The organism is Paenibacillus vandeheii (assembly GCF_030433635.1).
Classification (GTDB): domain Bacteria; phylum Bacillota; class Bacilli; order Paenibacillales; family Paenibacillaceae; genus Paenibacillus; species Paenibacillus vandeheii.
Window position 1 is genome coordinate 57,672 of the sequence record NZ_JAROCD010000004.1, and the last position, 57,671, is coordinate 115,342.

Below are 57,671 nucleotides of genomic sequence, written 5' to 3' on the forward strand. Positions count from 1 at the left end.
CGCGCCGGATACATCGGGCAAGTGGCGAGTCACTCGCGCTCCTGGGGGAGACGGCAATAACGGCGGGTCATTCCTGTCCATTTTGAAATCGAGCAAACATCCAAAAGAAGCGTTCGAAGTCATCCAGTGGCTGCAAAGCCCGGAAAACCAGCTTGAACAGTATACAACGTTGAACCTGTTTCCATCGGCACCGGGTGTGTTTGATACACCGGCGATGAAAGAAGAAGAACCCTTCTTCGGCGGACAGGCGACAGGGCCTGTATTTGCCGAATCAGCACAGCATGTGCCAGAAGCATTCTTTGGCGAACGATACCCTTCGGTACACAACATCATAACTCGGCGGCTGAATGATATTGCAAAGCAAAATGCCAACCCGGAGCAGGTTTGGCCCGATACGGTCCACCGTGTTGAGCGGGAGTTACAGCGTTAATTCAGACACTCTTACGAGATGGCAATCCGCAAAGGAGGAATTCATATGGCTGTAACCGAACCTCGATTCACCCCGGATCCCGGTAAGGTACGTCCGGATTTGGATCGGCAGAAATCACTCTTGTCCCGGATGTGGGAACATCGTGCACTCTATGTGGCGATCTCCCCGTTTTACATTCTGTTTGCCGTATTTGGACTGTTTCCGATCGGGTTCTCCTTATATCTGGCCTTCCACAAATGGGATGGCATTGGCGTAATGACCTATAACGGACTAAACAACTTTAAATATATGCTGACTGATGCAGAATTCTGGCAAGCGGTGGGCAACACGTTCATGATCTGGATTTACTCCACCATTCCGATGCTGTTCTTTGCCCTAATTGTGGCATTCTTGCTGCATGCACCTTTTGTAAAATTCCGCACCCTGTTTCGCGTGGGCTATTTCCTGCCGAACGTGACGTCCATCGTGGCCGTCGCCATTATCTTCGGTGCCCTGTTTGCTAACAACTACGGGTTTCTCAACTACCTGTTACAGTCCGTCGGACTTCCGGTAGTGGAATGGCTTAATGCACCATGGGGCATTAAGGTAGCGATCTCCTCCATGGTCGTCTGGCGCTGGACGGGATACAACGCGGTCATCTATCTGGCCGGACTTCAGAGCATCCCCCAGACATTGTACGAGGCTGCCAAGATTGACGGCGCATCCGGAATACAGTCCTTTTTCCGCATTACAATTCCGATGCTGCGTCCCGTCATTCTGTTCACTGTCATCACATCGACGATCGGCGGCATGCAGCTGTTCACCGAACCACAAATTCTCGTGGGCAACGATGGCGGCGCAGGTGCAGCCGGGATGACCATTGTATTGTACCTTTACCGCGAATCATTCATTAACAACTACTTTGGCTATGGTGCAGCGGTTGGATGGGGCATGTTCCTCATTATTGCTCTGTTCTCGATTGTGAACTGGAAGCTCGTTCAAGGCAAGTCATCCTGATGTGACAAGGGGGGAGCGCTCATGACGTCCAAATCTCTCAAATCGCTGGTGTTGTATACCGGTCTTATCGGGGGCATGCTCATTTCCATGTTCCCGTTCTATTGGCTGATTGTAATGTCGACCCGGACGACGTCCGATATCTACAAGTTCCCACCTCAGCTCTGGTTCGGAGGTGAACTGTGGAACAATGTTAGTCGGGTGCTTCAGCAGATTGACTTCTGGGGCGCATTCATGAATACGTTGTTTGTGGCGGGCTTGGTGACGGTACTGGTGCTGTTTTTTGATTCACTGGCAGGGTTTGCGTTTGCGAAGTTTGAATTTCCGGGCAAAAAATGGCTCTTCGTCCTGCTGCTCGCCACCATGATGGTGCCTTCCCAGCTGTCGCTGGTCCCTTCCTTCGTACTTATGGCGACGTTCGGATGGGTCGGTTCCTTCAAAGCCCTTATTATCCCAGGCATGGTGAACGCCTTCGGCATCTTCTGGATTCGCCAGTATGCCACGGAGTCTATTCCGAATGACCTGCTGGATGCCGGACGCATCGATGGCTGTAATTTCTTCCGGCTCTATTGGAACGTGGCATTGCCGATTCTGCGGCCTGCCTTTGCCTTCCTCGGGGCATTCACGTTTATTGGCGTATGGAATGATTATCTCTGGCCCCTGATTGTCTTGACGGATGCGCGAAAGTATACACTGCAGATTGCGCTGTCTCAATTAAACGGATTGTACAATACGGATTATGCAATGGTTATCGCAGGTACACTGCTGGCCGTTATTCCGCTAATTGTCATGTTCCTGTTCATCAGCCGCCAGTTTATCTCCGATATTGCCGCAGGGGCGGTAAAGGATTAGGGACAGCTGCATTTTGATCCATCCCTCAAGTCTGATATTCTTATCTATAGATAAATAACAGATGCCATATAAGTTGGGTGAATAGCGCCACGTGGACGGAGGGGACAGAAAGGGCCTGGAGAAATGAAATGTTCGCATTTATAACTAAATTTCTCCCTTTGAAGAGGGATCAAAGAAATTTGGGGATAACGGCGATCGGAAGGCTTTCTGTACCCGGAGTGTAAACGTGTAACAGCATTCATTTAACTTATATATTCAAGAAAGAGGGATGACAAAATGGCTTCTTCACCCTATATGATCGGCGTAGATATCGGCACCACTTCCACGAAGGCCGTCCTGTTTGAAGAGAACGGAACCATCGTGGCTCAAGGCGGTGCCGATTACCCGCTGTATACCCCTACTCCTGCGATTGCAGAGCAGGATGCGGAAGATATTTTCAAAGCCGTCGTCGAATCGGTTAAACAGGCGACCTCCAAGGCGGGCATCAAACCGGATGAAATTCTGTTTGTCTCGTTCAGTTCAGCCATGCACAGCATTCTACCCGTCGATGAACATGGCAAACCGCTGATGCGGGCAATGACATGGGCAGACAATCGCAGTGCCGAGTGGACGGAAGCACTCAAAACCGAAATGAACGGTCACGAGATTTATTTGAGAACAGGCACACCGATTCATCCGATGTCACCCCTGACCAAAATCATGTGGTTGACCCGAGATCAACCGGAACTGTCCAAACAGACGCACAAATTCATTTCAATGAAAGAATACGTATTTTATAAATTGTTCTCCGAGTATGTGATTGACCACTCCATGGCCTCTGCCACGGGAATGATGAATCTCGAAAAGCTCGACTGGGACGAGGAAGCACTGCATGTCGCAGGCATCACTCCGAATCACCTGTCCCGCCTTGTGCCGACGACTCATCTGCTCAAGAAAGGCTTAAATCCCGAATATGCCAAGGAGATGGGTATTGCGGATACGACGCCATTTGTCATCGGGGCTAGTGACGGCGTGCTCTCCAATCTGGGCGTAAACGCCATTGATCCAGGCGTCGTGGCGGTTACCATCGGGACCAGCGGAGCGATTCGTACTGTTGTGGACAAGCCAGTCACCGATCCGAAAGGACGCTTCTTCTGTTATGCGCTCACCGAGGATGCGTGGGTGATCGGAGGCCCAGTGAACAATGGCGGGGTTATATTCCGCTGGATTCGGGATGAGTTTGCAGCATCCGAGGTAGAGACCGCGAAACGCCTCGGGATTGATCCGTACGAAGTATTGACCCGTGTTGCCGAAAATGTACCTCCAGGCTCGGAAGGCCTGTTGTTCCATCCATACATGACGGGTGAGCGGGCCCCACTCTGGAATCCGAATGCACGTGGTTCATTCTTCGGCCTGACGCTGCATCATAAGAAGGAGCATATGATTCGCGCTGCTCTCGAAGGTGTCTTGTTCAACCTGTACACCGTCATGCTGGCGATTGAAGAGAAAATCGGGCGTCCCAAAAAGATTCAGGCGACTGGCGGCTTCGCCCGCTCTGAGCTGTGGCGACAGATGATGGCTGATATTTTTGACCAGGATGTCATCATTCCTGAAAGTATCGAAAGCTCCTGCCTTGGGGCAGCTGTGTTGGGGCTTTATGCTCTTGGCCGCATCGATTCCCTCAGCGCCGTCTCCGGCATGATTGGATCGACCCATCGTCATCAGCCAGACCCGGATAGCGTTCGCATCTATCGCGAACTGCTGCCGATCTTCATCCGCATCTCCCGCAAATTCGAAGAAGAGTATGCGGATATTGCGGCTTTTCAGAATAAGACGATGCAAGAGTAGAGAAGGCATGGGGGGGGCCAAACGTTGAACATGGAATAGCTAACGAATCATAGACGTCTTATATGAGGTATATAGCATGTTTTCAAAATCTAACAAACCCGAGCCGTCTTATATCCAATTTTAGCGGTAAAAAACCGCCCCAAAATGAGCATTGCCGAAAAATAACATCTCTGCGATTCGTTAGAATCTGACTTATGCCGATTTTCGTCCAATAGCGCGTCTCAGGTTCTTTAGACACGGTTGAGAATGTTGATATACAGCCAATCCATACATGTGGAGAGTGTAGCGATGTTGGTTCGAATGAGAAGTTAATGTGGGAATACCCTCTCTTCATTCAGAGGGTATTTTTTGTCTTCTAAATCGAGCGTAAGTTAGATGCTATGGACACTCGGGGGTGGTTTACAGCTAAATGCATGTCTCTATTCTCAATGTTGGGCAGTACACATCTCGCAGCAGCCAGACGAAAAGTTTTAACGATACGAAAGGTGGAATACCAACATATGGTACAATAGGTTTGGGTAATTGTTATGATGAAAGCTGTTTTTTGGGGGGGAGACAAAGCATACTAAAAGTAAATTGTTTATGTAATACGAGATGTTGCTTTAACAAACGGTATTCATATCATTACATTGGACAATGCTGCTTCTCATCAGGAGACTGCACTGTCTTAAACCATTCTTTCGATTTTGAAAACAAGGTTGTAGAAAGTAAAAAAAACTCTTTTTGAAGTGACGGAAAACCAATACTATAGTAGGGTAACTGCATTGTGTATGTTGACATAAGCTAAACTAAAGGGTGGCGAATATTCAATGAAGGTTAAAATTCTAAACATTTTATTATCAATTTCTATAGTCAGTATTGTGTTGGTTTATGGATTAACTAAATATGATTTGGTTGAAAAGGGTAGTGCAACTAATAGCTTAGATTCAATAGAATTACCAGCAAGTGAAGAGGTCAAAGAAGAAGAGAATACATATGGTTCAAATGCAGCAAACGGAATGGTTGACGTGAAATCGGAAACAGAATCATCTGATACCGAATATATCTATTATTTAACAGAGGATAAAATCATTCAGGCGATTGATGAAGGGAAAAAAGATATGTCGTATTTTGGTGAGGATTTTAAATTACCCTTATTAACATCGACCAGCAATGATAGTACGTTTGAATACATGGATATTTTTATCGCCACACCGTACAGATTCGTGGCAATTTATTCAAGTAATCAATATGTGAAGTACGATAAGACGGCATCTATTGATGATGTTGCGAGCTTTATCAACTATGATTTTATTTCATTTTCTGCTTATCTGATGAGTGGAACGGCTAATATGCTAGACACCGAATTGATACAGGACGGAACAGTAATCGAATCATATAAGACTGATAATAATGTGAACGGAGATATGAAGATTATCTATTTTTCCGTAGATGCTATAGATTTCCGGGAACCCGCTATTCTGAAGATATTTGAAAAAGGCAATCCTGCAAACTACTCTGAATACCAGATTTCTTTTGAGGATTATGTTAAATAGAGCTTTTGTGAATTTATGTATCCCGATAATACAATTATGCGAATGGATAATCTTCGGGGGAGGTGAAAAGTTGGAACCGATTTCTAAAGAAGAAATTCCTAACGAGGTAATTAAGGAGTTAGGTGCAATAAGCAATATCAACTTCCCACGGCAGGGACATACCTCTGATGTTGGGATTATTGATTCTGAAAATGGACTTTTCGTCTTAAAGAGAACTAGGGGAGAACAATATTCAGAATGGCTGAGAAAAGAATCATCCATTTTGGAGTGTTTGTCTCAAACACATCTTCGTGTTCCAAAAGTATATCAATTTATTCAGCACCAAGATGATAATGAAGGTATCCAGTCTTGGTTGCTAATGGAGTATTTACAAGGGGAAACTATACGCAAAATTTTGACGCATGAAAATGATCCAGACACGAGGTATAACATTCTTTTCGACTTTGGAAGAAGGTTACGAGAACTTCACTCAACGCCTTGTCCTGATGAACTTAAGAGCGGTGAAAAATGGCTCGACATTATGCTCAAACAAGCTGAATATAATTTAGAGCACTATAAGGTTGATGGAACAACGGCATTACTTGAAAAATTAAAAAATAAGAAGCCCACTGATTTTGAGCAAACGCTAATTCATGGTGATTGTACAATTGATAATTTCTTGGTCTATGAGGGTAGAATTTCAGGAATCATTGATTGGAGCGGCGGAGCCTACGGAGACCCTCGTTATGATCTATCTTTAGCTATAAGACCAAAGCCAAATATTTTTCAATCAAGTAAAGACCATAATGCCTTCTTCGATGGTTATGGAAGAAAGATAATTACCGATGAAGAGTACGAGTATTTCGAAGATGGTCTCTATGAATTCTTCTGATGTAGTGAGTCGCGAATACTGCCACATCAAGTTTGTCTATTATACGCAACCCACATGTCGTAAGCTGGAACAGCTCCAAAATACGAATCGTCGTATGCGATCATTCATGAAGGCCATCCCCATATCTTCAACTAGAGGGATGGCCTTTTCATACAGAGAATTCGTTTGAATAACACATATCACATTGCTCCAAGCTTACTCATCGACTCGCTTCGCGTTGAGAATAACCTGGATTACTTATTTCAATAAAACAGAGTTTATTTCCCAATCATACTCGAATCGGTTAAAGAGATTTATATTCTCCGTGGTGCTACGCTCAATAATCGCCTCTACCTCTGATTCACTCATTCCCAATTTGAATGGTCCGATGCCTACCAACCCTATGTTCTAACCCTAACCTAAGAGGTTGATTGAGCATACGGACATAACAAAACCCCACAGAATAAAAACTGTGGAGTTAACGTTTGCTATCTTCTTATTAATTCAGATCTCTGGCTCCTTATTCATAAAACTGAAATCTCTAGATTTTAATTAATGGTTATACTTGTTGAACGCATTCTGGTCAGCCTGTACATTCTCCAGGTACACGATCTGCCCCGCATCATTCACACGAGCGATATCGATGCCTGCTTTGGCATATACCGTTCCGTCTGCCGCTTGTCCGCATACCGCCCAGTTAGTCTGGTAGCTGCCGTCAGGCTGTTGCACCCACCCGTCCCACATATGTTTTACATCCTTATTGTATTCGTAAAAAGCCTTCATAAAACCATCAAACCCTGATCTGCTGGTGCCGTTAAGCACAATCTCTGCATCCGGTGTAAACAGGGACAATAAGTCCTGCATGGCGCGCTCGTCTGTGCGTGAAGCATCAAATAAACGGAAATAGTTGTTCAACATCGTAGTTGTATTTGTGGTACTCATTTATATTCCTCCTAGAATAAAAAGCCGTTTTCCAATCTTTAAGTTCGAATATTTTCGAACTAACTGAAAAGAAATGTATCATACTTCTTATACTCCCCGCAAGGTATAGTTCGATTTTTTTCAAACATTGAAAGGTACAGCCGAATATGCTAACGTCATAGATATGAGAACTCCAACGATACCTATGGCTTCGGAACTGAAGTTGACCACGGTCTGCAATGCATTGGGTGATCCGATCCGCATGAAAATTGCACACTGTCTGGCCAGCTCTGGCGAGAAAAACTGTTCAGCCTTCGAAGTAGACCATATTTCCAAATCCACGTTGTCCCATCACATCAAAATTTTACGTGAAGCTGGCGTGATTCAGCCGCGCATTGAAGGTAAACAGCACTTTTATTCCCTACGAAAGGAAGAACTAAACGTACGTTTTCCAGGCCTCATCGAGATGATTCTGAATACAACCGAGGAATACGCTCATTAAGTGGGTCTGAGATAAAGCATCACAATGATCATGATCGCAATTCCCATAAAGGAGGCTAACCATATGGACAAAAAGGCGGCAAAGATACTGCTGAGCACCTTCTGGGGAGGTGGGGGCTGGAAAACAACCTCTCTACCCTTCTCCGGGGAGGAATTTGAATATGCCAAAAGTAAAGGTGTTATGTTCGATCCACTCACGATCACGCATGACGAGATTGTCCAGCGTCTGTACGACATGCATCAGGATGACTCGTTTAAAGAACGGGTGATTTCGGCCTTTTTACATAGTCTGTCCACCAAAAAAGTCTATCTACGCAGCGCATTACCCAGCTGGGCTTTAACATCGAACATGCCTTTACACACCTATGTGGAACGCCCTGCCCTTCACCCTAACACCAGTGCATGTGGAGATTGCAACTTCTTGCGTTTGCAGTCAGACAAGGAATATTCCAACGTCGACTTAAACGTCCTGAACTTTGAACGGATCAAGTGGGGCGGCGTGCGTCACGGTTGGCTTATCTATTGCCTGATGGATCTGGAATTACTGCTTCAGGACAACGATGCAAACTATGAAGTAACTCCTGAAGACCAAGCCATCCTGGTCAACCTGCTTGAAACAGCGCAGACGGAAGACCCCAAAGACAGTGCTCGCACACTTGAGAAAAAGTGGAAGGATCTCTTCCCTTCGAGCAAACAGGAGCGCGATGCCCTGTTGGAAATTTGGGCGGCAGCCGGCATACTGGTTCCTGGAGATAAACCGAGAAAACGCAAAGGTGGTTCCAGCGATTTCGTCTTTGCAGCAACCTGGCAAGGTGATGATGGATATAATGCGGAAGTCGCAAATCATTATTTCGGCTCCTATCTTCCTCAAAAGCAATAAAACCTGATATTCTGCTCACCTTGACGTGTGTCTGGTTACAATAATGACATCGACAGATTTCCTGTTTAACTCGTATAATAAGGGGAAATTGGTAGATGGGAGTGAAACAAGCGAGTTTATGGTATACATACTGGCTTTTATAGTGTCTTTTGCTGTCGTGGTTCTGCTTATTCCGCCGCTTGGTCGACTGGCTCACCGGCTCGATTTTGTGGACAAGCCTCGGGAAGATGTGGAGCGTAAGCTGCACAGGCAACCTATCCCGCTCACGGCGAGTTACGCGATATTTACTGGATTTTTCCTGACATACATTGCTCTGACCAAAGAAATCACATGGGAAACAGCGGCTCTGGTCGCTGGTGGTATGCTTCTGCTAACGATTGGTACCGTCGACGACTGGTACAAAACAAAAGGCAAAGATTTTCCTGCCCTGCCCAAAATGCTCGTACAAGTCTCTGCGGCCGTGCTCGTATTTGCTTCCGGCATTGCATTCACGGGATTCGTGAATCCCTTCAACTCCGAATACATCATGCTCCCGATCTGGCTGCAATTCATTCTGACGATCCTGTGGATCTTCGGTGTGACGACAGTCATTAACTTCACGGATGGCATGGACGGATTGGCAGGCGGTTTGTCTGCTATCTCGGCCATTACATTGTTCATCGTTGCAATGACCAAAGGACAAACGGATTCTGCCCTCATGGCCATTACGCTGGTCGGTGTAACACTCGGTTATCTGAAATATAACAAAGCTCCCGCCAAGGTGTTCATGGGAGATGCCGGGGCTACGTTTCTCGGCTTTATCCTGGCGGTAATCGCCCTGGACGGTGCATTTAAACAAGCGACCATGCTGTCCATTTTCATCCCGATTTTGGCTCTAGGCGTGCCGATCTTCGACAATATTTTCGTGGTCATCAAACGTTTCATCCAAGGCAAAGCCATCTATCAGGCAGATGCGAGTCAAGCACATTATCGCTTGCTGCGTGCTGGTCTGAATCATAAACAGGTAGTTGGGGTCCTGTACCTCATCAGTACCTGCCTTTGCCTCTCGTCCATTATTTTGATGCTGGTGGAGATGTAAATGTTAGAAACAAACGTTGCAACATAAGGTTGCAAACCAAAGAGACGAGCCCCCTGATCCTGTGGCTCGTCTCTTTGCTATGTCACTAACGAAGCGAATTAACCTTCTAACGGAGTAGCTATCTTGTCGTACACAAACCTCTGTCTACGCACTCTACCCTATCCAATACCCGCCCCTTTCTGGACCTGGGCGTTATATTCGCTCTTATCTTGAGGCTACAGATGACAGCGGAACCGCAGGTTTCTGCCCATCTACCCATCCCGGTCGATCCAGTTCGAGGAGACGGCGGTAGCGCTCTTCCCGAGCCAGCAATTGTTCGTGAGAACCCTGCATGGTGATCTGTCCATTTTCCATAAAAATAACTTCATCCATCCGTTCTGCTCCCATCAGGTGATGGGTGACCCAGATCATCGTTTTGCCCTGCATGCTGTCCAGAATCGTTCGCATGAGCGCTCGTTCCGTCACAGGATCAAGGCCTACGGTCGGTTCATCGAAAATAACGACTGGCGTTTCGCGAAGAAGTACCCGAGCCAGCGCAATCCGCTGTCTTTCTCCACCAGAGAAACGAAGACCGGTCTCCAGCATCGGAGTATCGTACCCCTGCGGTAAAGATTCAATGAGATCGGATAGACCTACTTGCGCGGCCACTCGCTGGATCTCCTCGTCTGTTGCATGCGGACGGCCAATTCGCAAGTTGTTGGCTACCGTCGTATCAAATAAATGCGGGCTTTGATTAAGCACCGCAATGACATCCGGTACATTCTCGCCTAGCGTTTGTACCGGAAGATCATTGATTAACACGTTCCCGGCGGATGGAAGCAACGCGCCCTGAATCAGCTTCAGAAGGGTAGACTTTCCTCCGCCACTGCGACCGAGAATAGCCAAGCGTTTGCCCTGAGGAAGATGAAGGGATACACCCTGCACTGCAAATGGAGCATCTGGCGTATAACGATAACTCACCTGATCGATCTGAATATCAGCTCGCAGCCTGGGCGGAATGCGCAAGCGAATACGTCGGTCCGATGCACTCTCTGTGCGCTCCAGGGAACCCGGCTGCTGTCCAGCTACCGAATTGCTGCTTGATACACCTGAGGTCATATCCTCTTTCACTCTGGCTGCTGCATTCGCTTCTTCAATTCCAGACTGTTCTGGCTTATGCTCTTCACCTTCCAAGTGCTGCAATCGTTCCAGCGATTCACGATACTGCGGGATATGCTCTACGGCATCACCTACTGGCAGCAATGCTTCCGTGAGTGGAAACAGCACCAGCACAAATGCAGCAATCATAACCGCAGGCAGCTGTCCAGCAGAAGCCGCACTTCCCGCCCATAAGGTCACGGATACTACCATTAGTCCGATCACGCACTGCGCAACCAGATCACGCCAGCGCGTCCATTGCCGCAAGCGGAGGCGAATCATATCTGCCTGGCCTTCAGTCTCTTCCTGCCGACGCACAAATTCTTCAGCTCGTCCACTTGCTATCCAATCTCCGAGGCCAAGCACACCATCGGTCAGACGAGTGTACAACTTGGCGTTTTCCCGCTTCAGCCGCACCCGCAACTTCCACGTCACGCGGAGGGAAATGGCAGGAAGCACGGCAACCAGAAACAACATGTACAACCCCATCCACAGTGCAAAACCCAGATCAACGGTGCCAAAGGCCACAACAGCTCCACCGTACATCATGAGCGCCGTAACCGCCGGAAATACTGTACGCAGGTAAATATCCTGCAGTCGTTCTACATCCTCTGCAAGAGCAACAAGTACGTCTCCCGTCTGCATACGAGAGCGCAGGAACAGTGCCTGCGGCTCCAAAATCCGGTACAGCTTCACGCGCTGATCCGCGAGTATACGCAAAACCGCATCATGACCGGCCAGACGTTCGACATATCGGAATACGGCACGGAAAATCCCAAATGCACGAACACCCACGATAGGTACATATACCATCAAAATATTTTCAGGACGGAGCGCTGACTTGGAGATCAGAAACCCGGAGGTGAAGAGCAGCAGCACAGCACACAATGTAGCGCATATCCCCAGCGCAATGACTGCCACCAATCTCCAGCGGTACTGTGCCACGTACGGAGTGATCCAACTATTCTTTTCGCTCTCGCTATGGGCTGTTTCTGTCTGCTCGTATCCGGCTTTCATCTCATACCGCCTCCATCTGGGCCTGAATCATCTGGTAATATACGCCTTGTCGTGCCAACAATTCCTCATGTGTTCCTGTCTCTGCAACGGTGCCGCCATCCATTACGATTATCCTGTCCATATGGGGCATCCAGTGCAGTCGATGTGTCGCCAGAAACACCAACTTGCCCTCAAACAGCGGCAGCATCGTCTGTTTCAGTTCATACTCGGTCTCCACATCCAGATGAGCGGTCGGCTCATCCAGCAGGAGAATCGGGCGCGCACTAAGCAGGGCTCTCGCCAAAGCCACCCGCTGTTCCTGTCCGCCGCTGAGCTGCCTTCCCCCGGCCCCAATCAGCTCCTGCAATCCATTCGACAATGAGGAAGCAAGCTTATGCAAACCAGCTGCGTGAATGGCTTCTGCCACCTCCGCATCCGAAGCTTCCGGCATATAGAATCGAATGTTATCCGCCAGACTGCCACTGAAAATGTATGGATGCTGCGGGATAGCAGCCGTTTGTTTACGCCAATCCTCCATCATCTCTGGAGATAAGGGCTGGCCGTTGTATAAGAATTGGCCTGAAGTGAGTGGCTGGAAGCCTGCCAATACATCAATCAAGGTTGATTTCCCTGCTCCGCTGGCTCCAATAATCCCTACTTTGCCAAGACCGGAAACCTGAAACGTCACATCATTCAGCGAGCATGGCCCATCTTCCTCATGCCGCACCTGTACGTTGGTGAGAGCTACTCTACAGGTCGCCTCCCAGAACGGTTTCGATGAGGAAGCAGCGACGCCACTCCGATCACTTACCTCACGCAAAACCACCCGTATGGTGGATGGAGGCACATCGCTTGGGCCAGAAAAAGGCTCAGGCGAAGAGGAGTCTCCGTTCTTTTCTGACACATCATGCAGAACAGCACTCGTGTATTCTTCCTTTTGCTTACGTTCAGCCAATTTCCCTCGTTCAATCATCTGACTGATCGCTTCCCCGGCCTCTTTGCCATCCAATGTGGCGTGGTAATCTGCGCCTACCATTCGTACAGGCAAGAAGTATTCGGGTGCGAGAATGAGTACAGTCAGCGCCGGCCCAAGCAGCATATGCCCATCCGTTAGCCGCAGCCCCAAACCAACCGCCACCGAAGCCACCGACAGCATGGTGAAGAAATCGAGTGCGAAAGAGGACAGAAAAGCCATGCGCAGGGTAGACATCGTAGCCTTACGATAACGCTGGCTGACCCGAATAATTGTCTCGCCATGTCTGCCGCTCTGTCCCAGTGTTTTCAGTGTCTCCAATCCACGCAGCGTATCCACAAAATGGTTCGCCAGCGCTTTGTAAGACTTGAACTGTCCATCAATCTTCCGCTGTGCAGCCAAACCCACCAGAATCATAAACACGATCAGGATGGGCAGCGTCAGCGTCAAAATAACCCCGGACATCATATCCAGCTTGAAGACGTACAACAGAATAACGATTGGCGTGAATCCCATCCCCAGCATTCGAGGAATAAACAGTTCCACATACGTCTTATACTGGGCTGTTCCTTCGCGCGCCAACGTGACCAGGTGCCCTGTTCCCTCCGTTTTGGCAAAACGCGGCCCCAGCCGGAACCACTGCTCCACCATCTGCCTGCGCAGATCGTTTCCTGTCTCCTCCGCATATCGCGAAGCGATGAGCTGCAACCAGAAGGAGATGGCATAGCGGGCAGCAAAAGCAGCCAGGAACCACAGCAGCACCGGGTACTGCTCCGTTACGGTCGAACCTTCAAACAAAGCCGTAATGGCCTGTGCCAGCCATTTGGCCTGCATAATAATTGTCATCGCCTGCAACAGCACCAGCGCTGAGGCCAGCGCGAGTACCGGCCGGATACCCGGCAGCTTTAGCAGCCCCCGTCCCATCTCAGTACTCCAAGTGATGCTGATCGTTCAGACGTTTGCGGAAAATGTAATAACTCCAGATCTGATAGCCGAGTACAAACGGAAGCAGCGTACAAGCCACAATGGTCATCACTTTCAGCGAATATGCACCGGATGAAGCGTTGTAGACCGTCAGGTCAAACGCCGAACCCATTGAACTCACCATGACCCTTGGGAACAGACCGATGAATACGGAAGCAAACGCGATTGCAATCACGGCTCCCGTCATGCCGAAGGCCCAGGCTTCACGTTTCTGACGCACGAAGTAAGCGGCCAAACCCAATGCAGCAGCACCCAGGACAACCATAATCCAGAGTGCCCAGCCGCGCACAGCGAACACATTGGTCATGAAGTATGTCATCACAGCGTAGACCGCGAGGATCGCGGCCAGCGGCAGCATCAGTTTTTTAGCTGTATTCAGGGCACGTTCTCTGAGATCTCCAACGGTTCGTAATGAAGCAAACAGCAGACCATGGACTAGACACAACAACGTCACGCTCAACCCACCTACCACCGTATATGGATTGACGATGTCCAGGAAGCCGGGGCGAAGCTGCATCTGCGCATCAATAGGTAGGCCTTTCATCAAGGTAGCGAAAACAACCCCGAACAAGAACGGCAGCAACGCACTGGAGACCACGATGATGATGTCCCAAGTTTTGCGCCAGCGTTCATGTCTCATCTTGCTGCGGAATTCAAAGGCAACTCCGCGGCCGATCAAGGCCAGCAGCACCACCACCAGCGGCAGATAAAAACCGCTGAACAGCGTGGCATACCAGTGCGGGAAAGCTGCAAACATTGCACCCCCCGCCGTAATCAGCCAAACCTCATTGCCATCCCAGAACGGACCGATCGAGTTGATCAGCGTACGACGTTCACGATCCGTTTTGCCGATGATTGCCGTGGACATGCCCACACCAAAATCAAAACCTTCCAGAAAGAAAAAACCAACAAACAAGACGGCAATCAGTAAAAACCACAACTCACTTAGTGACAACAGAATAACCCCCATCCACGCCGAACGGATCGGCCGATTCATCATGCTCCTCCGGCTTTTCGACTGCATATGGCCCGGCCTTGATTTCACGAACGAACAGATAAACCATCACAATGCCGAGAACCGTATACGCTGCTGTAAACGCAATGGTGGAGAACAATATCTGTCCTGCGCTTACGTTCGGGGATACCCCGGCTGCAGTCGTCATGTAGCCAAATACCGTCCACGGCTGCCTTCCTACCTCAGTCATAATCCAGCCCGATGTATTGGCGATAAATGGCAGGGAGATGGCGAACACCATCAGACGCATAAACCACTTGCCTGCTCCCTCCAACTTGCGGCGCATCGCCAGGAATGTACCGTATATAGCCAGCAAAATCATCAATCCGCCCGCAGCAATCATGACGCGGAAGCTCCAGAATGTCGTCCGGACTGGTGGAATATAGTCGCCTGGTCCATACGTTTGCTCGTACTCCGCTTGCAGTTCTTTCATGCCTTTGACACTGCCGGAGAACTTGCTATAGGACAGATAACTGAGCAATCCAGGGATCTTGATCTCGCCGGAATTCTCCTGTTTGTTCGGATCGATAAAGGCCACCACCGTCCATGGGGCAGGGTCTTCCGTCGTCGTCCATGTTCCTTCACTGGCGGCCATTTTCATCGGCTGCGTCTCCACCAGATATTGCGCCTGGAAGTGACCCGAGAAAGCAACCCCCAACGAGGAAACCAGACCAATAATGATGGCAATGTTAAATGATTTGCGGAAAATCTCCACATCCTGCTTTTTCATCAACTTGTAAGCACTAATCCCCGTTACCACAAATGCTCCTGTCATCAAGGCGCCAAAAATCGTGTGCGGGAACTCCACCAGCAGTTGACCATTCGTAATCAGTGCAAAGAAGTCATTCATCTCGGCGCGGCCATTATTAATCTCGAAGCCAACCGGATGCTGCATGAATGAATTGGCTGCCAGAATCCAGAGCGCAGACAGGAATGTTCCAACAAATACCAGCCAGATGCAGGCCAAGTGCACTTTTTTGGACAAACGATCCCATCCGAAAATCCAGAGTCCAATAAAGGTAGACTCCATAAAAAACGCCAATAAGGCTTCCACAGCCAGTGGCGCACCAAATACATCCCCAACAAAGCGGGAGTACTCCGACCAGTTCATGCCGAACTGGAATTCTTGCAGAATGCCTGTGACCACACCGACAGCAAAGTTAATCAGGAACAATTTACCCCAGAATTTGGCCATCGTTTTGTAAACTTCCTTACCCTTCACTACGTACAACGTCTCCATAATCGCTACCAGCAGCACAAGACCGATGGACAGCGGCACAAAAAAGAAATGGAAAATCGTTGTGAGCGCATATTGGATACGCGATAACATGATCGGATCCATACCGTTACCCCTTCTTTCTGTTCCTTCGCAGTTTTCGTATTTGGCATTGAAGCCCCTTCTTCAGTTTCTGTCAGCCAAACACGTATTGATGAACGTATTGTGCCAGATAGACTATTTTATACATGTGACAATTATCACAAACCCTGCCATGACAGCAAAAAAAAGTGACGATGGTCACACAATAGAAAAAATTAAGCCTAATCTTTGGGCTTGCCAGCTTCCTCTATTCGCGGAAGATGCTCATGTTTGGGACGCAACGCCCATATGTTAGTGTCAGGCATAAAATACACTGTGCAAAAAAGGCATTACATATTGAACCATTGGTTTCATTGATATCATTCAAAGCAACGACGATCCAAAAATCTCCGATGACGTTGCTTCAATTCTTGAACGGACAAAATTGCAATTCAAGTGAGGTGATTTATTAATGGAAGAGTTGTCTCCAATCCCGGACGCGGAGCCGTATCACGGGGTAGATGCAGAATCAAGTACGGCTCTGCCTGCCTTTCGCTATGTTCTTTTCCCCCGAAAGGGCGGGTGGTCTGCTTTTCCCTATCCAGACATCGCTGCTCTGATGGTCGCGGAAGGGCCTGTCTACTATGTCAGCAGCCTGGAGCGCTCCGAGGAAATGCCTGCGAATATCACTGTCATCACACTTCCCGAAGCTGAACAATTGTTGCAGGAGCCCCGAACGGTTGCAGTGGTTGCTCATCCCTACTGGCTGACCGCCTCAGCCTCGCTCAATCCGGAGCTTTGTATTGTGCTTCTTCCCGAGCCGGTTGGTGAAGAAGCGGAGTCCCCCTTGTGGGAAAGCTGCATTTCAAGACTGGTCGGAATCGCCGATCTGGTGGGCACCACTTCAGAAACACGCTATATGAAGCTGGTATTCCAGGGTGTACGTGCCATCTGGCTAAATGGAGAAGATACCTCTCCTGCTGGTGTCATGCAAAAGGATGATCTCGAAGTGCTTCTCCGGGACTATGAACTGCTATTCCTGCATGCGCTGCGACAGACCCTCTCGGGTGTTCAGGATACGGTTACCCGGCTGCAATGCAGTGTGCGCGCCGACTTCTATCGTCAGCTTCGATCCAAAGCAGGAGCGCATGAGACGATTTCCTTTTTGATGGCCGCCTATGAATATGTGCTCGAAGATTCCAGAGCGGCCGCTTCGCTCAAGGAGGCCTTCTCCCACGCAGTATTAAACGGCCGCAATGATTGTGTGAGCTCCCACTATCGATTCCTATCCGCTATTCATGCGAGGACCGGGGAAATCGAGAATGCGTTGCAGGTGTATGGAATCAGCGCTGGCAACGAGCAGGAACGGCACCATTATGAACAGCTCTGCCGCTGGCTGGAGGCCGGGGAGGACCAGCTCGTTCAGGCTGAACTGCTGCGTCTGAATGATGATTACGGAAACGCATTGCACATTTTGGATGAACTCGGCGGCGAAACGGCACGACATTGGAAATTTCGTATCTATCAGGAGACTGGGCGTGTGGAAGATGCATTGGATTTGGTGCACGCAGTGGATATTCAGGATAACGCCAGCCGACAGGACTATCGGCAGTTATCGGGTCTAGCACTGGCTCTGCGCGGAGAACGGCACGGAGCGGTGAGACAATTTTTGGAGATGGCGCTGGAGGATGAAGATGCTCTTGCCCGGATCGTCGAGATGGAGCTGCTGGATCATGCCGTCCAGCAATTGCTGGGGGAGGTGCCATAATGATGCTGGACCCGAAGAAACGAAGACAACATGTAAATGGACCGATGGTGCATAGGGATATACGATCCGAGACATCTCATACTCTAACGGAAGCGCCGCAATCACCGCACGCTGAGCCACTGGAAACTGGCGATAACCATCTGGAAAATGCGCTGAGTCCGTTGGATATCCGAAGTGAAACCCATCAAAGATATAGCACAGAGCACCCAGGAAATCAGGATGCTGTAAAGCACAAGGATACAGGCCTATTCAGAGAGCCGTTTTCCGTTCGTCGGGTTCGTAAAAGTCAGGACAATAAACTGACCGCCATGCTACAGGTGCGTAACGAGCGCGGACGATATCTGGAGGAAGTGCTGGACGATCTGAGTGAATTCGTGGATGAAATTGTCATTGTGGATGATGCCAGCACAGATGGAACACCAGATATATGCAGAGCCTACCCAAAGGTCGTTCGTCTGGAAGTGTTGGAAAAGCCGTTATTTGCGGAGGAGTGGCGATTACGTAACGCTCTGTGGCAGGCAGCGGCAGGAACCTCGCCGGACTGGTTGCTCTCGGTCGATGCCGATGAGCTGTACAGTGCGGAAGCCAAGAAAGCGATACGCGCTCTGATTAACCAGGATCATTCGGACTGGATTGCTTTCCGTTTCTACGATATGTGGGGCGGCCGAACCCACTATCGGGAAGATGACCTTTGGGGGCTTCACCGCCGGCATACCGCTTCCTTGGTTCGTTATATGCCGGGTTATCCCTACTTTTATCCGCAGCAAAATCATCATGTGCCTCGCCTTCCCTTGCCCTGCACCGTATTGCCCGGAATCAGCACGGAGTTGAAAGTCCAGCATCTTGGCTGGGCAGGAAGTCTGGAGGATCGGGTTCGGAAATACTTGCGTTATAAACGAATTGATCCACACGGCGAGTGGGGCAGCCTGGAACACTATGAATCGATTCTTGATCCGGAGCCCCGACTGATTCCGTGGAAGGAGGAGCAGTGAGATGGGCGTGGTCAGCATATTGACACACAGCTTCACCGATGGCTATAACCGTGAATTCAGCCGGGTGTTCGGGGGCGGGCTGGAGCGATACGTCCTTGATTTGTGCAGCGTAATCCGCGGATTGGGACACATTCCCGAGGTGCACCAGTTGTCCTATTTTGAAGCATTTCAGACTCGCACGGAACAGATTGATGTATATGGATATGCCTACGATATGAATGATGTGCCTGAAGCTTTTGCCCGAATGGCGGCAGCAGCACGGGGACCTGTAATCTATGCAAGCTGCCTGTGGCAGCCCATTGCTTATAAGCCGGGCAGTCTCGGTATCTGCCACGGGATTAACTGGGATCGTCCTGCGTTGCCGCTCGAAACCAAGCAGCAAGTTGCTGAACATATCCAGCTGGCACTGGATGGACTTGTACGCATTGTGTCGGTAGATTCGCATTTTCAGACCTTTTGCCGTGCTGCTTGTACGTTTACCGATCCTGGTCAGGTTGTACTCATTCCCAATGCAGTGGATACCTCCTACTTCACGCCTGCTCCGCCAAGGCGTACGTTCGAGCATGAACAGGAAGACGAATGGCTGGCTGCATGGAAGAAAGATCTTGCGAGCCATGAAGACCATGCTGGAATCATCATCTCCGGGTTGAAGGCTGCATCACTCGTCAGGAAAAGAAACGATGGAGACGGGGTGTTACGGACGGATCGATCCGAGGTGACCGTAATCGCTGAGGAACTGGACTCGGGGGATATCAGAGAGAATGTGACTGGTCGGCAGCCAAATGAGCTGACGGATGAATATTTGAAGAAGCAGATCGAAGATACAACCGCTGCGGGCTATGCGAACCCTCCGCGTCCCTTGCGCATCCTGTATCCGCGCCGCATCAGCATGGAACGGGGCATTATTCCAATGATGCTGGCAGCTGACCGACTACTAGGTGCTTTTCCCGACCTGGAGGTCGAATTTGCCGGAGAACTGGTTGAAGGCAGCACGGTAGGTAGATCCTTCCGTTATTGGCATCGCACGCACCTTCATGCAGACCGAATCAAACATCGCACGTATGATTTTCGGGATATCCGCGAGGCCTACCATCAGGCAGATATCGCTGTGATTCCGACCGTTTTCTCGGAAGGAACCTCCTACGCTTGTCTGGAGGCGATGAGCTGCGGGCTTCCGGTCGTTGCTTCCAATGTTGGCGGGCTGAATGATCTGATTCAGGATGGCTTCAACGGGCTACTGGTACCTCCAGGTGAAGAAGCGCTGACCGCCGCGCTGGTGCGTCTCGTTCAGGACAGGGCCGAGCGGGAGCGACTGGGTATCTATGCCCGTGAGACGGCACTGTCCTACGACATATCCCATTGGCGGAGCAGGTGGAGTACGGTATTGGAATCTTTTCTGGCAGAAGCAGGATTAAAGGAGGGAATTCGGGGATGATGGATACGCCAAATGCAACGGATTTCATGGAATCAAGATACATTCGGGAGGGTGACCCCAAAACGGATACATTGGTCTTTCCACTGCATCCTGCGTGGTGGAGCCGTCCGTATGAATACGAATGGGCGCGCCAGTTTGCACGTCAGGAGGACGTTGTACTCGACGCCGCCTGTGGTATATCCCATCCCTTCAAATTTTGGCTGGCAGAGTACTGCCGGGAAGTTCATGCCTGTGATTGGGATGAGCGTATTATGTCCAGAGAAGCAATCCGGCTGGATATCGCTTCTGATTTTGGCGAGCAGGCAGCACGTGACCTGCCAGAATCGAGCCTGGACAGATTACATCTTGCACAGGCCAATCTGGCCCAGCTTCCGTATGAATCCGAGAAATTTGACAGCGTATTCTGCATCTCCGTGTTGGAACATCTGGATACAGGCACGATGCTTCGTGCCTTTCGCGAATTCGCCAGGGTTCTGAAGCCGGACGGACGGTTGATTGCCACGTTTGATGTGCCCGAGATGCGCCCGGATCTGCTGGAGACGATTATGGCTGTCACCGGGCTGACAATCGAGGGCAAGCTAAGTGTGAATGAACCCGAGGATGCCATCTGGTCTGACATGTATGGCCCGGCGATTCGTTGTTTTCGTGCTGTTATTCGTAAGGAATGATCAGATGGATAAAACGGATTACTGATGAGGGTCATACATTAAGATTAACGCTAAATCTTTAAAACCCTTGGATTGCCTAAGCGTTAGAGATGAACCAGCAGCATTCTGCACTGGTTGGCGTATGCTTCAGTGGCTGCTGTGCCGGGTGATGTCAGGCGCAGCAGGGTGTGCAGGCCCGGCGGAATTGTTGTTGCCGGGCTGCCGAAGGCGGCGGGTTGCTGTGCCGTGATTTGGGCCCATTCGGCCCAATCACGCGCATTGCGCCGCCGCCCGGCGAGCAAAGCGAGCGTGCCCGCCAGTACCATGGCGGGCACTTCGTGCGAGAAGGGCTGCTGCGCGCCATGCGGCGTGCCGAACAGCGTAAGCAGCCCTTCTCGCACGCTCGCGGGCGCGCGCAGCAGCCCGCAGCGGGCCGCAGGCGAAAGCGCCGCGAGCAGCGCCGGCGCCTGGCCGGGCGGCAGGGCCTGCAGCAGGCGCAGCCATGCGGCCCAGGCGCCTACGCGCACGAGCGCATGCGCCGCGGCGTGCACGGCCTGCGGCGCAGGCGAGGCGCAGCTGGCCGGGGCGCCGCACAGCAGCGCTTCGGCTGCGCGGACTGCGTCGGGCGTGGCCGCCTGCTCGCGGGCCCTCCGCCGCGCTGCCGGGGACGCGGCTGCGCCTCGCGCTGAGCCTGCAGCAGCACTGCCGCGGGGCTCGCCGGGCTGCTTGTGACCGAGCGCCCACAGCGCCAGCGCCGCCTCCAGCCCGTGCTGCGCATGCGCCGCCCAGGGCTGCAAAGCTGCCCGGGCAGCGGCGTCCTCGCCCAGCAGGGCCAGCGCCAGCCCGGCGGCGAGGGGCTGCGCCCGCAGCGCGGCGGACAGCGATGCCACGTGGCGCAGCAGCCATTCCGGCCGATGCGCATCCAGCGCGGCCGGGATCAGCGCCTGCCAGGCCACAGGCGGCAGGCTTATCCGCATGGCTGCGCTTGCGATGGCATGCGGCCGCCCGGTTGCTGCAGCCAGCAGCAGCAGGCGCTGCCAGGCTGGCAAGCTGCCGGGCTGCACGGTTAGCGCAGCGGTATACGCCGCAGCTGCTTCCTGCCCGCAGCCCAGCCGTTCGTAGGCCATGCCTTCCAGCGTCAAGCTACGATACGTTCCGGCACCGGAAACGGACGTGTATCGACTGGCTGTGGATGCTGCCACTTTGGCCTGCTTGAGCCATTCGAGCGCCGCAGCATCCCGTCCCTGATCCAGCTCTAGCACAGCACCAAGCTCCAACAAATCGGGGAAATCAGCATATACCGACCTCCATTCCTCAACGATAGCAAGTGCTCTCTCTGGATGACTGTGCTCCCGCCAGGCATACGCCGTTTTGAGTACCAGATCTGAATGATATCCACATTCCGGCGTAAGCTGTGCCAGCAAGGGCTGCAGCAGTCTGAGCGCTTCATCATATCTCGCTTGCTGAAACCATTCGGCGGCCATGGCATACAGCAGTTCGGGTTGATCCGGTGATTCATGGAGAGCGGAGCGAATCAGCCGCATATTACGCTCGGGTTTATTTTTGCCAACAATAACGTCTTCCAGATAGCCATAATGAATAATTTCAAGCCTGGAGTCGACCACACCCCACGGAGCAAAGGACAGAATGGAGGATGCCACTTCTTCATGAATCCTGCCCTGAAAAGCAATCCGGGGATCATTTCGAAATAAACGACATACCGCATCCTTTACACGCTCTTCTCCGGATGTTCCAAGCAGACTTGTGACATGTATCCAGTATCCCCATACATCATCCTGAGTTTGGGACAGCAGCCGTTTCATCTCGGCCAGATTATACTCTGTCTGCATCCAGACTTCATCCGCATCCAGTACCAGAATCCATGGATGCGTGGCAGCGGCAAGGGACAGGTTGCGGGCAGTACTAAAATCTCCGGTCCAAGCTGCATTGATGATAACCGCACCATAACGACGGGCAATGTCGATCGTATCGTCTGTTGATCCCGTATCTACGAGGATGATCTCATCCACAACATCCCGAATGGCGTCCAGACACCGCTGAAGCGACCGGGCCTCATCCTTCACGATCATGCACAGGCTGATTCCTGTCTGCATGTTCATCCTCCGCCCTTCCTATACGGCGTTCTTATTTCTTTCATTCAACTCTCAAAACCATCCGGCCCTGGTAAATCCAGTCTAATCTGCTGCACAACAGGCCAACAGCGGTGCCGCTGACCATCTGCCCCTTGAGCGAATACCTTCAAGTGGTGATCGGCGGCACTAACCAGTCCTTTCACCAGCCAGTTGGTTCCCACACGTGAATCGGACGCTCCATGAAAAGGTTCTTCTTCCGCCCCCTGCCGGACGCCCGCTACCAATGGATACGCACCTTCTGCCAACTGTCCCTGAGAAAGTTGAACCAGCGCATGCAGTACATCCCATTTCCCGGATTGCACACAGCCCTCCATCATCAGCCCGAGCGCCTGCCAGCCATCATACGCTGCTTCAGGTGCTGTTCCAGGCATTCCGGTGGAGTCGGCTTGCTTCGCAGTGCCTCTCACACTCCCGCTTCGCTCTGTCTGTGAATGAGACTCCCCATCCGGACTAGAACCCGATTGCGCACCACGGTACATCCACGCAGTCAGTCGATCTCCCCTCGTTACCGGTCTTCCTTCAATCCAGTTTAGTCGCTCTATCCACATGGCAGCTGGTACAGAAAGATCTCCTTTTTTTCGTCGTACCGTATCCAGCTTAAGACGAGCCTTGCTCCATTTCCCCTGTTGAATCTGGAGCAGAGCCTCCGCCATGGATAACCTCTCTCTCATCCCCTGGGAAGGGTGAGAAGATAGATCTGGTAATAACTGCACAGCCGCATCATAGCAACGACACTGCTCCAGAATGCCCAATACTTTATGGATCGCCTCTTCTGAATGGATTGCAAATCGCTCCTGAATCAGCGTCGCCAAGTGCTGCTCCTGACCGGAAACCCGCATGATTCGAAAAATCCGGTACAATGGTGGCAGCAGGCTGGATTTGGTACGAACCGCTTCCACATAAGCCTCCACTGCGCCTTCAAGGTCTGCCCGCCCTTCCAGCAGCCTTCCCAGGGTGTACCAGGTCTGATAGGTTCCGATACCTTCTTCTGTATGAAATATGGGTGGCGGCGGTCCCATACGGACTGCTTCACGCAAGGATAACTCTGCCTTCTCTGTCTCACCCAGCGCATCCTCACATACTCCGCGATTGTGCAGCAGATCTGTATATTCAGGAAAAAGCTCAAGCGCAGCCTCAATGCGATCCAATGCTTCCTGCCAGCGACTCAAATGCTGGAGGCAGCGAATCTCATATTTAATCAGCAGATGTGCATAGCTCGTCAGGGTGGGATCAATTCCCGCTTTGGCTATGCCAAACGTCTCCATCGCCTGTTCCGTTTCCCCCATCCGCAGATACTCGACACCCAGGTTATAATGATGGAACGGCTGCTCCGGCTCTTCCTTCACCGCTTGTTGCAGCAGCCGCAAATTCCGGTTCATCTTATCCTTACGCTCCACGATGGCCGTCTGATACCCGTAATGGTGAATGATCATGTCCGTCACATGGAAAGCAGCCTGTGGATTCTTACGACAGATTGCCGCCGCAATCTGCTCATGAATCCGACCTTCGAACCGATGCTCCGGCTCGTTTTTGAAAAGGCGCAATACCGGATTAACCGTAACCCCCTGCTGGCCCGACCCCGTATAGTTATGGATATTTAAAAACAATCCGTCACATCCGCTGCCTGCGGTCCAGCTTCTGATCTGCTCCCGTGCAGTTTCATCCAGCGCCTCGTCCGCATCCAGAAAGAGAATCCATTCGCCCACAGCCCGCTCCAGGCCAGCATTCCGTGCCGCGGCAAAATCGTCGCTCCACACAAACGGCACAACCACTGCCCCATGTTCCCGGGCAATAGCAGCACTGCGGTCCGACGAACCGGTATCCACAACAATCATCTCGTCCACCACCCCGCGGACACTTTCGAGGCAATGAGGCAGCAGTTCTTCTTCATCCTTCACGATCATGCATAATGAAATGTGCTTGGTCGGCAAGCTGGTTCCTCCTCTCCCTTGCATGGAACACCGTACGCCAAGGAATACCTTCGGCGGTGCGCAGCTGCTGTTCTAACAAAACCTGTTGTGCATTAAGTACCTTGTCAGCGGGAGAACGAGTCAGCTCCTGTCTGATCACCCCCAGCGCCAGCCGCATATAACAGATAGCAGCTCCAGCTCTTGCCTCCCGTTGTTCTGAATCCCTATCCAATGCCTGCTGGAAAAGAATCAAAGCCTGATCGTAATGGCCTTTGGCGTACACGGCTTCCCCAAGGTAGAAGAGACTTTCCGCATCCAGATCACCTTCTGACATACATTGAATTAGGAGATCAGCAGCTGCCATGGTGTATCCTTGGCGGTAAAGAACAGCTGCCAGCCATTGCTTAGGCACGACGTCGGCTTCGCCGTGTTGAGACTTAATTGCAACTATCTTTTCATACAGCTTCCTGGCAAACGTGAGTTGCCCCGTCTGCACTGCCCGAATCAGTATGTTCTTGCTCAGCTCCGTTGCAGCCGTCGAAAGCGCCTGATGAACTGTTTTCTCAGCTCTGTCATCCTCGACATGCACTTGATCTCTCCCACTCAGCAAGGCATTCAGCATTCTCCAGCCTTCCCTCTCCCGGAGTTCTGCTGTTGCCATGAATGAGTCGGATACAGATAATTCATTTACCCAACAGGTCAACGCCACGTCCAATCGCTGTTCAGGCTGAAGGCTATTAACCTCACTGAGTTCATCACTCCACTGATTCCGCATGTAATGCAACGCATCTGATACCCTGTTTGCACATAACAGCCAATACAGATATTCTCCAGACCTTATTCGCATATTTCGTTCATCTCCATGCAGCACGTTCAGCGCTTGCTCATACGCTCCACTGGAAGCAAGCGCATGTACCACATGCATCAGACCATCCTCGTATGTGACTGCGCCCGGAGTTGCACTCATCGTTGTTGAACGCTCTTTCCAACGTGCAAGTAATGTTTCTGCTATGCTTTCATCCGTCTCTCCGGATTGTTGTAATACATCGGCTAACCCTGTCCAGGCAGGAGTATATGTGATCTCGCTGCCCAAAGCCAGGCTGTACAGATGAACGGATTCCTGCAGAAAGCCTCTTTTTTGTGCAAGCCTTCCCATGGCTGTATAGGCTTTGTAACTATCACAGCCCACGTCTGTTACGTAATCTGTTACGTAATGTCTCTCCATTCGGGCTGGCTCCCTGTGAACATCCTCCGAGGACTTGCTCGCACGTACTTCATCGCTTACCAAATCATCTTTTTGCTCTATTGTCTTCTGATGTATGCCTCGAATCTCTACCTTGCTATTATCGATGAGATCAGTTTCATTGAAACCCTCCCGGCAATTAGCTGCTCTTGCATAGGAATTGTAGGCTCTTTCCTCCAGACCCTGTTGCTCCAACACCTCACCATATAGCAGATGCAGGTCGGCATACCCCGCATAACGTTGTCTTTCTACCGCCAATAGCCCGTGAGCCTCGTCATAGCGCCCCATTACCAGAAGAAGCTTGGCATAGTCCCGAACCAGGGTCGGGTGATAAGGAGCTTGCAGCGGTGTATGAAGTAAAGATTCGGAAAAGGCTTCTGCTGCCTGTTCGAAATGACCTAGCTGACAGTACGTCACCCCCACATTATAGTGGTGAAAAGGCTGCCCCGAATGATCGGCCAGTTCCCGCTGCAAAAGCTTCAGATTACGCATTGGTTTGTGTCCTTGAGCAATCGAGGACGGGAGATAACCATCATGAATCAAACGTAGTGGAGCAAGGGGTTCATGCTCAACAAGCCGATCCTCCTCACAGGTGAAGGAGCCGTTTATAACCGGATCGTCGCCTTCTTTGTCTCCACCAACTCTTGTATTTCCACGAACCAATTGCTCATGGATACGCCCCGCATACCGATATCCTTGATGGGCGCGAAACAATCGCACAGGTTGGAAGATTACGCGCTCTCCCGCTCCCTCACCGGTTCGGTTCTCTATTGTAATCCGCAGTCGCGAAACGCTTTTATGGACTTTGGGAAGAACATTCATAAGCTCTTCCAACCCTTGTATAGCGTATTCATCGGCATCTATACACAGAATCCATTCCGTGTTCGCAAGGGGCAAGCTGATATTTCGAGCATGTGCAAAATCATCCTCCCAACGGGTGTGAAGCACGGTTGCTCCATATTGTCTGGCGATTTCCGGTGTACGATCTGTTGAGCCGGTATCTGTAATAAAGCATTCACTGCCCATCGGCTTGACGCTGTCGAGACAGCGAGGCAGATATTGTTCTTCATTTTGCACAATCATGTGAATTCCAAGTAACCTGTTCTGCATACGCAGCCACCTCCAATGCAAAAAAAAGTACATGAAGCCCACCAAAGGGGACTCCATGTACCTATATGACGATAAACCGGGTTATGTGCCTTGTCCATTGAAGAACACATCAATCGTACTGGCTGCTCCAAGCAGACTGGAACGGTAGGAAAGACGTGTATATTTGAGAAAACGCTGCGGTACCAGAACATCGACAGACCCTGGTAAAATCCCAGTCACCGTGTCCACATCATCGTACCAGTTAGTTCCGTTGGCACTGATTTCCACGCGAGCATCCACCCGATTGACCCCCGGCCCTCTGTTATATACAAAGAAAGAATAGGTGCCAAATACACTCGTCGTCACAGCAGGAAGCGGTGTGAAGGTGTTTGCTGTAGGAGTACTAAGGAGCTGAGACTCCTGAAAGCTCTTTTGTGAGATGGACGTCACGCTGCTGAGCGTTCCGGCTGTGATCGTCGCTCCCAATACGCTGGTTATCGTTCCGTTCAATAAGTTGGTCAGCGTTCCTGCGGTAATGGTTGCACCCAGCACACTCGTAATCGTTCCGGCTGTGATGGTCGCTCCAAGTACACTCGTGATTGTACCATTCAGCAAATTCGTCAAGGTTCCTGCGGTCACCGTGGCTCCGAGAACGCTGGTGATCGTCCCGGCAGTAATCGTTGCTCCAAGTACACTGGTTATCGTTCCGTTCAACAAATTTGTCAACGTTCCTGCGGTCACCGTGGCTCCGAGAACGCTAGTGATTGTCCCGGCTGTAATCGTCGCTCCAAGTACACTGGTTATCGTACCATTCAGCAAGTTGGTCAAGGTTCCTGCGGTCACCGTGGCTCCGAGAACGCTAGTGATTGTCCCGGCTGTAATTGTCGCTCCAAGTACACTGGTTATCGTACCGTTCAGCAAGTTCGTCAGCGTTCCTGCGGTCACCGTGGCTCCAAGAACGCTAGTGATCGTCCCGGCTGTAATCGTTGCTCCAAGTACACTGGTTATCGTACCATTCAGCAAGTTGGTCAAGGTTCCCGCTGTCACGGTTGCCCCGAGCACACTTGTGATTGTACCTGCGGTAATGGTGGCTCCCAGAACACTGGTTATCGTACCATTGAGCAGGTTGGTTAATGTTCCGGCTGTGATGGTTGCACCAAGCACGCTGGTAATCGTACCTGCTGTGATCGTCGCTCCGAGGACGCTGGTAATTGTTCCGTTCAGGATATTCGTGATGGTTCCGGCATTAATCGTAACGGTAGTGAGACCTGAGATATTACTGATCGTACCATCTAAAATGATTCCGATTACGTTCCCGCTTGTATCGGTGTGAACCGGCTGGGCTGTGCCTGTACTATCATGACCAAAAATCAAGGTTCTCAGATTGTCCGGATTCGTGTTAAACGTTGTAAAGTTAGGCATATGCCTCGTCCTCCTCCCTGGTCAAATCAGTTGTATTCCACGTTCTTACGGCATACGCTGCGCCTGAAAATAAACATCGAGCCGGGTTGGCTGATCCGGTTCAACCGACTGGATAACCAGCCGGGTATAACGCAAGAATCGCAGCGGCACTAGCGCTTTGGTCTCGCCTCCCGCGATCACCTCCTGGCTGTCTACAGCATAGTCCCTGGCATTAGGGCTGATCTGAATCTGCACAAGAGCCGGATGTTCGCCCCGATTTACAATGCCATATGTGTACATGCTGAGCGATGAGGTATCTTGAGCCGGGAGAGAATTTATACTACCGTTTGTCTCGGCTCCGACATACGTATGCTCTGTAAAACAGTGAGTAGCACCAGGGAGTCTCGTACGTGAGGAACAACCTTGCTTGAACCGGGGACGAGTAATCCGGGCACAAGGAGGTTTCAGCAATTTAGCGCGGCAGGAACGACGGGATTGGCGACGGCTGACATATTTAGTTGGTTGGTTCGTTCTCTTCTTGCTACGCTTCGCTGTTCGACTCATATCGATTTCCCCTTAAAAAATGTGCTTCCGCATCGTATGCCTGCATGCAAAATACGGGCACGGCATCTGCCGCTATTTGATCATTAACTGTGGGATGGTCCCAATCCCTTCCCCTGTTCCTTACATACACTGCAAGTACATCCTCTTCACGTCTCTATTTCAAAATTTCATTGAATCAGCTCATTCTATTTCAGGCAGATTGGAGGTGGATTAGTTGACCAATTCCAATGTATTCAATCGATCTAACGGTCCCTTATATACTCAACTGACTAATACATTCTCCGCCCCCGGCATTGAGTCCACTCCAGAGGGCGGAGCGGCAGCGGCAGGTAGTTCCTTTATACTAACAACAGGCAGTATCAGTGTGGGAGCCGGACTAAATCTCCTGTTACAAGTCGTAAACGCAACTGGCAGCGGCCGCACACTTTACGTCTCTCGGATCAGCGGAGGCACAACAGCAGCAGCAACACTCAACGTTTACTCCGGTGGTACCATTACGGGCGGCACCACAACCACACCCATCAACACGTTATTAGGTAATGCCAATACCAGTGTAATGACAACCAGACAAATTGCTGGCATATTAACAGGAACATCCACAAACTTGCTGAGCATCCCCCTTACAGCGGGTATATATATGCTGAATTTGAATGGCTCAATCATCGTCCCTCCAGGACAAACGCTAACCATAAGTGCGGGAACCGGTGCTCAAACAGCTGCAATCAACCTTTCCTGGTGGGAATTCTGACATATCATTTGAGAAAAGGAGGTGTGCACAATGCCGAATGATCACGTGTTCAACCCCCTAAACCGTCCCGTCTATACTTCCACTACGAATACGTTCACCTCTCCCGGCATTGTGGCTCCACCTGAGAACAATGCCGGAAGCACAGGCAATCTGTACAATGCAGGCTCAACCAACTCCACTACATTAGGATTACTGGGGGGCAGTGTTGTTGCTACTGTACAGCTGACCAACCCGGCCGGAAGTGGAAAAACTGTATATATATCGCGGCTCTCCGGCGGAATAACGGTTGCGCTCAACTTGCTTTCCTCCTTCAGCGGTTCCATGAATCTGTCTTCAAATGGAACACTGACATCACCGAGCACACTCACACCAGTAAATAGTAACCTATCTAGCAGTAATACCAGTATTGCAACCGTCCGGTTCTCCGCTGCTGCGCCTACGGGTACCACAACCCTATTGGCTATGCCCTTGCAGGTAGGTCCATTTCTATCCAATGAGGTAGGACGTTACGTGGTTCCTCCAGGCCAGTCCATTAATTTATCCGTCAGCGGCTCTCTTACTGTGGGGGGACTCATGGCCTCAACTTCCTATTTCTCCTGGTGGGAAGCATGATATACTGCCCTATTCCAAGGAAACAGCCGCTTTCGGTTAAGTAACCGAAGCGGCTGTTCATCGTTCCTCTTCTTTTTACCGCAACAATGATATCACAGCTGTCTGACGGACTTTTGCCCAAGCTCTCCTCCAGTCGACTCTGCTGGATGCGGCTGTTTCCCCTCCCATAAGATCCGCTGCAGCAGCATGCCTGCCACACCAATGGCCAGTGTCGCCATGCCGATATATTGAAAAGTGGGACTGGGTCCCACACTCCGAATCAAGGCACCGCCAGCAAGTGGGGCAACGACCAGCACGACACTGGAAAGCGAATTTTGAATACCGAATACACGGCCTACATAGGCAGGAGGGGTTTCTTTTTGCAGCAGGTAATTCAACGTCACCATAAACAGGCCATTGCCCAGCCCGATGCAGAGTCCCCATATGATGACCCAGATCCCTGACGTGTGTGGACCGATCCAGCCCAGCGCAGCAATTCCGGCACCAATTAGCACATATCCTCCACCCAGCCCCCAGCCATACCCGATTCGAGGAAGCCGATTTAATAGCAAAATAACCAGAACCGCGCCGGCTCCCGCAGATGATCCCAGCCAGCCGATCAGAGCTTCGTTGCCCGGCTTGATCTCCCGAAACAGCGTCGTAAACTGGTAATCGATCATGAGGATAGCCATTAATCCAAAACAACCAAACAGAATTGTACTCAGAAGGGTACGGCTGCTATGGATAAACCGCCAACCTTTCTGCCATTGGGAGAACAGGGACTCCGTGGTCTCCGCTGCCTCCAAAGGAATTCCGTCCGATGCAGACGGTTCCGATTTCTCTGTTAAACGCCGTAAAGGCCACAACACAGCTCCGGATAACAGGCGCGTACAAGCGTTGATTATAATGCAGACCTGCGGTGAAAATACGGCCAGAATGACTGCGCCCAACAGCGGTCCCGCCACTTTGGAGCATTGGTTCACAAAACCATTCAGCGATGATGCCTGAAACAGATGTTCCTCTGCCACTACCTGACGTGTCAACGCCTGTTGGGCTGGAACGTGGAATACGCCCATCATGGCTCGAAGAGCAAGAAGCGGAAGCAGCCAGCCCGCACTGGGCGCGAACAGAATGGCAATCGTTAGCAGAACGGTGATCACATCACAAAGCAGCATGATTTTCACCTTATGCAGCCGATCGGCCAGTGCCCCTGCAACAGAGCCCAACAATATGCCTGGAACAGCCATACATACTGGAATAAGAGCAATAATTAACGGATCTGCACCCCACCTATAAGCGACCATGATCTGGATGGCGAGTGCGTCAAACCAATCTCCAAAGGTCGCGAGCGCATACGCCATAAACATCCGCATGAAGCGGAAGTTGGTCCATAGGCTTTTGGATGAGCCATTGGTCGGAATGGATGATGAATCGGGTTCATTTGAAATGACGGTCATACGTTATGCTTCCTCCCTTGATTACAGCCTTGTTGCTGGCTTGTATATTCCTTGGCTGTAACCATAAGGGCGTTATATCAGAGGAAGATCAGAGGCTGGAGGAAAGGGGAATAAAAAAGTGGAGATTTCGGTCAAAATTTGCTGCCCATAAGCAGGCACACCGTAACTTTTGGAGATTTCCGCATGGACTTGACGGTATTTGCTTTGAAGGCGCCCCTCTATCCGGTGATGTGCCATGAATAACAATATCTGATAAGCGGAATTTAGATATAGCGGTGCGTTCAGTGTCATTTTCAATACGTCGAGACCATCGTCCATTCTTGGCTCTGCCTCACGGATTCGCCCCTGTCGGAGCAGCCATAGGCCTTCCATGATTTGAAAACGTCCGATTTCCCGCAAGTATGGCGCATCTTTCAACCCGGAACGCAGGACAGCCATCTGATCCTCTACCGCTTCGCCGCTGCCACCCCACAGTTCCACATACAATTCTGACAGCTTGACCGGAAGTATGAAATGGATCAGTTCATCTTTCTCCATTACATGATACGTTTCCATGAGTCGGGCTTTGGCTCGTTCATACTGGCCTACCTCTGCGTAGACTTCAACAATGTTGAGAATACGAAGTTCACGATGCTGATCCGCAGACAATGCGGATGAATTCAGAGCCTTTTCGTACAATAGAAAACTCTCCGAGGGTTCAACCAGTGCATGTATAAAGATCAGCAGCCAATACAAACGCTCCTCCAAAGGGATTTCTGTCGTTGTAATCAGCCATTCCAGATCTCCCACTATAAAATGGATGTACAGCTGATAGAATGGATCAACCTCAATGCCCAGCGCTTCTTGCTGATCCAGCAGCGTAAGCATCGATTTCCCCTGCCCATACAGATGATATTTGCGAAATAAGCCATGAATCGCTTCTCGCATCTCCTGATCTTGAGCGGAAGGGTTGGAGGGCAGCATCGTCATATTAAGTCGAATATTAAGCCTGTAACCATAACCGCGCACGGTCTCCAGTGCAATTTCTTCCCAACGTTTCAGTTTCTTGCGCAGCCGGTATACATGGTCGTCCACGGTTCGTTCTACCGGATATTCCAAGGGCCATACCCGGTCCAGCAGTTGACTGCGAGTAAAGGCTTTTTCCTTGTTCTCATACAGAAAACGCAGCAGCGCAAACTCCTTCGCCAGCAGGCGAATGGAATCGGTACGCCGGGTTACGGTGTATGTCCCTTCATCAAATTGTAACGACATGCCTGGCCCTCCTGTCCATAGGACGAATAGATTCATGGGTTAAGGTGAAGATAACTATCGGCTCGACCATCACATGATGTGATGAATTATTGTGTTCAACATATCACAAAAAACCTTTTGCGAGAACGCAAAAGGTTTTGTAATGAGATGTACTGGGTCTCTTAGGTGATCGCAGGTGCTCCCAGGATTTAACCCAGTACCACGCGATCATCGGCCATTTTTTTGCCGCTGATACGTTCAAATTCACCCAACAGCTCCGGTACAGTCAGCGTGCGCTTGCGCTCTTCACTAACGTCCAGAATAATCCGGCCTTTGTCCATCATAATTAGACGATTGCCCAGACGAATGGCCTGCTCCATATTGTGTGTGACCATCAACGTTGTAAGTCTCATCTCACGTACAAGCGTTTCGGTCAGCTCTGTGATCAGCTCCGCACGAGAAGGATCAAGCGCAGCCGTATGCTCGTCCAGCAGCAAAATTTGCGGCTGAGTGAATGTCGCCATCAGCAGGCTGAGCGCCTGGCGTTCACCACCGGATAGCAGACCAACCTTGGCATTGGGGCGTTTGTCGAGCCCAATACCGAGCTTCTCCAACTGGGCGTTGAAAATCTCCCGTCTGGCGCGTGTAACTCCGAAGCCCAGTCCGCGGCCTTTGCCGCGTTTGTACGCCATCGCCATGTTCTCCTCAATGGACATATGCGGTGCCGTACCCGCCATCGGGTCCTGAAAGACGCGGCCAATCCAACTGCTGCGCTTATGCTCAGGAAGGCTTTTGATGGAACGGTCATTGATCAGCACATCACCCATGTCGGGCTTCATCACCCCTGAGATAATGTTCATTAACGTTGATTTACCCGCTCCGTTACTGCCAATCACCGTCACAAAGTCTCCCGGATTCATCGTCAGGTTCACGCCGACCAGCGCAGTTTTCTCGTCCGTAGTTCCCGGATTAAACAGCTTGGTCACTTGTGTAATCTCAAGCATGATCACATGCCTCCCTTCGCCTGTTGGCCCGACGAGCCCATAAGCTCTTCAGTTCGTTTGCGAGCCAAACTTTTCTGCTTCATGGAGCGCTGCATGGTTGGGAAAACAAGTGCGATAATAACAATCACCGCAGTAATCAGCTTCAGATCAGATGTATCGAACCATTCGACCTGGAGCGCGATCGCGACCACAATCCGGTAAATAATTGAACCGACGACGGCCGCCAGTGTGGCCCAAAATACGGTTCTTGCACCCAGAATGGCTTCCCCGATAATAACGGAGGCCAGTCCGATGACAATCATCCCAATCCCCATCGTAATGTCTGCAAAACCGGATTGCTGCGCAATAAATGCTCCAGACAGGGCAACAAGTCCGTTGGACAGACTAACACCAACAATGGTGGTGACATCCGTATTTGCACCAAAGCTGCGGATCATGCGTTTGTTGTCACCTGTTGCGCGCAGGGCCAGACCAATATCTGTTTTCATGAACAGATCCAGCATGATTTTGAACACCAGCACAACCACAATAATGATGATCATGACATGCTCACCCGAGAAGGGGTTGTCCATGCCCATAATGGATTTGTTCGGTGCGCCAAGAATACGCATATTAATCGAATATAGGGCAATCATCATCAAAATACCGGATAACAGCCCGTTAATTTTGCCTTTGGTGTGCAGCAAACCTGTACAAGCTCCAGCCAACATACCTCCAGCCATTGCTGCCAAGCAAGCGAGCCAAGGAGAGAAGTCGTTGGATATCATGACCGCCGCGATTGCGCCTCCTGTTGTAAAACTTCCGTCTACGGTGAGATCGGGGAAGTCCAGTATGCGGAATGTAATATATACACCCAGTGCCATCAGTGCATACAACAATCCAAGCTCGATTGCCCCTTCAATTGAACCCCAAGTCAAATTCACATTGCTTCCTCCCTGTCTATCGAAAAGAATGAGGCGAACCCGCCTGCACGTCCGCCTCGCATCCGTACTGCCGGAGGATCCTCCGGTCAGGTTATTGAATAATGTTATTGTCCTGATCCTTCACTTCTGCCTTCATCTCATCGGTAACGGTGATGCCTTGAGCCTCAGCAGCCTTCAGGTTCAGGATCAGATCCAGCTTGTCCGGTACGGTCACTTTCATGTCACCCGGTTTTGTACCATTTTTCAAAATGTCCGCAGCCATTTCACCAACCTGATATCCGTGATCGTAGTATTTGAAGCCTACAGTTGCGAAAGCCCCTTTTTCCACGGTATCGCGGTCACTGGAGAAGAACGGAATTTTATTTTTGTTTGCTGTCTGGATGATTGTACCCACTGCACTAACGACCGAGTTATCCAGCGTGATATAAAAGGCATCCACTTTGCCAACCAGAGAATCGGTTGCCTGTTTTACTTCCGATGTATTGGTAACAGGCGCTTTGACCAGCTTGATATTATGTGTCGCCAGCGCTTTCTCCGCATTGTTCGCCATTACAACCGCATTTGGTTCGCCCTCGTTAATAACCAGACCTACCGTCTTCACATCCGGCAAATATTTGGCGATAAAATCAGCCAATTGCACGATCGCCTCCGGGTTTGTATCCGACGCACCCGTTACGTTGCCGCCTGGCTTGTCCATGTCACTCACCAGTTTGGCACCGAGCGGGTCCGTTACCGCTGCGAACAGCAATGGCTTGTCCTTTACTTGCTGAGCCAGAGCCAGTGCAGATGGTGTTGCAATCCCAAGGACCAGATCATTTTTGGAATCCCCGGCAATCTTCTGGGCAATGGACAGGTTGTTCGTTGAATCCCCTTGCGCGTTATTGTAATCAATCGTCAGGTTCTTGTTCTCTTCAAGACCAGCATCTTTCAGAGCCGCAATAAACCCTTCACGTGTGGCATCCAGCGATGGATGCTCGACGATCTGCGAGATCGCGATGCGATACGATTTCTCCGCAGTGCCTTCACTTGTTGTGCTGCCTGATCCCTCGGTCGTTGTGCTACCGCCGCTGTTATTTCCGCAACCAGCCGCTACGATCATTGATGCAACCATCATTAAGGACATCCAGAATTTCTTTTTCATGTGTGAAACCCCTCTCCATCTTCTAAAATGTTGATACCCTCGTCGTTATCCAAGTGACACGATAGGGCGGGACAAAACGAACGCTTCAACGCATTGTTGCTTTTATCGACAAAAGCAGACAAATACAGACTTTCCTCATGCGACTGAAGTGCATGACCCGTGTTGGTATTTTATTGTTTCCCTAATATTAAGGTGCGACCTGTTTCCCGTCAATGGTTGAACCGCTTCCAATTTGGTTTCGTTGCAGATACGTGAGAGAAAACATTACATAAAACAAAAAAAGACCTCCGCAAATCAAGCGGAAAGTCTTAGGGGAACGGCCACTGTCCATCTCTCCCGATGAATACTGGCCTTAGCTTATTTTTGTTCTGTCTGTAATTCTTCAATTTCAACAGGTGTTAACCCGGTAGCTTTGATGATGATATCCAACTCAATGCCCAGAGACAGCATGTTAAGTGCAATTTTTCGTTTACTCTCTGCTTCTCCTTCTTTGATGCCTTCTTCGATGCCTTTTTGGATGCCTTCCTCCAGGCCTTTCTTGAGACCTTCTTCTCGTGCGCCCTCAATCATGGAAGCTTCATCCCATAAAAATTTCTGACGGTCGATATATCGTTGACGTGCTTGCTCATCCTGGCTCAGAAACTCCAATACACTCATGGCTTTTTTCAAAGCCGGTTCCGGTTCGTGCATCATTAACGCCTCCCAGCTTGATTTAGTCATTCCTTTCAGAAATAACAGCCAACGTACCAATCCATCCTTCATTTGAATATTTTCATCATTCAGCTTTGGTATTTCCATAAAATGAATCTCTATAACATCCGTCAGTGGAATATCGGTATGGTCTTCTCTTAAATGAAATACGTTGTGGTACTGGTCATTAGCGAGCATTTTGAAATTAACAATGTTGATCGCAACACATTTTTTGAGTTGGCTATATCTCTGTCCCTCAAGTAATTGTCCAGAGTATTGTTTACCCCAATAGAACAAAGTCCTCTTTTCTAAATCATACTGATTAAACAACTGCATTTCAACATTAATTAGCTCACCTTGATCTGTTTTGGCACGTATGTCCAGAATGGACTGTTTATCTCTCGGGGTATCCTTGTCCAGATAAGGGTTGATTAACAAAATGTCGGTCAGTAAGGATTCACCCGCATTTTTAAAGGTTTGATTTAGAAAGGCCAGAAGTACATCCTTGTTATCTTCACTTCCAAAGATTCGTTTGAACACATAATCATTCTTGGGATCAAGCAGTTCATTCATCATTGTTCACTCCTATGCGCAAAATTAACAGTATATATCTGTTGATTTTCCAAACAAATATAAGGATGTAGACTGCACCGGATGTTAATCTGATTATAACACGCATCTAATACTAGATGTAACGTTTTAACGTCATTTTCCAACAAAAAAGAGACCGCTTCGACGAATCGAAACAATCCCTTTTTCTCTAGAACCCATTAATTCCCAGACGCTTCGCGAATCTGGTACGTGCATTTTTTGCCGCCGTCGGCATAACATTCAGTACGCTCTACATCGGCCTGCAGCAATGAACGGAACAGCTCCAGCTCACAGCGGCAAGCTTGCTTGTAAACACTCGCTACCTGCACAATGGGGCAGTTCAGCTCGGTAAGCACATGGGTGCCATCCTCTTCCGTGGAAGCATCGGCCATATATCCGTTTGCATTCTGAATGCGCGCAAGTTCCTCGACACGTCCGGCCAGATCCTGGCCTTTCATCTGCGGCAGTCCGCTGCGAAGCAGCTTGTCCCGACGGCTCTCAAACAACGCATCCACAACACCACTTCCCACTGAATCGGACAATTCCTCCAGCAGTTCCAGCGTCAGTGAAGAATATGATTTTGGGAAAAAGTTATCCCCGCGTACTGTCAAATGGTACACGGAAGATGGGCGTCCGGCTGTAGCTCTGGCTTCCCGAACCTCAATCCATCCATCCTGCTCTAGTGCCGTCAAGTGACGACGAATCGCCATGCCGGTCAGACCAAGCTCGGCTGTCATTTCCCTTGCGGTCATTGTGCCTTGCTGCTTCAGCATGAACAAAATCCGTTCACGCGTCGTTCGTTCCTCTTCGCGCTTCACGATCAGCACCTGCTCTCCCTGCTTATGCGGTTACCGGTGCTGCCTCCCGGCAGGCATCCGAGCAAAAGCGGTTATGCGTCTCTTCGCAATCCTCACAGCATACATGCTGCAGGTTGCAGGTTGGACAGTTAATGTAACGGTCATGCGTCGTACCACAGTGATAACAGCTGGCAATCACGATATCTTCATCCGTCCGGTTAATCGGCACGGAAATACGCTCGTCAAATACATAACATTTACCATCAAACAGACGACCTTGTACCTCATCATCCTTGCCGTAGGTTACGATTCCGCCCTCAAGTTGTGCCACGTCCTGGAAACCTTCGTTGATCATGAACCCGGTCAGCTTCTCACAACGGATGCCGCCAGTACAATAGGTAATGATCTTTTTGTCCTTCATGTCACCCAGGTTCTCCCGAATCCACTCTGGGAATTCACGGAAAGATTCCACGTCAGGACGAATCGCTCCCCTGAAATGACCAATCTCGTACTCGTAGTCATTACGTCCGTCAATTACAATGACATCCTCCTGTTGAAGATGCTCGTAAAATTCTTTCGGGGACAACCGTTTACCGCTAACTACGTTAGGATCCAAATCGTCGTCCACGCGGAACGTAACCAGCTCGGCTTTGTGACGAACAAATATTTTTTTGAACGCATGCTCTTCGACATCATCCATCTTGAACACCATATCGCTGAACAGCGGATTGGCGTGCATATCCTTCATGTATTGCTCCGTTTGCTCCGGCGTACCGGATACAGTGCCGTTAATGCCTTCTGATGCAATCAGAATACGGCCTTTCACACCCAGGTCCTTGCAGTATTGCAGATGCTCTTGCGTAAACGTCTCAGGGTCTTCAATCTTCACGAACTTATAATATAAAAGCACGCGGTACGCGCTGTTACACATGTGTATCACCTGTTCCTATTCCATGTTGTTATTGGCCGGATCATCCGACAAGACTACAGCATTGCAACCTTGCTTATGAAAAAGAAAAGAAACAGCCGTCCGAAACAATGTCTCGAACTGCTGCTTTGAACATTCGACTTTTATTCCTGCATTCTAGTTTATCGGAAGCGGAACAGCTTAGTCAATATAAATGTATAGAAAGGGATGAAAGTTATGGAACAATTGAACCATAAATGATGTGAAGCTGGAAAATATCTAAATTTATTTTAAATTTGAATTAAAATCATATTCATTTTTGCCTTCGTATCCATTACACTATGCTCATCATTATATGGCTTACCCACACCGACTAGCAAAAGATGTGGATTTGAAAAAGCATACTGTGAATATATTAGGAGGAAAATGGGGATGAAAACGTGAGTTTAACACTATTTAGGAAAGTAAGCATCATATGGTTAATAGTTCTTATTGGGCTGAGTGGGTTGGGAACCAATTCTCACTTTGTCCAAAAGGCCAATGCCGCAGGAGCAAAACCCTATATGGGTGAAATTCAATTATTCCCCTACACGAAAGCTCCCTCCGGTTGGGTGTATGCTGCCGGGCAAACCATGCCGATCGCTCAGAATACCGCTCTTTTCTCCCTGCTGGGCACCAACTTTGGAGGTGACGGCAAAAACACATTTGCGGTGCCCGATCTTTCAGATGCCGCACCAGTGGGAATGGGCTACTACATATCCATAAATGGAGACTTCCCCTCTCGTGAAGAGGGTACGTACGGCGCCGGTAATGCTGTGCTTGGTGAGGTTCGCCTGTTCCCGTATTACTTTACCCCCAAGGGCTGGCTAGAGGCAAATGGTCAAAATCTCCTTATCTCTCAATACAACGATTTGTATCAAATGATTGGTACAACCTTTGGTGGAGACGGTCTGGAGACATTCCAATTGCCCAAGTTACCCAAAATCAAGGGTGATATCATCCATTATGCCATATCTATTGATCCGTCTTACCCTGCCGGGAGTGGGGGAACAGATTCCGAATACGTAGGAGAAATCATTCCCCTTCTAGTACAACTTCCTTTGAGTAACTGGATATTGGCTGATGGCTCCTTACTTTCCACCACCAATAATCAATCCTTGTTTAGCCTAATAGGCAACAGGTTTGGCGGCAATGGGTCAACTGATTTTAGAGTGCCTAATCTGAACAGCAATCAACCGCTTCTGGTGTATTACGTTTCGAACTCTGGACAAATCCCTAACATTGTAGATATGCCACTGCCAAATGCAGTGACAGACAACTATATCATCAAGCAGAACACCCCGCTGACCATCAACTCTCCGGGTGTTCTAATCAATGATAGTGATGCTTCTGCTGCCATACTGAGAAGTGCGCCCATGAACGGTCAACTGACCCTTAATTCTAACGGTTCGTTTGTATACACGCCGAATAACAATTATGTGGGTAATGACAGCTTTACTTATGCTGCAATCAATGCAACGGGCTCTAGTGAACCAGCGTTTGTTACCATAACAGTTGATCAGGACTTGGCGCCGATTGTCAGCGGGGTAATCGACGAGAGTGTGTATAATCAAACGGTCACGCCGACATTTAATAGCGGTACGGCACTCCTGAATGATGATGCATTCACGAGCGGCACTGCAGTTACGGAAGATGGAGATTATATATTGGTGGTAACCAACCACATTGGCAGTACAACAGTTCACTTTTCCATTGATAAGGTCCCCCCTGTTGTAACGGGGGTCATCAATAATGGAATATACAGTGCGAGCCGGATAATCACCTTTAATGAGGGAACAGCCACCCTTGATGGCTCTCCGTTCCTCAGTGGAGAGACATTCAGTGTGGAAGGTGAACATGTACTGGTCGTTACCGATGCGGCAGGCAATACGACAACCATTCAATTCAGCTTTTATGCGCCACGGACTGTGACATTTAACAGTAATGGCGGTTCTGAGGTAACCGAACAAACGGTGAATTACGGTGAAAAGGCCATTGCTCCTACCGATCCTTCCAAAACAGGCCATACTTTCGCTGGCTGGTATACTGATTCAGCTTTGAGTCAGGCTTTTGATTTTAATACAACAACCGTAACCAGCAATCTCACTCTGTTTGCAAAATGGGCAATCCATTCCTTTAACGTTAACTTCGAATCCAATGGTGGCACAGAGGTAGCTGATCAGGCGGTTGATTATGGTGAGCTGGTAACAGCACCTTCTGATCCTACCAAAACAGGTCACACTTTCGCTGGCTGGTATACTGATTCAGCTTTGAGTCAGGCTTTTGATTTCAATAACACAACCATAACCAACAATCTCACTTTGTTTGCAAAATGGGCACCAAACACATATACGGTAACTTTCAATACACTTGGAGGTTCAGCAGTATCCGATGTAGCTGTTGAATACGAAAAGAAACTTTCAGCTCCTGCTTCACCAAGCCGTTCCGGCTATACGTTTGCAGGTTGGTATACGGACCCCGAGTTGAAGACTCAATTCAACTTTGATCAAACGGAGATTACTGCCGATCTGACCTTATATGCCAAATGGAGTGTTAATTCCACGCCACCATCAGGTGGGAGTGGTGGTAACAGCAGCGGCGGCTCCGGTAGCCAGAATAACAACGGGTCGAGCGGTAATCCTTCGCCACCTAACACAACGAATTCATCCAATAATGGCCGTTTAACACTCGCATCGGGGCAGGTCGGGCAAGTAAGTTTGGGCGGTAGCATCGCTGTAAATATCCCTGCCGGGGCGATGAACCAGGAACTCAGGGTCACTATCGAAAAGATTGCAGATCCTTCTGCCTTGCTGACCCATCAGATCCAACTGCTCAGCCCGGTATATGAACTGCTCAAAAATGTTCCGCAAAACTTCAATGTACCCGTAACATTAACGCTGACATTTGATTCATCAAGCTTGCAGCGCAATCAGCGGGCTGAACTATTTTACTTTGATGAACAAGATAAGGTTTGGCTCTCCGCCGGTAAATCATCTGTGGACGGAAACCAAATTCGGGTAGACGTAGACCATTTCACCAAATTCGCCGTATTGGCGGTGGATGAACCCAAGAATCCGGCAGAAGTTGCGTTTAACGATATTGAAAGTCACTGGGCGGTAGACCTCATTCAGCAGGCCGTCCGTGAAGGCATGGTGAGAGGGTATACCGATGGATCGTTCAAACCAGACGCATCCATTACGCGTGCAGAGTTTACGGTAATGCTGATGAATGCACTGCAAACAGAGTACACAGAAGCGACATTATCTTTTACCGATCGTTCAAAAATAGGAGCTTGGGCACAGTCTGCTATAGCGAGTGCCGTGCAAGCGGGATTCATTCAGGGAGACACCGGCGGGGCTTTTCGCCCTAACGAGGCTGTAACCCGTGCAGAGATGGCTGTCATGGTAGCTAGCGCCTTGCAATTGAAGGCAGAATCCGGCACCGGCTCAACCTTTGCAGACGATGAATTGATTCCGCAGTGGGCCAGAGCAGCTGTTGCTGGCTTGCAAAAGTCCGGGCTATTGAACGGCAAAGGACTGAACAATTTTGCTCCCAGAGACAACACTACACGTGCAGAAGCGGTGAAGTTACTGCTGAGCATGTCAAAATAACAAGCCATAAATAAAAGCCTGCGTTCTGGCAGCGCCCTTCTCAAACTGGATATAACAGTTTGAGAGGGGTTACCCTAGAACACAGGCTTTTTGCTTTTTTAAGAATACTGAATTGCATTCGCAATAAGCATAAATACAATTCCCATGGCGATCCACATCACCATCAGCGGCCAGAAGAATCTAACCCATTTCTGATATGGAATGCCGGATACCGCGAGACTGCCCATTAAGGCAGAGGACGTTGGCAGAATCATGTTGGTGAATCCGTCTCCGAACTGAAAAGCCAGGACGGCTGTCTGACGGGTAACGCCAAGCAGATCCGATAATGGAACCATGATCGGCATCGTTGTCACGGCCATGCCTGTACCGGACGTGATGAACACGTTCATGATATTTTGGAAGAAGTACATACCCAATACCTGCACGGAAGACGGCAATTCGCCAACCAGTGTAGACATCCCGTAGACAACAGAATCAATCACGTTCCCCTGATCTAGGACAACCATAATGCCTCTTGCCAGACCGATGATAAAGGCACCATAGGCAATGCCGCTTGCCCCTTTGACAAATTCACTGGCAATCCGGCTAGGACCGAAACCGGACACGAGACCAGCGATCACACCCATGCTCAGGAAGAGAGCGGCCAGTTCTTCCATCCACCAGCCTTCTTTGGATACACCCCAGATTAACAGGGCAAAGCCAGCTACAATCGTAATGATCGTCAGAATATGCGTAATGCGAATCGTTGGCAGCTTGTTCAGGTCAACCGCAGGCGCATCTGCTGCCTGTTCCTGTTCCAATTCATGTACCAAACCGCGAGTGGGATCAGACTTCACTCTGGAGGCATACCGCATAATATAGATACTGGTAACGGCGATAAGGCACACTAGAATAATTGCGCGCAGCCACATGCCCGAGAAGATGGGTATTTCTGCAATCGCCTGGGCCAGTCCCACGTTGAACGGATTGAGCAAACCGGCGGTAAAACCACACGAGGCCCCCAGCGAGATCATCGCCGTACCTGTTAATGCGTCATACCCCAGCGCACGGGCGATAGCGATACCGATCGGTACAAAAACCATGACTTCCGTGGACATGCCCATCGTGAACCCACCCACTGAGAACAAGGTGATAAACACCGGGATGACCCATAATCCTTTGTTGGCGAACGAACGGGCAACCCGTCCTGTGAGGGCGTCAATCGTGCCCGTGCTTGTAATGATCTGAAATGCTCCGCCGATGATGAAAATAAAGAATACAACGTCAGCGGAATCAACCAGTCCGCGAACGATCGACTTCGGGATATCCCATAATCCCGTTGGATTGGCTTCCACATGGTGGTAGGAATCCGGGACGAGCAATGATTTGCCTGTGGCCTCATCCTTCACACGATCAAATTCCCCGGCGGGAATGATGTAGGTCAGCACCGTAGCGACCAGCACCAGAATGAACAAAATGACGAAGGTGTGTGGCATCTTGAACCATTTGCGCCGTTGTTGTGGTTGTTTTGTTATGTTTTCCAATTCATCATCCCTCGTCCTTCTGTTGTTTCCATGCTTCAAACTCATTCCGTACCTGCTGTAATGCTTCCTTGTCTGCGTACAGATCGAACGCCGTAAGTGCTAATGCCTTTGCAGCACGGTTCAACTCGATCATGCCCTCCTCTGCTCCGGCAAGCCGGGCAAATTCAGGCGTGTGTGTTGTCGCATCGCCTAACCGAATATACGGATGGATCGCGGCCGTAATTTGGCTTACATTACCAATATCCGATGAACCGACGCCGCCTGTTTGCGGTGGATCATGCACCTCAATGCCCATGTCCTCCAGATTTTGCTGGAACAGACCCGCCAGAACCTTGTTATTATTTCGCTCGGCATAGATGAGGCCTTCCGTAATATCTACCGTAGCTCCAACGCCTTCGGCAGCATGGCGCACGACCCGGTAAACTTTGTCCATGACGATTTTCAGCTCTTCGACTGTCTTCGCACGAATGATATACACGGCTTCGGCCAGCTCAGGCACCACGTTGGGCGCATCCCCACCTTTGGTGATGATCCCGTTGACCCGAACGTCATCCTTCAAATAAGGACGAAGCGAGTTTATCCCCGCGTACGCGTTGACCAACGCATCAAGTGCACTAATGCCTTTCTCAGGAGATGAGGCTGCATGAGCCTGTTTACCGTGGAATGTAAAGGTGGCGTCTACACAAGCCAGTGCACCTCTTAGCACCATCGTTTTTTGCTGCGGGTGGCACATCATGACGGCATCAATCTCGTCAAATACGCCATCGTTCACCATGATGATTTTGCCGCCGCCTTCTTCTTCAGCCGGTGTGCCAAGAACGATGATCCGCCCCGGAAGATCAGGGCAAGCCTCCTTGAGCGCCAGTGCTGCACCTACAGCAGAGGTTCCGATCAGATTGTGTCCGCAGGCATGTCCGATGCGGGGCAGCGCATCATACTCGGCGAGCAATGCAATCGTGGGTCCGCCAGACTGCCCTTCCCACACGGCACGAAACGCGGTGTCGAGGCCGGAAATGCCTTTTTCCACCTGAAATCCGGCTGCTTCCAGCGGTTCGGTTAACCATTGTTGGGCTTGAACTTCCTGAAAGCTAAGCTCAGGGTTAGCGTGAATACGCAGGGATAATTCCCGTAAGTCGGGGTCCAGCCGATCTACGGTTTCTTTGATCTTTTGCTTCATATGAGCAGGGTCCGTATACATACTATTGTGCCGCCTTTCTTCAAATACAGCATTTCTATATTCAACTCAATCGAATAAATATACAATCAGATTGAATATATTGTATGTGTGACCAACGCATAAGTAAATTCAAAAAAATTAAGGAATAGCCCATAAAAAATTTTATGGACTCGCTTGATATTAACATATGGATATCATCAGATGTCAGCATATTACTGGTTCATTTGCATATAAGCCAAGAATATTTCTGTAAATATTTTGAACATATATACATCCTTCAAATGGGTATTCGCCACGAGATTGATACTGTCCAAGAACAGTAAGATGCCTTTGATGATCAGAAGATAACGGATAATTATGCATAAAGCAATGCATCTACTCCATTATGCCGGTATCTAGCCTCCATCCACAACATGCTGAGTCCCTGCTGTTCTCATCAAGTCCACAAAGCGGCCCACCGTTGCCTGCTGCAGCACACTTTCCTTATACACAAGCCACGTATTCCGCCTCACTGCCTGTCCGTTTCGACGGATCAGTTCCTGCTGATGAAGGCCATCCGAAGCAGATACGAAGATACCCGGAATAATCGCATAGCCAAGGCCATATCGCACCATTTCCTTGCAGGTCTCATAGCTGTCCACTCGCATCGCTACCGTTGGAGAACATTCATAGCGCTCATACCACCAGGCTGCTACTGCTTCTCGGAATGGGCTCACGGGAGAACCGCCTGTTTTCGTCAAGGGCTCCTGAAATGCAATTTGCGGAAGCTCCGGAAGCTCATCCAGGTCAATAGGTTCACGGGATACAATGCAGACTGGTTCATCGTGGAGCAGATGTTTCCCTTCATACCATGGATGCTCTCCCCGAATGACACCCACCTGGATTTCATCCCGCATCAACAATTCCATAACCTCTACACTCAGAGCACAGGTCACAGCAAACTGAACCTCAGGGTACAGCTCCTTGAACTGTTTTAACAATGGAGGAAGCCTGTACAATGAATAATGATTGGCAATCCCCAGGCGCAGCGTTCCCTTAACCTCATTACGAATGTTCGACAGCTGTTCCTTGACTTGATTGAGTTCATCCAGCATTTTACGGGCATAGACTGCAAGATGCTCTCCCTCGGGAGTGAATCTGGCACCTTTTAACGTTTTATCGATGAGTGGTACGCCAAATGCCTTCTCCAATTGCTGCAAACGGTATGTCAATGCCGGCTGGGTCATAAACATGCGCTCCGCAGCCTTGGTAAGACTACTCTCTTCCGAAATGCTCAACAGCAGACGGCAGTCTTTTTCATCCATGATCATGTCCCCCTTCACTTCTCGTCTCCTCAGTATAACCCAGAACACCTGCGTTAAAGGTACAGAAAAAGCCCAACTCGTTATGAGTCAGGCTCGCTTTGCTGATTTGCTTCTTTTCATTGATGTTTACTGCGAGATCGTAATGACCGAGGTGACGAAATGATACGATTCATTTTCCTGCACAGACTGTGATAGCAAAATTCGGTTACCTTCCGGACTCCAGCTGAGCGGATCAGATGCGTTATCCATATCGGCCGAGATCTGGAACTGCTCCGCCGATTCCGTATTGGAGACGAACAGCCCTTTCTCCTCATCGCTCTCCGAATTGATCGTATAGGCGATTTTGGAATCGTCACCAGACCAGCTTGTTCCGAAAATTTGCGTGCCTCTGGCAAGCGTGGTTTTTTCATTCCCTTCCAGATCGGTCAGCACCAGCGCCCGTTTGGTATCGGCTGTTTTTTTCACAATCGCCAGTCTTGAACCATCATTGGATGGAATCACCCATTCCACACTTTTTAGCACCTGCTTCTCTTCACCGGTCTTCGTATCGTAAGCGTTCAGCTGCCCGTCCGTGCCTGTGATGTAGTAAATCACATTACCCGAAACGCGGACGCTCCTTACATTGAAGTTCCCCGTCTTGACCAGCACTTTCGTCGTTCCATCCACACTCGCTGATACGATATCCCCATTCATGTTTGGGAAAACGACATGCTCCTTATCCAGCCATGCACCTTCGAATACAAAACCGTCATCCTGTCCAGCCGGTATCACTTCCCCGTTGTGCAGATTCAGAATGAAGCCTTTGCCTGTCGATTCTTCTGGTTCTCTGTAGAAAATATACTGACTATCCGGGGACACGAGTGGTGAGCCCAGACTGACTTCACTTTCTTTTACAGGTGAATCGGTGCCCTTCGTCAAATCATACATGTATAAGTTATGCGGATAACGTTTCTCACCCTCTACAGTGACAGGCTTCATGGACTCGTTTACTTTATCCGACAAAATCCAGTCATTGCTTAGCCACGCTACCCCGCGCATATTCGGCAGTTTATCGATTTTCTCCAGCTTAAAGCTCTGGTACACCGACGTATTTGTATTATCCTTCACCGTAATATCCGTGCCTGATTTCTCGCTCCGTATATTGCCCCCTGGCTCTGTTGTTCCCCCGCATGCTGTTGCCGACAATAGGACGATTGCCCCGAGTGTGCCCATAGCCGCCTGTTTCCAATTCATCATGGTCCCTCCTGATTGCTTTCTATAGACCAAGCATACACACCGCATACTTCCAAAGTTATTCAGACTTGTTTCCAACTTGTAAACTCGAATCCGCCAGAGGAAAAATCAACTGGAACGTCGTTCCTTCCTTATGCTTCGGATCGTTAGACAGCAATGTAATCGTACCGCCCTGCTTCTCTACAAATTGCTTAACGAGCGATAGTCCCAGCCCGGTTCCCCCGGTTTTTCTGGCCCTGTCTTTGTTGACGGTGTAAAAGGGTTCAAAGATTTTCTCCCGCGCCTCTTCCGGAATGGGCGTACCCGAGTTAAAGATGCGAATAACCGCTTGCCGCTCCTGCATTCGCAGTTCATTTCGTACACGGATGACACCTCCCGGCACGTTGTATTTAATGGCATTATCCAGCAGGTTAATGAAAATATGCATCAGGCTCTCCCGATCGCTGCGAATGATCGCAGGCTGCAGGTTCAGCTCCATCGTGAGCGCAAACTTCTCGGCTTTGCCCCGCATTCGGCCGCAGGCGTCCTCCAGCAAAGCAAGAACCTCCACATCCTCCGCCTGATTCTCAAAATCATATTTTTCCAGAGCAGACAGATGAAGAACCTTTTCAACCATTTCGTATAACCGCTCGGTTTCTTTCCCAATGTTGTTCGTGGCATCATCCAGTAATTGCGGATCATCCTTATACATATCCAGCAGTTCAACATACGCCTTGATCGATGTAAGCGGCGTTTTGAACTCATGGCTAATATTCCCGATATATTGTTTCTGCTGCTGCTCCAGTGCCTGAAGCTTCTCAATTGCGAGCTGGAGCTTCTGCTGCTCATCATGCATGGCTTCAATATTCTGCTGAATGGATGTGCTCATATAATAAATGCCCTGTCCCAGCTCACCTAATTCATCCTTGCGTCTCACAGGCGATTCGGCAATATAATGCCCCTCACGGATGGAATCAGCGGACTTCTTCAAGCGAGTTATGGCGACGGCAAAACGATTGTAGAAGAGGTATCCCAGAATGAAGCTAAGCCCAACCACGGCAATACCCGCCCACATGAACAGCTGAAGGATACGAGCATAGAACTCATGATAGCTCTGAACCGGATATTGCATACGCACAGCACCCATCTGTCCATCCGGTCCATCCAAGGGCGCAGCATACAGCAGCGTATCCCCCTGTTCGTGATAGGCAATTTTATTTTGCAGCGCATAGCTTAGCGTCTCTTTGATATCTGCACTTTCTTCAGACGCAATAGATGAACCGACCTGCTGCCCCTTCATATCATAAAGCGCGATGGGCAAACCTGTGGAGCTCGCTAGCTCCTGAGCTAACCTGCGGCCATTTTGCTGTAAAAAAACCTCCTGCTCCAGACGAACGGACTCGGTATAGTAAGACTGCCGCACATTCAGATTGACCAAACGGGTCTGCTGGGACAGAATGGTCTCAATCTGTGTCTGTTGATTGCGCTCAATCCCGCGCAATACAAGGGAACTGAGTACAACCACGGTCAGGATCAACAGCGCCGCCAGAAAGACGCTGAACTTCAGTTTAATGCTGACTCTCATACCGAAACGCTCGGACCAGAGGCGGATGCCTTATAGCCAATTCCGTATACCGTCTGCAATTTTTGCTGATCAGTATCGCCGATTTTTTTGCGCAGCCGCTGAATATGAATATCCACTGTGCGTGTACCCCCGGCATATTCCATGCCCCACACCCGGTCCAGCAGATCATCCCGCGTGTATACACGCTCGGGGTTGGACATCAGAATGGTGAGCAGATCGAACTCCTTTGGCGTCAGCTCCAGCTTCTCCTCATCCACCATCACGGTGCGGTGGGCGACATGGATGCGCAGTGTTCCATTGACGATGGCCTGGTTCTTGGAATCATCAGGTGGGGAACTGCTTTTCTCGACACGGCGCATCAGCGCTTTTACCCGAGCGAGCAGTTCGCGGATCTCAAACGGTTTGGTCATATAATCATCCGCGCCCATTTCCAGGCCGACGATCTTATCCACGATGTCATTTTTGACGGTCAGCAAAATAATGCCGATATCCTCCCGGTCCTCCAGCCTGCGGCATACCCCGTAACCATCCAGCTTGGGCATCATGACGTCCAGAATCATGACCTGGGGATGGAATGACGCCACCTTGACTAGCGCTTCCTCGCCGTCATTCGCTGTCTCTACTTCATATCCTTCGCGCCGCAGCGCGTAAGCAATAGCACTGACGATGCTTGATTCGTCATCCACGACCAGCACTTTTTTATTCATCGGAATCATCCTCTATATATGTCATGAGTTATATTATTCTTCGGATCTATGTTAACAAGGTATGGCTTGATTAGCTATGGAGGGCTTGACGATTTGCAAGAAAAGCCTGTATCTTCTCAGCTTGGACTTCACTCTACTTTTTGTATACCCCAAAGGTAACAAAAAGAGCCAACCCGTGATTGGATCAGCTCTGGAAAGTTTAAATTCAGTTTCACATCACTGCTTAGGCAGCAGTTTTTTGATTTCCTCTGCGGAGAGCCCTGAGGCTTTCACCACAGCAGACATATCTACGCCAAGTGCAAGAAGCTCACGAGCCATTTCCACTTTACCTTCTCTTTTCCCTTTGGCCTCTCCCTCGGCAAGCGCACCTTCTATCATCGACTTTTCATCGCTTAATGCTTTCATCCGCGCATCATAAGCCATTCTCGTAGCTGCATCCTGACTCAGAAATTCCAGCGTGTCCATTGCCTTTTTTAGCATCGGTTCATTCATCGCCAGCACCTCCCAGTTTGATGGATCAATCCCTTTTAAGAATAAAAGCCAGTTCACCAGTCCGCCCTTGTCCATAGGGACAGGGTGTTGATCCAGTTTGGTCAATTCCATCACATGAATTTCTATATCATCTGTCAAACCAATACCTGTATGATCTTCGCGTAAATGAAAAACATTGTGATATCGTTCATTGTCCAGACATGAGTAATTTAAAATATTGATCGTCACGCATTTTTTCAAAAGATTATAATTTTCACCCTTCTTGATCTGGTGAGAGTACATTTCGCTCCAGTAGAATAGCGTTCTTTTTTCCATATTATACGGATTAAACAGCTGCATCTCAATGTTGATTAACTTGCCTTCCACCGTACGCGCTTTGATATCCAAAATGGATTGTTTATCTTCCGGACTATCTTTGTCCGTAAACGTGTTAATAAGTGTAATCTCCGTAAGAGGCGATTCACCGGTTTCAATAAACGTGCTGTTAAGGAAGGCTAACAAAACATCTTTACTTTGCTCACTTCCAAAAATACGTTTGAATACAAAATCCACTCGTGGATCGAGCAAATCCGTCATCCAGCATCAGCTCCATTCTTCACCAGCATTATATCATAATTCCCATACTTCCTTCAGCTTAACGTTAAACCTGCATTCATATCTGATCACTCCTCGAAAGACAAATTCATTGGCTCGTCCGACATCTCATACTCCGTCTCTATGTGAGTCAACGGTGTATTGGAATCAACCTCTTCAAAGCGGAAGCTGTCCACCCATACTTTGCCTTTGCCGTTCAAAATAACCCCGAATGAGATAACCGCACTGTCCTTCGGCACATCCAGTACAATATGGTACTGATTCCATGGCTGCGTGCCCGTAATGGGCCGATCGTGCATGTTATCAAATTGAAGTACATCATGGACGTTATTATCCACACGCATCCATAATCCGCAGAACGCATCCACAAGCTCGGTCTTCACGAATCCCGATAACTTCATCCGCTTACCCACATACTTGTCTGCCCTGAACTGCTGCATCATCGTGGCAAACTCATTGCTATCCATCGGCGTAACAGCTTTCAGATAACCTGAAGCTTTCCCCTGATGCACTTCGGCAGGATCAATACCCATCTCATAATTTTGCGGATGACTTCCGGTTAACATCCAACCTGTAATCGTTGACGTCTGATTCATCTGTAATTCTCCTCCTCTGGTTCTTCCTTCGAATAATTTCAGATCGAACAATTTGCGAAAACGCCCTGGTGGCATGCCATATAATTTGCAGAATGCGCGGGTGAAGGCTTCCTGACTCTCAAATCCACAAGCCAGGGAGATGTCCAGAATGCCTGCATTCGTCGATCGCAGGGCCGTGGACGCCAGACTCATCCGACGGTTTCGGATATAATCCACCACGGTCATGCCAACCTCATTACGGAAAACCCGGTGGTAGTGATACGGCGACAACAACGCCTCGGACGCCACTTCTTCCAGCCCGATCTCCTCATGCAGATGGGTTTCAATATAGAACAAACTTTGCTGAATCATTGCACGGTAACGGCTCAACTGAGGTAAAGCCCCCTTCCATATCCTTACTATACGTGAATGATGTCATTGCCGTTTTGATCATTTTTGCTATCCTCACTTCTGCTGACCTCTGCCGGAAATGCAAAGAGAGCCAATCACGGATTGAATCCTTTCCGTAATTGACTCTCCTGGGAAACTGTTGCTCCGTGGCTCCTGTAGAGGCACTCCATTGATCTACAACAGGTTCATTTATCTATTCGCACAACATTCTTCGTCAGACAGCCGGTACCGGCTGTGCACCAACCTCTTCCTCTTCATGCTCCACCAGTTCATGTTTCTCCCAAGCTCTACTCTTCCAGCGGAAATACATAATGACCGCACGGGTCCACTCATCAGCCGCAATGGCAAGCCACACACCAGCGAGCCCCAGATGAAGCTGGAATATGAGCAGGTACCCCAGAGGCAGACTCATGCAGACCATGGAGATCAGACCCATGTATACCGGGAACTTTGCATCCCCTGCCGCACGCAGGGAACCAATAATCACAATATTGCAGGTACGTCCGGTTTCGAGCAAAAGACTGAGTAGAATCACTTGAGCCCCCAGCTTGATAATTTCCGGATTATCCGTAAATATGCTCATCAGCGGTACGCGGAACAGGATAATGATCACGTCAATGATAACCGTAGCCAGAAGGGCCCATTTCACACTGTTAAAAACACGTTTGTACGCATCGTCTTTGCGCCGCGCACCCACAAGCCGGCCCACAATGATCGATGTCCCCATACCAATCGCCATGCTGAACAAGTAGATATAGCTGGAGATATTACCCGCATACTGCTTGGTTGCCATGGCTTCTGCGCCCAGATAGGTCACATACAGCGTGAACACGAGCTGGCAGGAATGATATACCATGGATTCCATCGCAGATGGAATCCCAATTCGCAATATTTTGCCGATAAATTTCTTCGACAGGTTGATGTAATAACCAAACTCCACTCTGACTTCCATTACGCGATAGAGCAGCCAGAAGAAAATGATCAGGCAGATCAGGCGGCTTCCGACCGTGGAGATCGCTGCCCCTTCCACACCAAGCTTTGGCAGGCCAAAATGACCAAAAATAAGGGCGTAGTTACCAATGACGTGAATCACGTTCATCAGAACGGAAACATACATCGTCTCTTTGGTGTAACCATGTGTACGAATCGTCGCGGCCAGTGCGTTAATAAGCGCCTGAAGAAAAATCCCGCCTCCGACAATACTTATATAAGAACGGGCGAAATCGTATATTTCACCTTGAATATGCAGCAGTGTCAACAGATGTCCTCCGAACAGAAGAAAGCCTCCGCTCAGGATCAGTCCGACAATCAGATTCAGTGTAATCGCATTACCCGTGACCTGTGCCGCCTCACTCAACTTCTTCGAACCAATATATTGTGCCACAACAATAGCAGCGCCATGTCCGATGACTTCCAGGACAAGAATCGCAATGGAAATAATCTGATTGGCTGCTCCGACCCCGGATACTGCATTATCGGACACCGAACTGAGCATGAACGTATCCACGCTCCCCATCAACATAAACAAGAAGAGTTCCAGGAAAATAGGCCATGTTAGCCGAATCAGATTCAGATCCTTGGCATCCGAACGCAGGGACTCTTGGGTTGAGGATATTGCTGTCATTTTCTCACCTTTCCCGTGTGGGCTTTAATTCTTAGGGTATGTTAGCACAGGTAGTTTGAAAATGCAGTAGTTTTGCGAAAATAATTGAAAGTTTTTTGAAATACCATAAATAGGTATTTTCATCTTTTTCATTTATGTCCGATGTATGCCGAATGGAATGCAAAGTTCGCCCCAGCGGAGCACGCCTACCTCTGATTGGAGCCAAGGTCGGATGATACAAAAAGACCCCATACACCCCTCATAGAAAGGGATGTTAAAGGGTCCATTAAGGTAGGGCAGCGAGATGCCATATACCAAATTTTGTTCTAACCTTTGACCGATCCAGCAGCGATGCCTTCCACAATTCGATTGCTCAAGACGAGGAACGCGATCAGGATCGGCAGAATGCTGATCATCAGCGTTGCGCCAATCGCTCCCCAATCCGTGGTGTACTGCCCAATAAAGTTCTGTACCCCAACGGTTAGGGTTTTGTACGAGTCTGTGCTGATGAACGTATTCACGAAAATAAACTCATTCCAGTCATAGATCATGTTAATAATTGCCGTCGTAGCTATTACCGAGGATGTCATCGGCAGCACGATACGGAAGAAAATTCGATGAACGGAACAGCCATCCATTACCGCTGCTTCCTCCACTTCCCGTGGAAGGGCGTAGTAGAAACCAAGCAAAATCATAATCGTAATCGGCATGTTAAACGCGATGTAGGATAGAATGACCGACAATGGATGATCCGTAAGATGAAGCTTCAGGAAGAGGCTGAACAGCGGGATCAGCGTAGAATGCACAGGGATCATCAGACCTACCATGAACAACCCCAATACCAGTGAACGCCCTTTCCAGCGCATACGAGTGATGGCAAAGGTAACCAGACTCGCGAACAACACGGTACACACGACAGACACAGCCGTAATCCAGACACTATTGAAGAAATATAAACTGATATTACCTTCCGTCCACACTTTCACATAATTCTCCCATCGCGGCGTTGCGGGAAGGGCGAACGGAGCCATATCGAATACTTCCTGATTATTTTTGAGTGAGAACAGCAGCAGCCAAATCAAGGGCAGAATCTGCAGCAATGCGACCAGAATCAACAGGCTGTAGAGCAGAAAATATCCGATCCTTCTCAGCAATGTCGAGCCCGGGCCTGTTCCCGGATAGGCTGGCAACCGAACCACGGTTTCCGTCTTCACAGGGATGGACCTCCTTTCATTTCACTTGTATCAAGAGTACTGAATGGTGTCCTTGGATGCCGTAGCTTTCCGTAACAGCCAGGTGACGACCAGACAGATGACCAACAGGAAGAAACCGACAGCACTCCCATAACCAAAGTCGAATCCCCGGAAAGCCTGATGATACATATAAGAGGCCATTACTTCACTGGAGCCATTCGGCCCACCATCCGTCATCACATAGATTAGATCAAAGTATTTCAGCGAGCCGACAACTGCCAGCACAATCGTCACTTTGATCACTTCCGTGATCAGGGGCAGCTTGATGCGAAAAGCAATCTGCCAAGGGTTCGCTCCATCAATCCGGGCGGCTTCCACCAGTGATTCCGGGATATTTTTAAGCGCAGCATAATAAATCAAAATATAAAATCCGGCATACTGCCACAAAATCGGCACGAACAGCGCATACAACACCAGCGATGGCTCCGCCAGCCATGCTGGCGGATTGGCAATCCCGATTCCTTCCAGAAAGGAGTTAAGCACGCCATTGCTTGGGTGATAAATCTTCAGCCATAGCTGGGCTATAGCCACCGATGACAGAAGCATCGGAATAAGATATATTTTGCGAAACAGATTGGCTCCCTTGATTTTGCCTGACAGCACAAGCGCTATCGCAAGATAGCCGATTAGACTCAGTGCGGAGAACAGCGCCAGCAAAAAAGTATGATAGGCACTCTGCCAGAACGCTGCGTCGTGAAGCAATCGTGTGTAATTTTCTAAACCGATAAAGGTCATTGCGCCAATCCCGTCCCACTGCATCAATCCGTAATATCCGGTCAGTACGATCGGTACATAGATCAGGACCAATAACAGCAGCAGCGCGGGAAGCACGTACAACGCAGCGACTAAACGGTTGGACATGACTTTGTCCATCAGAATATCCTCCCTTTGTGCGTTGTACCGTTAATTGCCTTTATCAATGGCTGCCTGATGATTTTTCACAAACTCCTCTGGAGTCACTGCTTTTCCAAACAAGGCCTGAATCATGTCCAGATGGACCTGAGCTGCCGCTGGTTTCATCTGCACATCCGCGAACAGTGTCAGGCTGCTGGCCTGATTTAATTCATTCAGCAGGTCAGTATAGAGCTGCGGCAGTTGGACTTCCGCAGTATCCACTTTTGTTGCCGGAATGACGCCCGCCTCAGTTACGGAGCTCTCACCCCATTTTCCCACGAAATATTGCACGAACTTCTGCGCCTCATCCTTCACCTTGGAGTTCTGTGCAACGAACAGACCTACACCTGGACCGCCGACCCAGCTGTTAATGTCACTTTTGCCATCCTCCATTGTCGGGAATTTAAAGAATCCAATCTTATCCTTGAACTCCTGTGGTACATCCGGATTGGTTGTATAGTTCGGCAGTTCCCAGGTGCCCATCAGGTACATGGCCGCTTTCTCATTCATGAATTCCGATTTGCCTTCATCGTTGGACAAACCGTTGAAACCTTTATTGAACGCGTTCATGTCCACCAGCTTCTGTACTTCCGCCGCCGCCTCAATTAGAGCGGGATCGTCAAACTTGCCCGTGCCCTGGATGGCCTTCTCCAATGCATCCCCGCCCAGACGATTCGCCAGATACATATACCATAGCGAGCCGGTCCAGCGATCCTTGTTGCCAAGAGCGATAGGGACTTCTCCATTGTCTGTCAGCGTTTTCACAACATTCAGGAACTCATCATACGTTGTTGGTGGTTGCAAGTTATACTTGGCGAAAATGTCCTTGTTGTAATAAATCGGAGAGATATTCAACTCAATCGGGAGCGCATAGGTTTTTCCCTCTACCGCATACGCTTCGGTTGTTCCTGCAATGAACTTGCCTTCCAGTGGACCACTCAGAAGGTCATCGACTGGCGCGAACAGGTTACCCTTTACGTAAGGCTCAAGAAATCCCGCCGCCCAGGTTACACCTACATCGGGGAGTTCATTGGAAGCGGATAAAATCTTAAGCTTGTTTTTATATTGCTCATTTTCCAGTACTTCCTGCTTGATTGTCACGTTCGGGTGATCGGTCTGATACTGCTTGATGATTTCGTTA

At 49.6% G+C, this 57,671-nt stretch carries 46 protein-coding genes (2 of these 46 cut by a window edge); 16 read left to right on the forward strand and 30 right to left on the reverse strand.

Going from position 1 to position 57,671, the window contains the following annotated elements; all coding sequences use genetic code 11:
* From P5G61_RS08315 to P5G61_RS08340, 6 genes are all read left to right on the forward strand, one after another.
* Positions 1 to 430, forward strand: the end of a protein-coding gene (locus P5G61_RS08315; protein WP_079347916.1) for an ABC transporter substrate-binding protein. It extends 845 nt beyond the left edge of the window; only the last 430 of its 1,275 coding nucleotides appear in the window; the start codon falls outside the window, past its left edge; it ends in the stop codon at positions 428 to 430.
* 129 nt (positions 431 to 559) lie between these two features.
* Positions 560 to 1,426 carry a carbohydrate ABC transporter permease gene (locus P5G61_RS08320; protein WP_053782902.1) on the forward strand — a complete coding sequence of 289 codons (867 nt, stop codon included), beginning with the start codon at positions 560 to 562 and terminating at the stop codon, positions 1,424 to 1,426.
* A 21-nt stretch (positions 1,427 to 1,447) separates the two neighbouring features.
* Complete coding sequence (locus tag P5G61_RS08325; protein ID WP_079347918.1) at positions 1,448 to 2,275, forward strand: carbohydrate ABC transporter permease; 828 nt, start codon at positions 1,448 to 1,450, stop codon at positions 2,273 to 2,275.
* A 276-nt stretch (positions 2,276 to 2,551) separates the two neighbouring features.
* Positions 2,552 to 4,102 (forward strand): gluconokinase, encoded by a 1,551-nt coding sequence (gene gntK, locus P5G61_RS08330; protein WP_301246044.1) that lies wholly within the window; start codon positions 2,552 to 2,554, stop codon positions 4,100 to 4,102.
* Between the two features lie 809 nt (positions 4,103 to 4,911).
* Entirely contained in the window at positions 4,912 to 5,637 is a 726-nt protein-coding gene (locus P5G61_RS08335) for a hypothetical protein (protein WP_301246045.1), read from the forward strand.
* A 70-nt stretch (positions 5,638 to 5,707) separates the two neighbouring features.
* Positions 5,708 to 6,508 (forward strand): phosphotransferase family protein, encoded by an 801-nt coding sequence (locus P5G61_RS08340; protein ID WP_079695488.1) that lies wholly within the window; start codon positions 5,708 to 5,710, stop codon positions 6,506 to 6,508.
* A gap of 531 nt (positions 6,509 to 7,039) precedes the next feature.
* On the opposite strand, the gene P5G61_RS08345 is transcribed toward P5G61_RS08340, so the two are convergent.
* A complete protein-coding gene (locus tag P5G61_RS08345) occupies positions 7,040 to 7,429 on the reverse strand; it encodes a nuclear transport factor 2 family protein (RefSeq protein ID WP_301246046.1) in 390 nt (129 codons plus the stop codon).
* Positions 7,430 to 7,592: 163 nt separating this feature from the next.
* On the opposite strand from P5G61_RS08345, the gene P5G61_RS08350 reads away from it, so the two are divergent.
* From P5G61_RS08350 to P5G61_RS08360, 3 genes are all read left to right on the forward strand, one after another.
* On the forward strand, positions 7,593 to 7,910 hold the full coding sequence (locus P5G61_RS08350) for an ArsR/SmtB family transcription factor (protein ID WP_301246047.1): 318 nt from the start codon (positions 7,593 to 7,595) through the stop codon (positions 7,908 to 7,910).
* A 63-nt stretch (positions 7,911 to 7,973) separates the two neighbouring features.
* Entirely contained in the window at positions 7,974 to 8,789 is an 816-nt protein-coding gene (locus P5G61_RS08355) for a hypothetical protein (protein WP_301246048.1), read from the forward strand.
* Positions 8,790 to 8,907: 118 nt separating this feature from the next.
* Complete coding sequence (locus tag P5G61_RS08360; protein ID WP_301246049.1) at positions 8,908 to 9,867, forward strand: MraY family glycosyltransferase; 960 nt, start codon at positions 8,908 to 8,910, stop codon at positions 9,865 to 9,867.
* Positions 9,868 to 10,071: 204 nt separating this feature from the next.
* On the opposite strand, the gene cydC is transcribed toward P5G61_RS08360, so the two are convergent.
* Genes cydC through P5G61_RS08380 form a run of 4 tightly spaced genes read right to left on the reverse strand, consistent with a single transcriptional unit; the run spans position 10,072 to position 16,314 of the window.
* Positions 10,072 to 12,021 (reverse strand): thiol reductant ABC exporter subunit CydC, encoded by a 1,950-nt coding sequence (gene cydC, locus P5G61_RS08365; RefSeq protein ID WP_301246050.1) that lies wholly within the window; start codon positions 12,019 to 12,021, stop codon positions 10,072 to 10,074.
* Between the two features lies 1 nt (position 12,022).
* Entirely contained in the window at positions 12,023 to 13,897 is a 1,875-nt protein-coding gene (cydD, locus tag P5G61_RS08370; protein ID WP_301246051.1) for a thiol reductant ABC exporter subunit CydD, read from the reverse strand.
* 1 nt (position 13,898) lies between these two features.
* On the reverse strand, positions 13,899 to 14,915 hold the full coding sequence (gene cydB, locus P5G61_RS08375) for a cytochrome d ubiquinol oxidase subunit II (RefSeq protein ID WP_301246332.1): 1,017 nt from the start codon (positions 14,913 to 14,915) through the stop codon (positions 13,899 to 13,901).
* A complete protein-coding gene (locus P5G61_RS08380; protein ID WP_301246052.1) occupies positions 14,899 to 16,314 on the reverse strand; it encodes a cytochrome ubiquinol oxidase subunit I in 1,416 nt (471 codons plus the stop codon). Before P5G61_RS08380 ends, cydB begins: the two co-directional genes overlap by 17 nt.
* Before the next feature lie 427 nt (positions 16,315 to 16,741).
* Here P5G61_RS08380 and P5G61_RS08385 point away from each other — a divergent pair, with 427 nt between their 5' ends.
* From P5G61_RS08385 to P5G61_RS08400, 4 genes are read left to right on the forward strand one after another with little or no spacing between them, the layout of a single operon-like run.
* On the forward strand, positions 16,742 to 18,037 hold the full coding sequence (locus P5G61_RS08385) for a hypothetical protein (RefSeq protein WP_301246053.1): 1,296 nt from the start codon (positions 16,742 to 16,744) through the stop codon (positions 18,035 to 18,037).
* On the forward strand, positions 18,037 to 19,029 hold the full coding sequence (locus P5G61_RS08390; protein ID WP_301246054.1) for a glycosyltransferase: 993 nt from the start codon (positions 18,037 to 18,039) through the stop codon (positions 19,027 to 19,029). The genes P5G61_RS08385 and P5G61_RS08390 overlap by 1 nt, the downstream gene beginning before the upstream one ends.
* Before the next feature lies 1 nt (position 19,030).
* The gene (locus tag P5G61_RS08395) at positions 19,031 to 20,464 is read left to right on the forward strand and encodes a glycosyltransferase family 4 protein (protein ID WP_301246055.1); all 1,434 of its coding nucleotides are present in this window, start codon (positions 19,031 to 19,033) and stop codon (positions 20,462 to 20,464) included.
* Entirely contained in the window at positions 20,461 to 21,132 is a 672-nt protein-coding gene (locus tag P5G61_RS08400; protein WP_301246056.1) for a class I SAM-dependent methyltransferase, read from the forward strand. The genes P5G61_RS08395 and P5G61_RS08400 overlap by 4 nt, the downstream gene beginning before the upstream one ends.
* 83 nt (positions 21,133 to 21,215) lie before the next feature.
* Here the strand turns inward: P5G61_RS08400 and P5G61_RS08405 are convergent, their stop codons facing one another.
* The 5 genes from P5G61_RS08405 to P5G61_RS08425 all read right to left on the reverse strand — a co-directional run bounded on the left by P5G61_RS08405 (position 21,216) and on the right by P5G61_RS08425 (position 29,471).
* Positions 21,216 to 23,231 (reverse strand): glycosyltransferase, encoded by a 2,016-nt coding sequence (locus P5G61_RS08405; RefSeq protein ID WP_301246057.1) that lies wholly within the window; start codon positions 23,229 to 23,231, stop codon positions 21,216 to 21,218.
* A gap of 38 nt (positions 23,232 to 23,269) precedes the next feature.
* On the reverse strand, positions 23,270 to 25,195 hold the full coding sequence (locus P5G61_RS08410; RefSeq protein WP_301246058.1) for a tetratricopeptide repeat-containing glycosyltransferase family 2 protein: 1,926 nt from the start codon (positions 25,193 to 25,195) through the stop codon (positions 23,270 to 23,272).
* Entirely contained in the window at positions 25,152 to 27,527 is a 2,376-nt protein-coding gene (locus tag P5G61_RS08415) for a TPR domain-containing glycosyltransferase (RefSeq protein ID WP_301246059.1), read from the reverse strand. The genes P5G61_RS08410 and P5G61_RS08415 overlap by 44 nt, the downstream gene beginning before the upstream one ends.
* Before the next feature lie 81 nt (positions 27,528 to 27,608).
* On the reverse strand, positions 27,609 to 28,928 hold the full coding sequence (locus P5G61_RS08420; protein ID WP_301246060.1) for a DUF6385 domain-containing protein: 1,320 nt from the start codon (positions 28,926 to 28,928) through the stop codon (positions 27,609 to 27,611).
* Between the two features lie 45 nt (positions 28,929 to 28,973).
* Positions 28,974 to 29,471 (reverse strand): DUF6385 domain-containing protein, encoded by a 498-nt coding sequence (locus P5G61_RS08425; RefSeq protein ID WP_301246061.1) that lies wholly within the window; start codon positions 29,469 to 29,471, stop codon positions 28,974 to 28,976.
* 214 nt (positions 29,472 to 29,685) lie between these two features.
* Between P5G61_RS08425 and P5G61_RS08430 the strand changes: the two genes are divergently transcribed.
* Together P5G61_RS08430 and P5G61_RS08435 are read left to right on the forward strand one after the other, a co-directional pair.
* Positions 29,686 to 30,219 (forward strand): hypothetical protein, encoded by a 534-nt coding sequence (locus tag P5G61_RS08430; protein ID WP_301246062.1) that lies wholly within the window; start codon positions 29,686 to 29,688, stop codon positions 30,217 to 30,219.
* Positions 30,220 to 30,249: 30 nt separating this feature from the next.
* Positions 30,250 to 30,831 (forward strand): hypothetical protein, encoded by a 582-nt coding sequence (locus tag P5G61_RS08435; RefSeq protein WP_301246063.1) that lies wholly within the window; start codon positions 30,250 to 30,252, stop codon positions 30,829 to 30,831.
* Positions 30,832 to 30,923: 92 nt separating this feature from the next.
* Here the strand turns inward: P5G61_RS08435 and P5G61_RS08440 are convergent, their stop codons facing one another.
* From P5G61_RS08440 to trhO, 8 genes are all read right to left on the reverse strand, one after another.
* A complete protein-coding gene (locus tag P5G61_RS08440; RefSeq protein WP_301246064.1) occupies positions 30,924 to 32,267 on the reverse strand; it encodes an MFS transporter in 1,344 nt (447 codons plus the stop codon).
* 72 nt (positions 32,268 to 32,339) lie between these two features.
* A complete protein-coding gene (locus P5G61_RS08445; protein ID WP_301246065.1) occupies positions 32,340 to 33,518 on the reverse strand; it encodes a winged helix-turn-helix domain-containing protein in 1,179 nt (392 codons plus the stop codon).
* 188 nt (positions 33,519 to 33,706) lie between these two features.
* On the reverse strand, positions 33,707 to 34,501 hold the full coding sequence (locus tag P5G61_RS08450; RefSeq protein ID WP_063567603.1) for an ABC transporter ATP-binding protein: 795 nt from the start codon (positions 34,499 to 34,501) through the stop codon (positions 33,707 to 33,709).
* Positions 34,502 to 34,503: 2 nt separating this feature from the next.
* Entirely contained in the window at positions 34,504 to 35,364 is an 861-nt protein-coding gene (locus P5G61_RS08455) for an ABC transporter permease (RefSeq protein ID WP_052016574.1), read from the reverse strand.
* A gap of 151 nt (positions 35,365 to 35,515) precedes the next feature.
* Positions 35,516 to 36,565 (reverse strand): ABC transporter substrate-binding protein, encoded by a 1,050-nt coding sequence (locus P5G61_RS08460; RefSeq protein ID WP_301246066.1) that lies wholly within the window; start codon positions 36,563 to 36,565, stop codon positions 35,516 to 35,518.
* 357 nt (positions 36,566 to 36,922) lie between these two features.
* Entirely contained in the window at positions 36,923 to 37,828 is a 906-nt protein-coding gene (locus P5G61_RS08465; protein ID WP_301246067.1) for an Rpn family recombination-promoting nuclease/putative transposase, read from the reverse strand.
* Between the two features lie 197 nt (positions 37,829 to 38,025).
* Positions 38,026 to 38,673 carry a helix-turn-helix transcriptional regulator gene (locus P5G61_RS08470; protein WP_301246068.1) on the reverse strand — a complete coding sequence of 216 codons (648 nt, stop codon included), beginning with the start codon at positions 38,671 to 38,673 and terminating at the stop codon, positions 38,026 to 38,028.
* 13 nt (positions 38,674 to 38,686) lie between these two features.
* Positions 38,687 to 39,574: an oxygen-dependent tRNA uridine(34) hydroxylase TrhO gene (gene trhO, locus P5G61_RS08475; RefSeq protein WP_301246069.1), complete on the reverse strand. Its 888-nt coding sequence runs from the start codon at positions 39,572 to 39,574 to the stop codon at positions 38,687 to 38,689.
* 539 nt (positions 39,575 to 40,113) lie between these two features.
* Here trhO and P5G61_RS08480 point away from each other — a divergent pair.
* The gene (locus P5G61_RS08480) at positions 40,114 to 43,200 is read left to right on the forward strand and encodes an InlB B-repeat-containing protein (RefSeq protein ID WP_301246070.1); all 3,087 of its coding nucleotides are present in this window, start codon (positions 40,114 to 40,116) and stop codon (positions 43,198 to 43,200) included.
* A 98-nt stretch (positions 43,201 to 43,298) separates the two neighbouring features.
* On the opposite strand, the gene P5G61_RS08485 is transcribed toward P5G61_RS08480, so the two are convergent.
* The 12 genes from P5G61_RS08485 to P5G61_RS08540 form a co-directional block, all read right to left on the reverse strand.
* On the reverse strand, positions 43,299 to 44,723 hold the full coding sequence (locus P5G61_RS08485) for a YfcC family protein (RefSeq protein ID WP_301246071.1): 1,425 nt from the start codon (positions 44,721 to 44,723) through the stop codon (positions 43,299 to 43,301).
* A gap of 4 nt (positions 44,724 to 44,727) precedes the next feature.
* Positions 44,728 to 45,900 (reverse strand): M20 family metallopeptidase, encoded by a 1,173-nt coding sequence (locus P5G61_RS08490; protein ID WP_301246072.1) that lies wholly within the window; start codon positions 45,898 to 45,900, stop codon positions 44,728 to 44,730.
* Positions 45,901 to 46,295: 395 nt separating this feature from the next.
* The gene (locus P5G61_RS08495; RefSeq protein ID WP_301246073.1) at positions 46,296 to 47,204 is read right to left on the reverse strand and encodes a LysR family transcriptional regulator; all 909 of its coding nucleotides are present in this window, start codon (positions 47,202 to 47,204) and stop codon (positions 46,296 to 46,298) included.
* 126 nt (positions 47,205 to 47,330) lie between these two features.
* The gene (locus tag P5G61_RS08500) at positions 47,331 to 48,437 is read right to left on the reverse strand and encodes a hypothetical protein (RefSeq protein WP_301246074.1); all 1,107 of its coding nucleotides are present in this window, start codon (positions 48,435 to 48,437) and stop codon (positions 47,331 to 47,333) included.
* Between the two features lie 58 nt (positions 48,438 to 48,495).
* Positions 48,496 to 50,001: a sensor histidine kinase gene (locus P5G61_RS08505; protein WP_301246075.1), complete on the reverse strand. Its 1,506-nt coding sequence runs from the start codon at positions 49,999 to 50,001 to the stop codon at positions 48,496 to 48,498.
* Positions 49,998 to 50,708: a response regulator transcription factor gene (locus tag P5G61_RS08510; RefSeq protein WP_301246076.1), complete on the reverse strand. Its 711-nt coding sequence runs from the start codon at positions 50,706 to 50,708 to the stop codon at positions 49,998 to 50,000. Before P5G61_RS08510 ends, P5G61_RS08505 begins: the two co-directional genes overlap by 4 nt.
* 216 nt (positions 50,709 to 50,924) lie before the next feature.
* Complete coding sequence (locus tag P5G61_RS08515; RefSeq protein ID WP_301246077.1) at positions 50,925 to 51,776, reverse strand: Rpn family recombination-promoting nuclease/putative transposase; 852 nt, start codon at positions 51,774 to 51,776, stop codon at positions 50,925 to 50,927.
* Positions 51,777 to 51,862: 86 nt separating this feature from the next.
* The gene (locus P5G61_RS08520; RefSeq protein ID WP_301246078.1) at positions 51,863 to 52,741 is read right to left on the reverse strand and encodes a helix-turn-helix transcriptional regulator; all 879 of its coding nucleotides are present in this window, start codon (positions 52,739 to 52,741) and stop codon (positions 51,863 to 51,865) included.
* A gap of 253 nt (positions 52,742 to 52,994) precedes the next feature.
* Positions 52,995 to 54,404: an MATE family efflux transporter gene (locus P5G61_RS08525; protein WP_301246079.1), complete on the reverse strand. Its 1,410-nt coding sequence runs from the start codon at positions 54,402 to 54,404 to the stop codon at positions 52,995 to 52,997.
* A gap of 305 nt (positions 54,405 to 54,709) precedes the next feature.
* The gene (locus P5G61_RS08530; RefSeq protein ID WP_435874116.1) at positions 54,710 to 55,582 is read right to left on the reverse strand and encodes a carbohydrate ABC transporter permease; all 873 of its coding nucleotides are present in this window, start codon (positions 55,580 to 55,582) and stop codon (positions 54,710 to 54,712) included.
* 45 nt (positions 55,583 to 55,627) lie between these two features.
* Positions 55,628 to 56,509 carry a carbohydrate ABC transporter permease gene (locus tag P5G61_RS08535; RefSeq protein ID WP_301246080.1) on the reverse strand — a complete coding sequence of 294 codons (882 nt, stop codon included), beginning with the start codon at positions 56,507 to 56,509 and terminating at the stop codon, positions 55,628 to 55,630.
* Between the two features lie 30 nt (positions 56,510 to 56,539).
* Positions 56,540 to 57,671 carry the 3' portion of an extracellular solute-binding protein gene (locus P5G61_RS08540; protein ID WP_301246081.1) on the reverse strand. 188 nt of this gene lie beyond the right edge of the window, so 1,132 of the gene's 1,320 nt are visible here — the last part of the coding sequence; its start codon lies off the right edge, out of view; it ends in the stop codon at positions 56,540 to 56,542.

Excerpts from the sequence above, each read along its gene's own strand:
- P5G61_RS08505 (WP_301246075.1), bottom strand. The coding sequence starts at position 50,001 with ATGAGAGTCAGCATTAAACTGAAGTTCAGCGTCTTTCTGGCGGCGCTG.
- P5G61_RS08320 (WP_053782902.1), top strand. The coding sequence starts at position 560 with ATGTGGGAACATCGTGCACTCTATGTGGCGATCTCCCCGTTTTACATT.
- P5G61_RS08420 (WP_301246060.1), bottom strand. The coding sequence starts at position 28,928 with ATGCCTAACTTTACAACGTTTAACACGAATCCGGACAATCTGAGAACC.
- P5G61_RS08515 (WP_301246077.1), bottom strand. The coding sequence starts at position 51,776 with ATGACGGATTTGCTCGATCCACGAGTGGATTTTGTATTCAAACGTATT.
- P5G61_RS08460 (WP_301246066.1), bottom strand. The coding sequence starts at position 36,565 with ATGAAAAAGAAATTCTGGATGTCCTTAATGATGGTTGCATCAATGATC.
- cydD (WP_301246051.1), bottom strand. The coding sequence starts at position 13,897 with ATGGGACGGGGGCTGCTAAAGCTGCCGGGTATCCGGCCGGTACTCGCG.
- P5G61_RS08405 (WP_301246057.1), bottom strand. The coding sequence starts at position 23,231 with ATGAACATGCAGACAGGAATCAGCCTGTGCATGATCGTGAAGGATGAG.
- P5G61_RS08400 (WP_301246056.1), top strand. The coding sequence starts at position 20,461 with ATGATGGATACGCCAAATGCAACGGATTTCATGGAATCAAGATACATT.
- P5G61_RS08415 (WP_301246059.1), bottom strand. The coding sequence starts at position 27,527 with ATGCAGAACAGGTTACTTGGAATTCACATGATTGTGCAAAATGAAGAA.
- P5G61_RS08350 (WP_301246047.1), top strand. The coding sequence starts at position 7,593 with ATGAGAACTCCAACGATACCTATGGCTTCGGAACTGAAGTTGACCACG.
- P5G61_RS08360 (WP_301246049.1), top strand. The coding sequence starts at position 8,908 with ATGGTATACATACTGGCTTTTATAGTGTCTTTTGCTGTCGTGGTTCTG.
- P5G61_RS08495 (WP_301246073.1), bottom strand. The coding sequence starts at position 47,204 with ATGGATGAAAAAGACTGCCGTCTGCTGTTGAGCATTTCGGAAGAGAGT.
- P5G61_RS08500 (WP_301246074.1), bottom strand. The coding sequence starts at position 48,437 with ATGAATTGGAAACAGGCGGCTATGGGCACACTCGGGGCAATCGTCCTA.
- P5G61_RS08525 (WP_301246079.1), bottom strand. The coding sequence starts at position 54,404 with ATGACAGCAATATCCTCAACCCAAGAGTCCCTGCGTTCGGATGCCAAG.
- P5G61_RS08435 (WP_301246063.1), top strand. The coding sequence starts at position 30,250 with ATGCCGAATGATCACGTGTTCAACCCCCTAAACCGTCCCGTCTATACT.
- P5G61_RS08455 (WP_052016574.1), bottom strand. The coding sequence starts at position 35,364 with ATGGCACTGGGTGTATATATTACATTCCGCATACTGGACTTCCCCGAT.
- gntK (WP_301246044.1), top strand. The coding sequence starts at position 2,552 with ATGGCTTCTTCACCCTATATGATCGGCGTAGATATCGGCACCACTTCC.
- P5G61_RS08380 (WP_301246052.1), bottom strand. The coding sequence starts at position 16,314 with ATGGATCCGATCATGTTATCGCGTATCCAATATGCGCTCACAACGATT.
- trhO (WP_301246069.1), bottom strand. The coding sequence starts at position 39,574 with ATGTGTAACAGCGCGTACCGCGTGCTTTTATATTATAAGTTCGTGAAG.
- P5G61_RS08425 (WP_301246061.1), bottom strand. The coding sequence starts at position 29,471 with ATGAGTCGAACAGCGAAGCGTAGCAAGAAGAGAACGAACCAACCAACT.
- P5G61_RS08440 (WP_301246064.1), bottom strand. The coding sequence starts at position 32,267 with ATGACCGTCATTTCAAATGAACCCGATTCATCATCCATTCCGACCAAT.
- P5G61_RS08510 (WP_301246076.1), bottom strand. The coding sequence starts at position 50,708 with ATGAATAAAAAAGTGCTGGTCGTGGATGACGAATCAAGCATCGTCAGT.
- P5G61_RS08445 (WP_301246065.1), bottom strand. The coding sequence starts at position 33,518 with ATGTCGTTACAATTTGATGAAGGGACATACACCGTAACCCGGCGTACC.
- P5G61_RS08395 (WP_301246055.1), top strand. The coding sequence starts at position 19,031 with ATGGGCGTGGTCAGCATATTGACACACAGCTTCACCGATGGCTATAAC.
- P5G61_RS08535 (WP_301246080.1), bottom strand. The coding sequence starts at position 56,509 with ATGGACAAAGTCATGTCCAACCGTTTAGTCGCTGCGTTGTACGTGCTT.
- P5G61_RS08345 (WP_301246046.1), bottom strand. The coding sequence starts at position 7,429 with ATGAGTACCACAAATACAACTACGATGTTGAACAACTATTTCCGTTTA.
- P5G61_RS08390 (WP_301246054.1), top strand. The coding sequence starts at position 18,037 with ATGATGCTGGACCCGAAGAAACGAAGACAACATGTAAATGGACCGATG.
- P5G61_RS08465 (WP_301246067.1), bottom strand. The coding sequence starts at position 37,828 with ATGAATGAACTGCTTGATCCCAAGAATGATTATGTGTTCAAACGAATC.
- P5G61_RS08480 (WP_301246070.1), top strand. The coding sequence starts at position 40,114 with ATGGGTGAAATTCAATTATTCCCCTACACGAAAGCTCCCTCCGGTTGG.
- cydC (WP_301246050.1), bottom strand. The coding sequence starts at position 12,021 with ATGAAAGCCGGATACGAGCAGACAGAAACAGCCCATAGCGAGAGCGAA.
- P5G61_RS08325 (WP_079347918.1), top strand. The coding sequence starts at position 1,448 with ATGACGTCCAAATCTCTCAAATCGCTGGTGTTGTATACCGGTCTTATC.
- P5G61_RS08335 (WP_301246045.1), top strand. The coding sequence starts at position 4,912 with ATGAAGGTTAAAATTCTAAACATTTTATTATCAATTTCTATAGTCAGT.
- P5G61_RS08450 (WP_063567603.1), bottom strand. The coding sequence starts at position 34,501 with ATGCTTGAGATTACACAAGTGACCAAGCTGTTTAATCCGGGAACTACG.
- P5G61_RS08520 (WP_301246078.1), bottom strand. The coding sequence starts at position 52,741 with ATGATTCAGCAAAGTTTGTTCTATATTGAAACCCATCTGCATGAGGAG.
- P5G61_RS08490 (WP_301246072.1), bottom strand. The coding sequence starts at position 45,900 with ATGAAGCAAAAGATCAAAGAAACCGTAGATCGGCTGGACCCCGACTTA.
- P5G61_RS08385 (WP_301246053.1), top strand. The coding sequence starts at position 16,742 with ATGGAAGAGTTGTCTCCAATCCCGGACGCGGAGCCGTATCACGGGGTA.
- P5G61_RS08355 (WP_301246048.1), top strand. The coding sequence starts at position 7,974 with ATGGACAAAAAGGCGGCAAAGATACTGCTGAGCACCTTCTGGGGAGGT.